The sequence below is a fragment of the Caldovatus aquaticus genome (genome assembly GCF_019458025.1).
GTDB lineage: Bacteria > Pseudomonadota > Alphaproteobacteria > Acetobacterales > Acetobacteraceae > Caldovatus > Caldovatus aquaticus.
The window spans coordinates 1-46,253 of the sequence record NZ_JAHZUY010000026.1; the positions used below are offsets into that span (position 1 = coordinate 1).

The following is a 46,253-nucleotide window of genomic DNA, read 5'->3' on the forward strand; positions in this document are numbered from 1 at the left end:
CCACGGCGGCTCCGCCGCCGGCGGTTCCGGCGGCGCCAGCGGCCCCGGGTCGCGGCCGCCCGCGAAGCGCACCAGCGCGGCGATGCGCTGCGCGATCGGCGGATGCGTCGCCATCAGCGCGCCCCCCAGCGCCCCCTCCTCGTCGTCGAGGAACAGCGCGCGCACCTGGCGCGGCACCTCGGGCATGGCGGAATGGCCTTCCACCTTGCGCAGCGCGCCGATCATCGCGTCCGGGTCCTGCGTCAGCGCGACCGCCCCGGCGTCGGCCAGGAATTCGCGGTTGCGCGACAGCGCCATGCGCAGCACCACGGCGAGCCCCCAGGCGAGCGCGATCAGCGCCAGCCCGGCCAGCGCCAGCGCGGCGTTGCCGCCGCCCTCGCGCCGGCCCGGGGAGGAGCGGTAGCGCACCCGCCCCGTCCCGCGCAGCACCATGTCGGCGACCAGGCCGATGATGCCGGCGAAGACCGCCGCGATCAGCCCGAGCCGCGCATCGCCGTTGCGGATGTGCGTCAGCTCGTGCGCCAGCACCGCCGTGAGTTCGCGGTCGTCGAGCGCGTCCATCAGCCCCCGGGTCACCGTGACCGAGGCCGCCCCCGGCCGCAGCCCGGCGGCGAAGGCGTTGCGCGCGCCGGACTCGATCACCGCGAGCCGCGGCATCGGCAGGCCGCGCGCGATGCAGAGGGTCTCGAGCGCGTTCCACAGCCGCGGCTCCTGCTTCCGCGTCACCGGATGGGCCCCGCTCGCCCAGTCCATCAGCCGGTCGGAGAAGCGCCAGGCGATGCCGAACCAGGCGGCGGCGGCGAGGAGCGAGAGGCCGAGGATCCAGGGCAGGCTGCGCAGCGCCTCCCGCACCCCGTCCCCGAACCCCCGCGCCTGGGCCGAGGCGAGCAGCAGCGCCAGGCCGAAGCCGAGGACCGCGAGCAGCGCCGGGAAGCCGGCGAGCAGCAGCGCCGACTTCCAGAGGTTGTTCCAGATGTAGGTGCGGAGCCCGACCGCCCCGACCACCGCGCCCGCCCCCGCTCCGCCGCGGTCAGAACCTCACCTGGGGCACCGTCTGCACCGCCGTGCGCTCCGCCTCCGGCACCTCGAAGAAGCCACGCTGCCGGAAGCCCAGGGCGCCGGCGAAGAACACCGCGGGGATCGATTCGGTCATCGCGTTGTATTCCGCGACCGCGTTGTTGTAGAAGCGGCGCGCCGCGGCGATCTTGTTCTCGAGGTCGGCGAGCTCGCTCTGGAGCTGGAGGAAGCTGGTGTTGGCCTTGAGGTCCGGATAGGCCTCCGCCAGCGCGAACAGCCGGCCGAGCGCGCCGGCGAGCTGGCCCTCCGCCGCCCCCTGCGCCTCCGGCCCCCGCGCCGCCGCCGCCGCGTTGCGCGCCTGGATCACCGCGTCCAGCGTGCCGCGCTCATGCGCCGCGTAGCCCTTCACCGTCTCGACCAGGTTGGGGATCAGGTCGTGGCGCTGCTTGAGCTGCACGTCCACGTCCGACCACGCCTGCGCGGTCGCCTGGCGCAGCGCGACCAGCCGGTTGTACGCGACGATCAGCCAGAGCAGCAGCAGCACGACCAGGCCGAGGACGATCCAGCCGAGCATGGGGGCGCGTTCCCTTCGCGTATCGGGCAAGTCTAACTGCGGGGCCGGAACAAGTCATTCCCGCAGATCGCCCCGCTCCCCCGGCCGGCCCCGCGCCGCTCACGCCGGCAGCGTCACCAGCGCGCTCAGCCCCCCGCCGCCTCGGTTCCTCAGCACCACGTCGCCGCCGTGCGCGCGCAGGATGTTGCGCGCGATCGGCAGGCCGAGACCGGCGCCGCCGGTCTCGCGGTTGCGGCTCGTCTCCAGCCGGCGGAAGGGCGCGAATACGGCCTCCAGCTCGTCCTCGGGGATGCCGGGGCCGTCGTCCTCGACCGCGAGCCGCACCGTGCCGCCCTCCGGCGGCGAGAGCGCGATGCGCGCCGACCCGCCGTAGGCGAGCGCGTTGCGCACCAGGTTGGCGAGGGCGCGCTTCAGCGCCACCGGGCGGGCGCGCACCGTCAGCCGCTCCGGTCCCTCGTAGGCGATGCGCTCGGCGGCCTCCGGCTGCGCGTCCGCCGCCTCGTCGAGCACCGTGCGGCAGAGCGCGGCGAGGTCCACCGGCGCCGCCGGCTCGGCCGCCGCGTCGTCGCGCGCGAAGGCGAGGGTCGCCGCGATCATCGCCTCCATCTCGTCGAGGTCGGCGAGCATCTTGCGCCGCTGCTCCTCGTCCTCGAGGAACTCCGCGCGCAGCCGGAGCCGGGTGATCGGCGTGCGCAGGTCGTGGCCGATCGCGGCGAGCATCTGCGTGCGGTCGGCGACGAAGCGGCGGATCCGCTCGGCCATGGTGTTGAACGCGCGGGCGGCGGTCGCGATCTCGCTCGGGCCGCGCTCGTCGAGCGGGGGGGCGTTCACGTCGCGGCCCAGCCGCTCGGCCGCCTCGGCCAGCACCCGCACCGGGCGCGTCAGGCGCGCCACCGCCCAGACGATCAGCCCCGCCGCGGCGAGGGTCATGGCGAGGAAGGCGAGGAGGAAGCTCTCCGAGTGCCAGGGCCGGGGCGGCGGCAGCGCGACGCGCAGGTTCAGCCACTCCCCGTCCGGCAGGCGGAGCGAGGCGAGGAAGCCGTCCGGCCCGTTCCCGGCCACGCGGATCTCGCGCGGGCGCATCCGCGGCGGCCCGAGGGCGAGGAGATCCAGCCGGAACATCCGGACCACCTCCGGCGGCGGCGGCGCCATCGGCGCGCGCACCAGCGGGCGCTCCGACAGCTCCGCGCCGAGCCCGGGCGGCAGATCGAGGTCGGCGAGCAGCGCCGCGCGGCGGTCGGCGGGCGCGAGCAGGGCCGTGCGCCAGGCGCCGAAGGCGCGCGCCGAGACCTCGCGCGCCTGCACGATGCGCTGCAGGTCCACGCGGTCCAGCGCGTGGATGGTGAGGCCCGCCGCCTGCACCACCGCCAGCGCCAGGATCAGCACCAGCGCGGTGCGCGCCCCGAGGCTGCGCGGCAGCCAGCGGCCCGGCCGCCGCGTCTCCCGTCGTTCCGCGGGGGCCTCCCGCGCCATCTCAGCGCAGCCGCTCGACCTCGGCGGCGAGGACGTAGCCGCCGCCGCGCACGGTCTTGATGAGCTGCGGGTTGCGCCCGTCGTCCTCGAGCTTGCGGCGCAGCCGCGACACGGCGACGTCGATCGCGCGGTCGAACGGCCCGGCCTGGCGGTTGTGCAGCAGGTCCATCAGCATGTCGCGCGTCAGCACGCGGTTCGGGCGCTCGAGCAGGATCACCAGCAGCTCGTACTCGCCGCCGGTGAGCGGCACCTCCGTCCCCTCGGGGTCGAGCAGGCGGCGGCGCGCCGGCTCCAGCGTCCAGCCGGCGAAGCGGATCGCCCGCGGCGGCGGCTCCTTGCGCGCGCCGGGCTCGCCGCCGGTGCGGCGCAGCACGGCGCGAATGCGCGCGAGCAGCTCGCGCGGGTTGAAGGGCTTCGGCACGTAGTCGTCGGCGCCGAGCTCGAGGCCGACGATGCGGTCCGTCTCCTCCCCCATCGCCGTCAGCATCACGATCGGCACCTCGGACTGGGCGCGCAGCCAGCGGGCGAAATCGAGCCCGGACTCGCCCGGCAGCATCAGGTCCAGCACCACCAGGTGGTAGCGGCCGAGCGGCCAGAGGCGCCGGGCCTCGCGCGCGTCGCGGGCGGCGGAGACGCGCATGCCCTGGCGCTCGAGGAATTTCGAGAGGAGGTCGCGGATCTCGCGGTCGTCGTCCACCACCAGGATGTGCGGCGGCGCCTGGGGCGGCGGAGGCGGCGTCTCTCGGTCCATCGCGCCTGTTACATAGCGCGCGCCGCCCGCCGTGCACCGGCGCGTGTTGCGGACTGTTGCGGGGCGGCGTGGCCGTTGCGGAGCGTTGCAATCCCGGCATTCCGGCCCGGCATTCCGGCCGGCGCCGGGGGCTTCCATCCGGGGCGGCGGCACACCAGATAGGGGCTGCAGGAGCGATCGGCGCGACTGAACGGCCTCTCCCCCCGGCCGGCGCCGATGCGCTAAGGCGGCGGGGATGTGCCCCCCCGACTTCGCATCCCCGCCGCCGCCTTCTTCTCCCCCCTGGGTGCGCACCGGCCTGGCCGCGCTGGCCGCGGCCGATCCCGATCTCGCCCGCATCGAGCCGGCCGCCGGCCCGCTGCCCTGGCGCACGCGCGATCCGGGCTTTCCCGGGCTGCTGCGCGCGATCTGCGGGCAGATGATCTCGAACCGGGCGGCGGCCGCGATCTGGTCCCGGCTGCGCGCCCTGCCCGGCGCGCTGGACCCGGCGGGGCTGCTCGCCCTGCCGGACGCGGCGCTGCGCGGCGCCGGCCTCTCCCGCCCCAAGGTCGCCCATGCGCGCGCGCTGGCCGAGGCCTGCGCGAGCGGCCGTCTCGACCTCGCCGCGGTGGCGCGGATGGAGGACGAGGCGGCGATCGCCGCGCTCTCCGCCGTGCCGGGCCTCGGCCGCTGGACCGCGGAGATCCACCTGCTGTTCGGCCTGCAGCGGCCGGACGTGTTCCCCGCCGGCGACCTCGCCCTCGCCGCGGGGGCGGCGCATCTGAAGGGGCTGGCGGCGCGGCCGGCTCCGGAGGCGCTGCGGGCGATGGCCGAGGCCTGGCGGCCCTGGCGCTCGCTGGCGGCGCGGCTGCTCTGGCACCACTGGCGCTTCGTGACGGGGCGGCCGGCGGGCGAGGCGCCGTAGGGGCGGGCCGCGGGACAGGCGGGCGCGCGCCGGTCCGCGCGCGGTTCGCGCCCCCGGCCCCGGCACAGTAGGCGCCGCGCCGCATCGGTGCGATACGGGCCCGGATGGACCTGCCGCTTTCGCCCCGCATCCGCGCCACCGATGCCCCGCCGATCCCCGCCGCGCGCGCCTGGGCGGCGCGCTATGCCGGCGCGGCCGGGCCGCTGCTCGACCTCACCCAGGCGGTGCCCGGCTACCCGCCGCATCCCGACCTGCTCCTGCGGCTGGCCGCGGCGGCGGGCGACCGCGCCTCGGCCGGCTACGGCCCGATCGACGGCGAGCCCGCGCTGCGCGAGGCCCTCGCCGCCGACATCGCGCGCACCTATGCCGCGCCGGTCACCGCCGCCGACGTCGCCATCACCGCCGGCGGCAACCTTGCCTTCACCATGGCGATGGCGGTGCTGGCCGGCGAGGGCGAGGCGGTGCTGCTGCCCACTCCCTGGTACTTCAACCACCGCATGGCGCTGTCCCTGCTCGGCATCGCGGCGATCCCGCTGCCCTGCCGCGCCGAGGACGGCTTCCTGCCCGATCCCGGCCGCGCCGCCGCGCTGCTGCGCGAGGCCCCGCGCGTCCGCGCGGTCGTGCTGGTCACGCCCAACAACCCGACCGGCGCCGCCTACCCGCCCGAGGTGATCGCGCGCTTCGCCGCGCTGTGCCGCGACCATCGCGCCTGGCTGGTGCTGGACGAGACCTACCGCGACTTCCTGCCCGAGCCGGCAGGCCCGCCGCACGGCCTGTTCGCCGAGGCCGGCTGGCGCGAGGAGGGCGGCGTGGTGCAGCTCTACTCCTTCTCCAAGGCCTATTGCGTGCCCGGGCACCGGGTCGGCGCGATCCTCGCCGGGCCGGCGTTCCGCGGGGCGCTGATGAAGGCGCTCGACACCATGCAGATCTGCGCCCCGCGCGCGGCGCAGGCGGCGCTCGCCTGGGCGGTCGAGGGGCTGCGCGGCTGGCGCGCCGGAAACCGCGCGCTGATGGCGGAGCGCGCCGCCGCCTTCCGCCGCGCCGTCGCCGCGCTGCCGGGCTGGCGGCCCGACGCGCTCGGCGCCTATTTCGCCTACCTGCGCCTGCCGGAGGGCGCGCCGGACGCGCTCGAGGCCGCGGAACGCCTGGCCGTGGAGGGCGGGCTGCTCGCCCTGCCCGGCCCGTTCTTCGGGCCGGGGCAGGAACGGCACCTGCGCCTTGCCTTCGCCAATGCCGGCCTCGAGGCGATCGCGGCGGTTCCCGCACGCCTGCTGCGGGCGCTGCCTGGCAGCGCCGCGTCCGACCCCGTGGCGTAGCGGCCCGCGGCGCCGGCCGGCGCGACGAGCCGCGGGCCTGCCCCGCCCGCCAGCCGTCCGCCGCCTAGAGCGAGGCCCGCCGCATCCGCTGGCGGACGACCGCATCCTCCACCAGGCGGCGGTCGCGCTCCTCCATGCGCCGGTTTCGCACCACCAGCACCGCCCAGCCGACCGCAATCGCCCAGGTCAGCAGCCCCGGCACGAAGGGCATCACCAGCAGCACCAGCCCCAGCACCCAGAGGAGGAAGTTGAACACCGCCTGGAACGGCCGGCCCGCGAACAGGATCGCCAGCGGCGGGACCAGGATGGCGAGGAGATACATCATGGCGACCTCCTAACCGCCCGCCCCGCCCCCGGTTGCACGCGGCCCGCCGCGCGCCTCAGAACCCCTCCAGCACGACCTTGCCGATCATCCGCCCGCTCTCGACCATCGCGTGCGCACGGATCAGGTGCTCGGCGTCGATGCGGCCCAGGCGCTCGGTCACGGTGGTGCGGAGGACGCCGGTGTCCACGAGGTGCGCCACCTCGTCGAGCAGCCGGTGCTGCTGGATCATGTCCGGGGTCTGATGGACGGGGCGGGCGAACATCGACTCCCAGGCCAGGAACGCCGCCTTCGGCTTGAGGCGCGACACCTCCGCGCCGTCGAGGTCGTCTATCACGCAGATGCCGCCCTGCGGCGCCAGCAGCTCGCACAGCGCGTTCCAGTGGCGCGGCGTGTGCGTCACCGCGAACACGTAGGGGATCGGCACGCCGAGCGCCTTCGCCTGCCGCGCCAGGTCCTGCGAATGGTCGAGCACGACATGCGCCCCCATGCTCTCGCACCAGGCGCGGCTCTCGGGCCGCGAGGCGGTGGCGATCACCTTGAGCCCGGTCAGCCGCCGCGCGAGCTGGATCGCGATCGAGCCGACGCCGCCGGCGCCGCCGGTGATCAGCACCGCCCCGCCCTCGGCCGGCTTGCCGCGCGGGATGCGCAGCCGGTCGAACAGCGCCTCCCACGCCGTGATCGCGGTCAGCGGCAGCGCCGCCGCCTCGGCGAAGGAGAGCGTCCGCGGCTTGTGGCCGACGATCCGCTCGTCCACCAGGTGGAACTCGGCGTTGGTGCCGGGCCGGTTGACGGAGCCGGCGTAGAATACTTCCGCCCCGAGCGGGAACAGGACCGCCTCCGGCCCCTTGGCGCGCACGATGCCGGCGGCGTCGAAGCCGAGCACGCGCGGCTCGCCGGCCGGGTCGGCGCTGCGGCGGAGCCTGGTGTCCACCGGATTGACGCTGACCGCGCGCACCTCGACCAGCAGGTCGCGCCCCTTCGGCGCGGGCGGGTCGGGCAGGGTGAGGTCGAGCAGCGCCTCCTCGTGCGCGACCGGATGGCAATGGGTGTAGCCGACGGCCTTCATGGGCTCCTCCCTGGGCGCCACCCGAGGAGATGGCGCGGCGCCGGCGCCGGGCCAGGGGGCCTCGCCACGGCTTGTCGGCCGGCCCGCCTGCCGGCAGCATCCGCCGGCGATGGCGGCGGCGACGCGGCGTCTCATCCTGGTGGTCGGCAGCGGCGCCTTCGCCGGCGCGCTCGCGACCCGCGTGACCGATCCGCTGGTCGGCGTGATCGCGGGCGATCTCGGCGTGCCGGTGGCGACCGCGGCCCTGCTCGCCAGCGCCTACGCGCTGCCGCTCGCGGGCGTGCAGCCCGTGCTCGGGCCGCTCGCCGACAGCCTCGGCAAGCGGCGGGTGATGGCGGCGGGGCTGGTGGTGATGGCGCTGGCGCTCGCGGCCTCCGCCCTGGCGCCGGGGTTCGGCGCGCTGTTCGCCGCGCGCATGCTGGCCGGGGCGGGCTCGGGCGCGACCATGCCGCTCGCCATGGCGCTGATCGGCGACACGGTGCGCCTCGAGGAGCGCCAGGTGGCGCTGAGCCGGCTGCTGCTCTTCGCCATCAGCGGCCAGGTGGCGGGCGGGGCGGTCGCGGGGGTGCTGGAGGCGCATCTCGGCTGGCGCGGCGTGATGGCGCTGTGCGCGGCGGTCGCCCTCCTCGCCGCCTGGGTGGTGCGCAGCGCGCCGCTGCCCGGGGTGCCGGAGACGGCGGCCGGGCGGTTCAGCCTCGCCCAGGCGCTCGGCCGCTACCGGACCATCCTCGCGAACCGCGCCGCGCTCGAACTGTATGCCGCCGTGGCCCTCGAGGGGGCGGTGGTGTTCGGCAGCTTTCCCTTCTTCGCCGCCCTCCTCGCCGCGCGCGGGATCGGCGGGGTGGCGGAAGCCGGCCTCGCGATCGGCGCCTTCGGGGCCGGCGGCTTCGTCTATGCCGCGCTGGCGCGGCCGCTGCTCGCCCGCTGCGGCCAGGCCCGGATGGTGCGGGCCGGCGGCGCGCTGGGGGCGGCGGCGCTGCTCGGCCTGGCCGCGGCGCCGGCCTGGTGGGGCTTCGCGGCGGCGGCGCTGGCGCTCGGCGTCGGCTTCTACATGGTCCACGGCTCCATCCAGACGCGGGTGACGGAGGTGGCCCCGGCGGCGCGGGCCTCGGCGATGGCGCTGCACGCCTGCGGGTTCTTCGTCGGCCAGTCGCTCGGGCCGGTCCTGTTCGGCGCCGGGCTGCGGGAGCTCGGCGCCGGGGCGACGCTGGCGCTGTTCGCCGCCGCGCTGGCCGGGCTCGGCCTGGTGCTCGGGCGGCGCCCGGGCTGAGCCGGGGCGGCACCGGGCCGCCCCGCCGCCGGCCGATGCGGCCGGGCTTGCGGAACGGAAGGGGACAATCCGCCGAACGCGCCCGCGGAAAGATCATGGCAATTCAGGCCCCTGCCACGAGTCGCGCGAACGAATCGCTGACCCCGGCGCGATGGCCGTGACCCGTTCTCCACCCCCCAGCCCTGGGGGATCGCCGGCGCCGCGGCACACAAGCGCGTTCGCGCCCGGGGGCGGCTCCCGTCCCGTGTCCGCGGAGCCGCTCCGCGCCCTGGCGGAGCGCGGCCGTCCGCGGCCGGCGCCCGCGGGTCAGAAGTCGCTGACCCGCCCCTTGCGCTCCCAGTCGCCGTAGCGGGTGGGCTCGGGGCCGCTCGGGCCGCCGATCTCCCTCGCCCGGGGCGGCTGCGGCGGCGGGTCGCCCGCCGGGGGGAGCTGCGGGTCGCCGGGCAGGGGTGCCTCCGGCCCGGGCGGGTCCTCCACGGGCATCTCCGGAAGGTCCGGCGTGGGGGGCGGGGTCGGCCGGCCCGGCGGCATGGGCGCCGGCGGCGCCGCGGGGTCCGGCGCGGTCGGCACCGACGCCGCGCCGGCGGGACGAGGGGCGTCGGGGGCGGCGGGAACCCGCCCCCCTTGTTCGCGCGTGTTCATGCCTATCATCTGGGGTGCCCCCCGGGCTGCGGCACCCGCCCCACGGCGGTCCGCGGCCCGGCGGGGCCGGTGCGGCGCGAGGACCGGAGCTCGGCGATCATGCGGGGATATCTGCGCACGGCGGTTCTGCTGGCGGGGCTCACCGCGCTCTTCGTCGGCGTCGGCTACGCCGCCGGCGGGCGCCAGGGGATGGTGATCGCCTTCCTGCTCGCCTGCGCCACCAACCTCTGGGCGTGGTGGAACAGCGACCGGGTCGTGCTGGCCATGCACAACGCCCAGCCGATCGGCCCCGGGGACGCGCCGCGGCTGTACCAGATCGTCGCGCAGCTCGCGGCCAACGCCGGGCTGCCGGTGCCGGCGCTCTACGTGATCCACGAGGACCAGCCCAACGCCTTCGCCACCGGGCGCGATCCGCAGCACGCGGCGGTCGCCGTGACCACCGGCCTGCTCGACCTGCTGGACGAGGACGAGGTGGCGGGCGTGATCGCGCACGAGCTCGCGCACATCAGGAACCGCGACACGCTGATCATGACCGTCACGGCGACCATCGCCGGCGCGATCGGCATGCTGGCGCAGTTCGGCTTCCTGTTCGGCGGCCGGGACGAGAACGGCCGGCAGAACCCGTTCGGGCCGATCGGCCTCCTCCTGCTGCTGGTGGTGGGGCCGATCGCGGCGATGATCGTGCAGTTCGCGATCAGCCGCTCGCGCGAGTACGAGGCCGACCGCGGCGGCGCCGAGATCAGCGGCATGCCGCGGGCGCTGGCGAGCGCCCTGCTCAAGCTCGAGCACTACAAGCAGGGCCTCGTGAACCACACGGCGGAGGCGCATCCGGCGAGCGCGCACCTGTTCATCGTCAACCCGCTCTCGGGCGCGCGGATGGACCACCTGTTCTCGACCCACCCGAGCACCGAGGACCGCGTCCGCGCGCTCGAGGCGATCGCGCGCGAGATGGAGGCGGCGCGCGCCGCGGCCGGCCGGGCCGGCCCCGGGCCCTGGGGCGGCGCCGCGCGCGGCGGCCGGCGCAACCCCTGGAGCTGAGGCTGGACGATCCGCCCCGCCTGTGCTGCATCGGTCGGCGCTGCGTCCTGCGGGAGGATTCGCCGATGGCCTCGCCCCGTCCGGCGCCGAGCCGGCGCCAAGTCCTGTGCGGCCTCGCCGCCGCGAGCCTCGCCGCCCTGGCGTCCGGCGCGCGGGCGCAGGGCGGTGCGGAGGCGGCGGCGTGGCCGCAGCGCCCGGTCCGGGTGATCGTGCCCTTCCCGGGCGGCTCGACGCCCGACATCGCGGCGCGCGCCGTGGCGCAGCACTTCCAGCAGGTGTTCGGCCAGCCCTTCGTGCCGGACAACCGCGCCGGCGGCGGCGGCACGATCGGCACCGACGCGATCGCCAAGGCGACCGACGGGCACACCATCGGCGTCTCGATCGGCGGCCCCGCCAGCACGGCGAGGATCCTCAACCCGGCGCTGCCCTACGACCCGGCGACCGACCTCGCGCCGGTCTCGCTGCTGACGCGCCTGCCCTTCGTCCTCGTCGTGCATCCCTCGGTGCCGGCGCGCAGCGTCGCCGAGCTGGTGGCGCACGCGAAGGCGCATCCGGGGGCGCTGAACTACGGCTCGGTCGGCGCCGGCACGCTCGGCCACCTGCTGATGGCGGAGCTGGCGGCGCGGCACGGGCTGGAGATGACGCACGTGCCCTACCGCTCGGTGCCGCAGGCGGTGACGGAGCTGGTCGCCGGGCGCATCCAGGCGATGTTCGCCGCCTCCGGCGCGGTGCTCGGCCAGGTGCGGGAGGGGACCGTGCGCGGCCTCGCCGTCAGCTCCGACACCCGCTTCGCCGCGGTGCCCGACCTGCCGACGCTGCGCGAGGCGGGCGAGCCGGTCGAGGGCGCCTACGGCTGGATCGGCCTGTTCGCCCCGCCGGGCACGCCGCCCGAGCGGGTGGCGCGCCTCGCGGCGGAGGCCGGGGCGGCGCTCGCCGCGCCGCAGACCCGCCGTGCCCTGGAGGCGGCCGGGTTCGAGGTCGTGGGCAGCGATCCGCTCGCGCTGCGCATGCTGGTCGCGGCCGAGATCGGACGCTGGGGGCCGCTGATCCGCCGCCTCGGCATCCGGCCGGAGAGCTGACGGCGCGCCGTCGCCCGCGGGGGCGGCGCCCGGCCTCGCCCCCGATGCGGGCCGCCGTCGCCGCCCGCGGCAGGGGAGGAGCAAACGCATGCAGATCGGGTTCAACCTGCCCAACAGCGGGCCGATGGCGGAGCCGGAGACCATGGCCCGCGTCGCCCGGCTCGGCGAGGAGCTGGGCTTCGACTACCTGACCCTCACCGACCATATCGCCCTGCCCGACACCGGCGTGCCGGGCTACCCCTACTCGGATTCCGGCGCCTTCTACGAGCCGGAGCCCGGACGCCGCCTCGAGCAGCTCACCGCCGCCGCCTGGATCGCCGCCAGGACCGGGCGCATCCGCCTCGTGCTCGCGGTGCTGGTGGTGCCGCACCGGCCGGCGGTGCTGGCGGCGAAGATGCTCTCCACGCTCGACGTGCTCTCCGGCGGGCGGCTCACGGTCGGCATCGGCGCGGGCTGGCTGCAGGCCGAGCTCGACGCGGTGGCGACGACGCCCTTCGCCGAGCGCGGCGCGGTGACCGACGAGTACGTGGACGCGATGCGCCGGCTGTGGACCGAGGACAAGCCGAGGATCGCCGGGAAATACGTCCGCTACGACGGGCTGGTGATGGAGCCGAAGCCGCTGCAGAAGCCGCACCCGCCGATCTGGGTCGGCGGCGAGAGCGGCCCCTCGATGCGCCGCGCCGCCCGGGTGGGCGACGCCTGGTATCCGATCGGCAGCAACAAGGCGCACCTGCTCGACACGCTGCCGCGGCTGGAGGCGGGGATCGCGAAGCTGCGCCGGCTCGCCGAGGCGGCGGGGCGCGATCCGGAGCGGATCGGCGTGGCCTATCGCGTCAAGCGCCACGGCCACGAGGCGCCGCCGGCGAGCGACGGCCACCGCCGGCTGTTCACCAACGGCATCGCCAACGTCATCGCCGACATCAAGGCGCTGCGCGCGCTCGGCGTGACCGCGATAGACTTCGACTTCGAGGGGCGCGAGGCGGAGAAGTCCATGGCCGACATGCGCCGGTTCCGCGCCGAGGTGATGGACCGGATCTGAGGCGCGGCGGCGGCGGCGCTCAGCCCCGCGCCGCCGCGTCGCGCAGGAAGCGCAGCAGCAGCGCCGTCACCTCCTCCGGCCGCTCCTGCTGCACCCAGTGCCCGGCGCCCTCGACGAGGTGGCAGCCGAGCATGCGCGTGCAGGCGCTCTCCTGCATGCGCTCGATCGCGCCCGGGACCTGGTGGATGCCCCAGTCGCTGCGGCCCGCGACGAAGAGCGAGGGAACGTCGATCGTGCGGCCGGAGAACACCTCCAGCTCGCCGGCGTAGCGGCCGGTGGTGCGGCAGCGGTACCAGTTGAGCCCGCCCTGGAAGCCGGTGCGGGCGTATTCGCCGGCATAGACCGCGAGCTCCGCCTCCGGCAGCCAGCGGCAGGCGGCGATCTGCTCCGCCGAGGGCATCTCGCGTGCCACCGTCGCCGCCATGCCCTCGTGCAGGTCCATGATGTAGTAGGTCGGCATCTGCGCCAGCGCCTCCGCGGTCCAGCCGGCGAGGCGGAAGGGGCGGTTGCCCGGCCAGTCGGCGCTCTTGTGGTGGAAGTAGGCGCGCAGGAAGGCGTGCACGCCCTGCGGGCAGCGCCACATGTCCTCGTTGGCCTCGCGCGTCGCGTAGTACCACTGGTAGTGCTTGCGCGGGCGCGGCAGCGCGGCGAGCGCGGCGTGGATGTCCGGGCCGGGCGGCGCGCCGCGCGCCTCCCCGAAGGGGATCGCGGGCGGGCCGGCGAAGGGCGCGCTCATCAGCGCGACGGCGCGGAAGACGTCGGGGCGCACCAGGGCGCACCAGGCGGCGACCGAGGCGCCGAAGTCGTGTCCCACCACCGCGGCGACCTCGCGATGGCCGAGCGCGAACACCAGCCCCATCGCGTCGCGCACCAGGTTGAGCATGCGGAAGGGCGCGAGGTCGGCGTCGTAGTCGGCGCTCCAGCCCGTCGTGCGGCCGTAGCCGCGCTGGTCCGGGGCGACGACGTGGTAGCCCGCGGCGGCGAGCGCCGGCATCACCTTGCGCCAGGAATAGGCCAGCTCCGGGAAGCCGTGCAGCAGCAGGAGAAGGGGCCGGCCCGGGGGATCGAAGCCGGCCTCCAGCACGTGCAGGCGCAGCCCGTTGACGCCCTCGACGAAGCGCGCGCGGACGCCGGGCGGCAGGGTCGGGTCGGCGAGCGGGGGCAGGTCGGTCATCGCCGCGCTCCCCCGTCCTCACTCCCGCCAGGGGTGCTGGTTCCAGAGCCGCTGGTAGTGCTCGCGCAGCGCCATCAGCTCCTTGCGGTAGTCGTCCGGGCCGAGGTAGCGCAGCGGCAGCGCCTGCGCGCGGGCGAGGCGCAGGAATTCCGGGTCCTGCAGCGCCGCCCGCGCGGCGGCGGCGAGGCGCTCCAGCGCCTCGCGCGGCACGCCCGCCGGCGCGGCGAGTCCGCGCATCGAGCCCTCGATCAGGTCGAAGCCCTGTTCGCGGAAGGTCGGCACCTCGGGGGCCTCGGACCAGCGCCGCTCGCCCATCTGGCCGAGCGAGCGGAGCTGGCCCTGGCGCATGTCGGCGAGCCCCTCGGCGATGTTCATCGCCGCGACGGTGATGCTGCGCGAGAGCACCGCGTTCTTCACCGGCGCGCTGCCGGCGAAGGGGACGTGGGTCAGGCGCACGCCGGTCAGGCGCTGGAAGGCGAGCATCGCCAGGTGGTCGTCGGAGCCGATGCCGCTGGTGCCGACGCTGACGCGCTCCGGGTTGGCGCGGGCGTAGGCGACGAGGTCGGCGAGGCTGCGGATCGGGCTGTCGGCGGTGACGAAGAAGCTTCCCGGGTCGTCCACCACGTTGGCGACCGGGGCGAAGTCCTCGAGCCGGAAGCGCGCCTGCGGCCGCTCGATCGGGATGGTGACGATGGTGGGCGTGTTGATGAAGCCGAGCGTGAGGCCGTCCGCCCGCGCGCGGGCGAGCTCGGTGAAGCCGATCTCGCCGCCGGCGCCGGGGCGGTTGATGACGGCGATCGGCTGGCCGAGGTCGCGCTCGAGGAAGCGGGCGAGGGTGCGCGCGGCGACGTCCGTGCCGCCGCCGGCGGGATAGGCGACGATCATCGTCATCGGCCGCTCCGGCCGCCACGGCTGCGCCTGCGCCCGCGCCGGGCGGGCGCGCGTCGTGGCGGCGGCGGCGAGGCCGAGAAGCAGGCGGCGGCGATCGGGCATCGTGTCTCCTCCCGGGGCGCGCCGGACGCGGGGCGCCGCGGCGGCGGCCGGAGTATGCGGCCGCCGCGGCGCCGTGACCAGGACGGCTGCCGCGCCCGGACCCCGCGGCCCCGCGCGGCGCCGCGCCTCAGGGGAAGGTGACGTTGGTCAGGCTGCAGGTGTTGACCCGCCGCCGCTCCTGCGCCGAGTTGTCGTCGTACACGACGCGGATGTCGTAGAGGCACTCGCCCAGCGGCAGCCGCACCGCGAAGCTCTGCCCCGGCGGCAGCACGTTCTGGCCGAGGCGGTCCGGCCCCCAGTTGTTGTCGCTCGACGGCGAGGCGTAGATCTCCATGATCGTCCGCCCGCTGTTGTTGACCAGGTTGAAGGACGGGTTCTGGGTCTGCGCCGCGGCGGGAGGCGCCGCCTGGGCCTGGCTGCCGAACACCACCTCGGTCAGGCTGCAGGTGTTGACGCGCCGCCGCTCCTCGGCGTTGCCGTTGGCATAGACGACGCGGATGTCGTTCACGCACTCCTGCCCGGGGGGGATGCGGACGGGGAAGGCCTGGCCGTCCGGCAGCACGTTCCGCCCGAGCCAGTCGCGGCCCCAGGTGTCCTGGCTGGCCGGCGAGACGTAGATCTCGTTGATCGTCTGGCCGCTGCGGTTGACCAGGTTGAACGACGGGTCGTTGGACTGCGCCGCCGCGGGTCCGGCGAGGGCGGCAAGGCCGAGCGCCGCCGCGACGCAGGCGGCGAGGCGAGCGCCGCTGCGGCGTCGCCGCCCCTGGAAGGCGAGGAGGAAACGGTTCGGCATGGCCAGTCGCGGTCCTTTCCCTGCGCGTCTGTGCGGTGGCGGGGCGGGTCCGCGCCGACCCCCGCCTTCGCCCGCCCCCGCCCGGGGGCGCCTCCGGCCGGCCGGCGGCGGGCCGCGGCTTTTCCGGCGCGCGGCGGTCCGCTTCTCGCCGGTCCGGCGCCGATAATGCGCGATCACGCCGAGACCGGAAAGGCCGTTGCCGCGGCAGGCGCGCGCGGCGGCCCCCTCGGCCCGGCTCAGGACGCGAAGCGGGCGAGTCCCCTCTCCAGCGCGGCCAGCGCCTCGCCGAGAGCCGCCTCGGCCGCCGCGGCGACGCGCTCGGGCGGGGGGCTGCCGCCCCCCGTCCCGCCGTCGGGGGCCGCGTCCCGCGGCAAGGCCGCCTCGCCGCGCGGCGTGAGCTGCGCCAGCACCCGCCCCCCCCGGTCGAGCAGCACGCCGGCCAGCGCGGCGCGCGCGACGCCCCGCCCGTCGGCGCGGATCTCCGCCTGCAGCGCGGTCAGCTCGATCTCCAGGACCAGATCGGCCTCGGCCCGCGAGCCGGGGCTGGTGACCGCGGCGAACAGGCCGGATTCGGAGAGCCAGCGGCGGATCGCCTCCTCCGCCAGCTCGGCCGGCGGCGCCGCCCATTCGTTGTAGAAGTCCACCTGCACGCTGCCGTCGGGGCGCAGCGTGCGCAGGCCGCGCTGCTCGAGCCCCGGCGCGGCGCGGACGAGCCGCAGCAGCAGCACCTTGCGCCCGGCGCCGCCCGGCGCCGCGGCGCCGCCGGGCCGCCGCGGCGACAGGGTGAAGCGCCGCGTCTCCACGTAGGGCCGCTCGGGCAGCACGCTGCACCCGCCCGCGAGCGCCGCGGCCGCCGCGGCGGCGAGGCGCCGGCGCGAGAGAAGCGGACGGCGCGCGGCACGGCACGGCACGGGCGGGAAGGAAGGCGGCATCAGCGGCGGTCCGGCGGATTGGGCGCGGGCGGCGGCGCGCCGAACAGCGCCTGGGAGGGCGAGCGGCGCAGCAGTTCCGTGGTGTCGCGCAGGTTCTGCGCCGCCGCGCGCAGGTCGCGCAGGATCGGCGCGAGCTCGGCCTGGGTGTCGGCGGTGGCGACGCGCGCGGCGCGGACCGTGGCCTCGAGCGCGGCGATCGCCTGGGGGAGGCGGGCGAGGGCGGCGCGCATCTCCTCGGTGGCCCGCGCGGTGTTGGCGACCGCGGCGCGGACGTCGCGGCCGGCGGCCAGCGCCTCGGCCGCCGCCGCCGCCTCGTTGACGCCGCGCGCGGCCTCGCGCACGGCGCGCAGCGTCCCGGGTAGGTCGGCTTCGCGGATCGCCTCGCGCGCCGCCGCCAGGGTGCCGGGCAGGTCCGCCGCCTGCACCGCCTCGCGCGCCGCCGCCAGCGCCGCCGCGGCCTCGGCCAGCGCACGGCCGAGATCGGCGCCGGAGAGCTGTCCGCGCAGCTCGGCGGTCAGCGCCGCGAGGTTGGCGATCAGCCCCTCGATGTCGAGGCGCTGCAGCCGCGCGACCAGCGCCTCGGCCGCGCTCGTCACCTGCGCCACCGTCGAGGGCATGGCGGGGATGTAGGCGTCGCGCGGCTGCCAGGGCACGTCGTAGGCCGGGAAGCGCTCGGGGTCGGCGACGTAGTCCACCTCCAGGTACCGCACCCCGGTGATGCCCTCCGAGGCGATGCGGACGCGCAGGCCGAGCCGGATCGCATCCTCCATCCGCGGCATGCCGCCGATCCGCGCCGTGTCGAGCGCGAAGCGCACCAGCACGAGCTGATAGACGTCGGCGAAGGGCAGGCCGTCGCCGCGGCGGTACTCGGCGGCGGTCAGGCCGATCTCGGTGACGCGGCCGACGGCGACGCCGCGGTAGCGCACCGGCGAGCCGACATCGAGGCCCTGCACCGATTCCCCGATGTAGGTCTCGTAGGTCGTCCCGGCGCGGCCGAGGTCGCCGGAGGCGAGGAACAGCACGAACCCCACGGCGAGGCCGAGCCCGACCAGGATCAGCGCCCCCACCCGGACGTAGAGGCCGCGCGCGGCGGAGTGCGGCATCTCAGACCGCCTCCCGCCGGAAGAAGGCGCGCACCGTCGGGTGCGTGCTCTCCTCGCGCAGCCGGCGCGGGTCGCCCTCCGCGATCACCCCCTTCGCCTCCTTGTCGAGCATGACGCAGCGGTCGCCGATGGCGAGGATGGACTGCAGCTCGTGCGTGACCACGACGAAGGTGGTGCCGAGGTCGCGCGCGAGATCGCGGATCAGCCGGTCGAGCCCGGCCGAGGTGATCGGGTCGAGCCCGGCAGAGGGCTCGTCGAGGAACAGGAGCGGCGGGTCGAGCGCCATGGCGCGGGCGATGCCGGCGCGCTTGACCATGCCGCCCGAGAGCTCGGCCGGCAGCCGCTCCGCCGCCTCCGACAGCCCGACCAGGCCGAGCTTGACGCGCGCGAGCAGGGCGCGCGCCTCGCGCGGCAGGTCGGTGTGCTCCTCGATCGGCAGTTCCACGTTCTCCGCCAGGGTCATGGAGCCGAACAGGGCGCCGGACTGCCACATCACGCCGATCCGGCGCAGCAGGGCGCGGCGCTCCTCGCCCGCGGCCGCGGCGAGGTCGCGGCCGAGCAGCTCGACCGAGCCGGCCGCAGGCTCGTAGAGCCCGATCATCAGCTTGAGAAGGGTGGACTTGCCGCAGCCCGAGCCGCCGAGGATGACGAAGATCTCGCCGCGACGGACCTCGAACGAGACGCGCTCGAAGATGGTCCGCCCGTCGAAGCGCATGGCGAGGTCGCGCACGCGGACCATCGTCTCGGCCCCGGCGGCCTGCCCCGCCGGCGCCGCGCCCGCCGCCGCCTCCGCCGCGCCGCTCACAGCCCGAGCCGGAAGAACAGCACGGCGAACAGGCCGTCGAGCGCGATGGTGGCGACGATGCCGCCGACCACCGCCGCGGTCGCCGCATCCCCCACCGCGCGTGGGCCGAGGCCGGCGGCGAGGCCGGCGCGGCAGCCAATGCCGCCCACCACCAGCCCGAACACCGCCGCCTTGAACAGGCCGCCCAGCAGGTCGCCGAGGTCGAGCGCCTGCTCGAGCTGCGCCAGCACCGCCGCGGGCGCGAAGCCGCGCAGGCCCATCACCGCCCCCATGCCGACGAGACCCGCGAGGTCGAGCAGCAGCGCCAGCACCGGCATCACCAGCGTCGCGGCGATCAGGCGCGGCAGCACCAGCATCGCCATCGGGTCTATCCCCATGATGCGGAGCGCGCTCACCTCCTCGTTCACCGTCATCGTGCCGAGCTCGGCGGCGAAGGCGGAGCCGGTGCGGCCGGCGAGGATCACGGCGGCGAGCAGCGGACCGAGCTCGCGCAGGAGCGAGATGCCGACGAGCTGGGGGATGAACACCTCCGCGCCGAAGCGGCGCATCGGGATCGAGGACTGGAAGGCGAGGATCACGCCGATCAGCGTGCCGAGCAGCAGGGTCAGCGGGAAGGCGCGGGTGCCGGCCTCGTCGAGGTGGCGCAGCACGTCGCGCGCGCGCACCAGGCGCGGGCGGGCGAGCGCGCGGGCCGCCGCCGCCGCGGCCTCGCCGAGGAAGCCGACGCCGCCGATCCAGCGCCGCGCCCGCGCCACCGCCGCCGCGCCGAGCGCGGCGAGCGGGGAGAGCGGCGGCGGACGGGGGGGCGGGGCGGGCGCGCCGAGGGCGGCGCGGGTGCGCGCGAGCACGGCGGCGATGGCGGCGCTCGCCCCCTCGATCCGCGCCGGGCGCGGCGCCGCGGCCTCGGCCACGCGCAGCAGCAGCGCCGCCCCCGCGGTATCGAGCGCGGTCAGGCCGGCGAGGTCGAGCACCACCTCGGCGCCGTGCCCGCCGGCGGCGCAGGTCGCGGCGCGCCAGAGCCGGGCGGCGGCATCCGTGTCGAGCCGGCCGGCGAAGGCCAGCACGAGGCGGTCCCCCTCCGGGCGGGTCTCGAGCCGGGCGTGGTCCGGCGGGGCGGGCGTTGCGGTCCGCATGGGCTCCATGACACGCGAGCGGCGTCAGGGTGCCGGATCAATCCGCGATCGCAAGCGCTTCTTCGGGCGATGCCGCCGGCCGGGCGCGGGCCGGGGAGGCCGGACCGCGACGGGCGCGGCGGCGGGTGCCGCCCCGCGCCCGGGCCTGGCGCCGGGAAAGCGGGCGGTTCAGACGCGCGGCGTCCGCCCTGGGGTCGCGCGCCGCGGGTCGCTTCGCGTCGGCGGATCAGGACGGTCGGCGCGCCGCTGCGCCGTGCGCTCCGCCTCGGCGGGGCTCTCGCGCAGCGCGGCCGTCGCGGGCATGTCGCCCGCCGCCTCCGCCAGGACCAGCAGGGCGCGGTAGGAGGCGATCTCGCAATGCGCGAAGGCATGGTCGGCGAAGGCGTTCTTCCTCACCGCGTCCTGCGAGACCGCGTGCGTCATCGCCGCGAGGTCGCCCATGAGGGACAGGCCGGCGACCCAGAGCGCGGAAGGCGCGCTGCCGCGGGCGCGCAGGATCTCGTCGAGGCGGGCCATCCGGCGGCGCGATTTCCCGCTGTGCTTGCGCAGGCGCCGCTCCCTCTCCGGGCAGTTCTCCAGGCGCTCGACCTGGCGGCTGAGGAGCTGCGCCGCCCGGTTCTCCAGCGCATGGGCGTTGACGGTGCTGGCCATCGGAGTCTCCGTCTCGGGCGCGCGGGCCGGGAACGGTGCCGGGCGGGGCAGGTTCTGTGCGCGCGCGGACGGGGCCTGCCGGAAGGACGGCCCTGGCCGCCGCGCCGGCCAGGCTTCGCGGCGGCGGCGCGGCCGTGCTAGAAGCCCGGCGGCTGTCCCCGTAGCTCAGCCGGATAGAGCACCAGATTCCTAATCTGGGGGCCGTGGGTTCGAATCCCGCCGGGGACGCCACTTCCATGCACCGCGAATCGTCTCCCTGCTGGTGGGCCGCGCCGTGAGGCGCAGGTTTTCCGCGGTTCTCGCGCATAGGCTGGCGCCGAGCGGTCCTCGAACGCCTCCCGAAACCCTCTCTCGCAGGCCGGATTTCTCTGAACCTGGCGACTTCCCCGATTATGCCGCCAGCCCGAACGCTCGCCTCTTCAAGGGCTTGACAGGCAGCACCCGACCGCGAGTTGGTGAACCCGACGCCCCACCAAAGGTTGCCCGACGCCGAATCTATCGCGGATCGGCACCAGCCCCCGGCTCCTCCCCCTTCCGCAGCCCCTCCCACAGCGCTCCCGGACCGAGCAGCACTGCCAGCAGCCCGGCCTGAACCGCCTCCGAGTTCAGCGCCTGACGGCTCATGCTGCCGTGTGCCTCCATCGTCGCGATGATCGCGTTCAGCAGCTCCTCCCGCAGGTTCGGCGAGTTGCCGAACTGCTCGCGCGTGTTCGCCGCCGCCTGGGCGCGCAGGGTGGCGCTCTCCATCATCTTGGACCGGATGCTCTCGGCGAAGGCGACCCGGTCGCCGTCCGTCAACTCACCCTCGAAGAGATCGTTCAGCGCCCGGATGATCTCCCCAAGCCGCTGCTTCTGCCGGTCCTGCACCTGGCCGGAGCCGACATCGGTCGGCGGCTTCAGCCCCTCGGCGGGCTCGCCGCGGGCAAGGTTCAGCCGCTGCTGGCCGAGGTCGCGCATCCGGTGGTGCGTCAGCCGCAGCGCCGAGAGGTCCACCCCATCCCGCTCCCGCCCGTAGTCCAGCAGCGGCAGCAGCAGCTTGCCGAACAGGTAGAGCTTCTCGAACTCGGTGTTCCCGTAGTCGAACATCTGCCCGAGGAACTCGTACAGCCGGACATAGCTGCCGAGGTCGCGCTTGAAGAGCAGCAGCACATCCATCTCGGCCTTTGCCGCCTCGCGCGCCTTCGTCCCGTCCGCCCCGGCCCGCCAGGCCTGCTGCGCCTGCCGGAAGCGCGTCAGCAGCCGGTTGCTCACCGGACCGATGGCGGCGTCCAGATCCCCCTGCGTCGCCTTCGGGTTCACCGCCACCTTGGCCACGCGCTCGACCTCGAAGCGGTCGTAGAGGCCCATCGCGTCCAGCTTGCTGCGCAGATCCAGCACCACATTGGGGTCGCTGACATCGGCGAGCTCGGCGGTGGTGTGATACTGCTTGAAGGCCGCCAGGATCTCCTCGGGCTCGTTCACGAAGTCCACCACATAGGTGGCGTCCTTCCCCGGATAGGCGCGGTTGAGGCGCGAGAGCGTCTGCACCGCCTGGATGCCGGAAAGGCGCTTGTCCACATACATGGCGCAGAGCAGCGGTTGATCGAAGCCGGTCTGGAACTTGTTCGCCACCAGCAGCAGGCTGAACTCGGGCGTGGCGAAGGCCTCGCGGATGTCGCGCCCGCGCAGGGCGGGGTTCATGGTCGCCTCGGTGAAGGGCTCGGGGCCCGTCTCCGGGTCGCTGACTTCGCCGGAGAAGGCGACCAGCACGCCGAGCGGGTAGCGGCGCTGCCGGATGTAGGCCTCCATCGCCGTCTTCCAGCGCACCGCCTCCTTGCGGCTCGCCGTCACCACCATCGCCTTCGCCCGGCCGCCGAGCAGATGCGCCACGTTCTGCCGGAAATGCTCGACCACGATCCGCACGCGCGCGGCGATGTTGTGCGGATGCAGCCGCACCCAGCCGAGGATGCCCTTCTTCGCCTCGCTGGCATCCACCTCCCGCTCGTCCAGCTCGCGCCCCTCATGCGTCAGGCGGAAGGCCATGCGCCAGGAGGTGTAGTTGCGCAGCACGTCGAGGATGAAGCCCTCCTCGATCGCCTGGCGCATGGAATAGATGTGGAAGGGCGCGGGCAGGTTGTCCTTGCCCGCGGGGCGCGAGGGGTCGGGCCGGCGGCCGAACAGCTCCAGCGTCTTCGCCTTCGGCGTGGCGGTGAAGGCGACGTAGCTGATGCCCACCTCCTGCGCCGCACGGGCCTTCATCTCGGCCGCGAGCAGGTCCTCCATATCGACCTCGCCGCCATCCTCGAGGGCTGCGATCTCCTCGGCCGTCAGCGTCGCCTTCAGGTTCGCCGCGGCCTGGCCGGCCTGGGAGGAATGCGCCTCGTCGGCGATCACCGCGAAGCGCTTGCCCTGGGTCGCCGCAAGCCGCCGCACCTCCTGCAGCGCGAAGGGGAAGGTCTGGATGGTGCAGACGACGATCTTCTTGCCCGCCGCCAGCGCCTCGGCCAGTTCGCGGCTCTTGCTCGCCCCCTCCCCGGTGATGGTGGCGACCACCCCCTGCGTGCGCTCGAAGCCCTCCACCGCCTCGCGCAACTGCCGATCCAGCACCGTGCGGTCGGAGACCACCAGCACCGTGTCGAACAGCTTGCGGTTCGCCGCATCGTGCAGGTCGGCCAGGAAATGCGCCGTCCAGGCGATGGAGTTGGTCTTGCCCGACCCTGCCGAGTGCTGGATCAGGTAGCGCCCGCCGGGACCCTCCCGCAGCACCGCCGCCAGCAGCTTCCGCGTGGCGTCGAGCTGGTGGAAGCGCGGGAAGATCCAGCCCTGGAGGCGCTTCTTCTCGTCCTTCACCGGCACCAGGTAGCGGCCGAGGATGTCGAGCCAGGAATGGCGCTCCCACACCTCCTCCCACAGATAGGCGGTGGGGGCGCCGTGCGGGTTGGGCGGGTTGCCGCCGCCCCCGTCATGGCCGCGGTTGAAGGGCAGGAAGCGGCTCTCCGGCCCTTCGAGGCGCGTGCACATCCGCACCTCGCTGTTGGAGACGGCGAAATGCACCAGCGCTCCGCCGGGGAAGGCGAGGATCGGCTCCGGCGTGTTCCGCCCCGGCAGCCTCGGCAGGCGGTCGTGCCGGTACTGGTCCACCGCATCCTCGACCCGTTGCGTGTAGTCCGACTTGAGCTCGGCGGTGGCGACGGGGATGCCGTTGAGGAACAGCACCAGGTCGAGGCTGTTCCCGTGATGCGGCGAGTAGCGGAGCTGGCGCACCACGCGCAGGCGGTTCCCGGCGTAGCGGGCGGCGAGCGCCTCGTTCATCGCCAGCGCCGGGCGGAACTGGGCAAGCTGAATGGGCCGGCGCAGCCCCACCATGTCGAGGCCGTGGCGCAGCACATCGAGCGTGCCCTGCCGGTCGAGCGCGGCGCGCAGCCGGTCGGCGAGCGCCGTCGCCGCCGCCGGGCCGTGCGCCTTGGTGAGCGCCTCCCAGGCCTCGGGCTGGGTCTGCTGCACCCAGGCGAGAAGGTCTTCGGGGAAGAGGCCGCGGGCGCGGTCGTGGCGGGCGGCGGCGCTGGGCTCATACAGCCAGCCATGGGCGGCGAGATGGGTGCAGATCGCCTCTTCCAGCCGGGCTTCGCGGTGGAGGTCGGTCATGGCGGGGTCATGCCGCCCTGGCCTCTGCGGCGGGGACGAGGCCGCGGACGTCGATCCTGCCGGTGACGGCGGCCGAGATCAGCGCGGCGCGGCGTTCCTTGAGAAGGGCGATGGCGTGTTCGGATTCGGCGGTGAGGGTGTCGAGCTTGCTGCATTCGTGGTCGAGGAATGCGATAATCGCACGCTGTTCGGCCTCCGGCGGACGCGGGAACGCGATCTTGAAGAACTCCTCGGGGTAGAGCCGCAGTCGCGATGACCAGACGCCCTTCGACCAACGCTCGGCCTCGCGAGCGAACACGTCCATGCGGACAAGCAGGTTGACGTAGCTGGGCTCAAGCCCACTCCGAGGGGTGTAGACGTGATACGCAGGGCTGACGATGCCGGTTTGGTCGGCGACGCCCATGGCGCCCATCCACGCCCAGAGCGTGTTGATCACGAGATCCCCGGGATGGCATCGCTTGTAACCCTCGGTGGTCTCCGCCTCGAACATGTAGACCGTCTTTTCCGCACGGGGCGTCACACCGGTGAGGTGCGAAACGGTCAGCAGGGTTTCTGTCCCATCTTCCGACCGCTCGTCGCGTTCGACGAACAGCAGCCGGCCACGCACCACCTCCCAATGCGCCGGCACCTGGCCGAGCCAGGGCACGCCGGAGTCCTTCATCGGCACGGAGGGGTCGAGGCCCTTGGTGACGGTGTGGGAGATGACGGCCTGGCGCTTCTCCTTCAGCAGCGCGATCAGCCGCTCCTGCTCCGCCACCAGCGCATCGATCTTGCCGCATTCGCGGTCGAGGAAGGCAGCAATGGCCCGCTGTTCGGCAGGGGGTGGGAGGGGGATGGTCGTTCCCGCAAGATAACTGTGCTCGATACTCTCGACCGTCGCTCCCTCTTTTCGCCAGAGGTTCAGAAACAGGTCGTTCAAGCCTTGAACCAACCGAAGGAGAAAGCGGGCTTGGCAGCGGCCTTCGTCGAACCGTATCGCCTTCATGTCCTGGTTCAGCGCAACCGGCCGATCATTGATGGCGACAGGGATCGTGTGACGGAGGATGCCAGATCGAACGACCATCAGCACGGCGTTCGCTTCGATAAGTGAGGCCGCTCCTGCCGCGAGCCCTGCCTCCGTAATGTATTCCTCCGTGCTATGGACGACTTCTGACTTCATGTCCTTGGGAGAAACCCAGGGAACGTCGCCGTTCCAGAAGGCTGGCACGTCTCTGTTTGGCGTGCCACCACCGGCGAAAGATGCCAAGCGCTTGAGCGGCACCACCTCCCAATGCGCCGGCACCTGGCCGAGCCAAGGCACGCCCGAGTCACGATAGGCGGGATAGGCCGGCAGGCTCATGCCGTGCGGGGCTCCAGCCAGCCCTGCACGCGCAGGCGTTCCAGCGCCAGGCCGATCTGCCGGTCGGAGAAGCCGCGCTTGCGCGGCCCCCAGGCGCGCACCCCGCCCGTCACCTCCTCCTCCGTCGCCTCCGGTCTCGCCTTGGCCACCCAATGCACCGTGGCCAGAAGCTCCAGCCCGAAGGGCGTCTCGAAGCCCTCCACCAGCTCCGCCACACGCGCAAAGCGCCTGCCCGTCTCCGCGGCACCCGCCAGCGCAACCTCGGCATCCTCGGCCGCACCGGGCAGGATGGTGATCTCCTTCCCGGGCGCATCCCCGCCATCGCGGTAGCCTTCGAGGTAATGCCCCTCCAGCGCCTGCAGCACCTTGCCGAGATTCTCGGCAAAGGGCCCGGCCGGGGCCTTGGCGAAGCGCAGCCGCAGGGGCTCGCCCGCCTCCTGCAGGAAGTACATGAGCTTGTGCAGTTCAAGCAGGGTCACGAAGGGCTCGCCCACCCCGGCCAGATAACGGCGCATCAGCCCGATCAGCGCCGCGCGCCCCGGTGTCATCCGCGGCGGGGCGGCAGCCGCCATGCCCCGGCCGCCCTCCGGCGCGCCGGCGGGTTCGAACAGCGTCACGCTCACCCCGGACAGGGCGCCGAGGGCGGCTTCGATGCGCGGCCGCACCTGCCCCCAATCGAGCCCGCCGAGCCCGCAGCCGAGTGGCGGAACGGCGATGGAGCGGATGTCGCGGGCGCGAATCTCCTGCACCAGCGCGGCGAGTCCTGCCTCGATGTCCTCCATCCGGCTCTTGCCGCGCCAGTGCCGCTTGGTGGGGAAGTTGATGATCCAGCGCGGCGCATCGAGGGCCTGGCGTTCGAACACTAACATCCGCCCAGGGCGCAGCTCGCCGCGGGCGCAGGCGGCCTGATAGGCCCGGAAGTTGTCCGGGAAGGCGTTGCGGAACTGCAGCGCGACCCCGCGGCCCATGACACCGACGCAATTGACGGTGTTGACCAGGGCCTCCGCGGGCTCCGCCAGGATATCGCCCGTCTTGCGGGTGATCATCTCTCCTCCTCCCATCGGCCCTAGAAGTACCATTCCGGCGTGAGGCAGACAGCCGGCTTGTGCCGGGCACCCGCGAGGCAGTCCAGCGCCCTCTGACGGGTGGCCGGGTTCTGGACGCCGATCCGCTCCACGAGGCTCCAAGGAAAGCGGCCGTGGAACAGGAACTCCGCCTGCTTGGCCTCCTTCACCTCAGGCGGGCGGAAATCCCGCGCCATGATCGCTGTCCAGTCGAGCTCCGCGAGCGCGGCGCAATCGGCCCGGAACGAAGCATAGCGCGTGCCGGCGTTCTGCAGGCTGATCGCCCACCGGCCGCCCTCCGCTTCCGCATGGGCGACGGCGGCGTGGAAATCCGCCTCCAAGGTCAGGATCGGACCCTGGCCGCCGCGATAGGCGAGCTCCGGATGGTTCGCCTGCGCGATGACGTAGAGCATCACGGAACGCGGGCAGAAGTAGAAGGGAACATAATCCCCGACACAGGTCCCCGGATGGCAGGGCACGGCGAGGCGCAGACGGCGCTGCTTGATCGTGCCCATGCCGATGGTCGTGCCGGAGGCGGGGCGGGCTTGCATCACGGCATCGCTGAACAGGCACTCATCTGCCAGAACCGAGGGCAGACGGTCGACATGGAGGATGTGGTAGATCTTCGGCGCCGCAGGGACGGCCCCGCTCATGCCGCGAGATCCTCCAGCATCGCCTTAATGCGCGCCGTCACCTCGCGCAGCTCGGCATCGATCACCTCCAGCGGCCGCGGCGGCTCGAAGACGTAGAAGAAGCGGTTGAAGGGGATCTCGTAGCCGATCCGCGTCTTCTCCTCATCCACCCAAGCATCCGGCGCATGCGGTAGCACTTCGCGCGCCATGTAGGCGGCGATGTCCTCGCCAAGCGGCACCGTCTCCGTCTCGCGCAGCGCCGGGTCGGGCTGCGGCCTGCCCTTCGCCTTCCCCTTGGTGCCGAGCACCATCCGCCCCGACGCGTCGCGCAACGGCCGCTCCACCGTGATCTGCCGGTAGCCGAAGGCCTCGTTGCGGATGAGACGCGAGAGGGGCGCAACCTTCACCTTCCCGCCCTCGGGCGCGGGGGGCGGCGCCTCGCCCGGCCACAGGATCCGGCGCGTGATCTTGCCGGCAGCGTCGGTGATGGTGGCAAGATCGGCCTCTGCCGCCTCGCCGAACAGGCGGGTGATGTCGGCGATGTCCTCCTCCCCCATCTCCTTGCGCTTGGAGCCGAGGCTGCGGCGCATCTTCTGCCAGAAGGCCGAGGCGTCGATCAGCTGCACCAGCCCGCGCCGGTGCGCCGGCTTGCGGTTGGTCAGGATCCACACATAGGTCGCGATGCCGGTGTTGAAGAACATGTCGGTGGGCAGGGCGATGATCGCCTCCACCAGGTCGTTCTCCAGCACATGGCGGCGGATCTCGCTCTCGCCCGAGCCGGCGCCGCCGGTGAACAGCGGCGAGCCGTTGAGCACGATGCCGATGCGGCTGCCGCCATCCTGCGCCGGGCGCATCTTCGAGAGCAGATGCAGCAGGAACAGCAGTGACCCGTCCGAGATGCGCGGCAGGCCCGGGCCGAAGCGGCCGGCGAAGCCAAGCCTCTCATGCTCGCGCCGCACCTCCTTCTCCACCTTCTTCCACTCCACCCCGAAGGGCGGGTTGGAGAGCATGTAGTCGAACCTCTGGCCCGGGTGCCCATCGTCCGAGAGCGTGTTGCCCGGGACGATGTTGCGCACCTCCTGGCCCTTGATCAGCATGTCGGCCTTGCAGATGGCATAGCTCTCGTCGTTCAGCTCCTGGCCGAACATGGTCAGCCGCGCGGCCGGGTTGTGCGCGAGCAGGTGTTCCGCGGCGACCGAGAGCATGCCGCCGGTGCCGGCGGTCGGGTCGTAGATGGTGCGCACCGCCGGAGTGCCGGGGGTGAGGATGTCGCTGTCCTCGATGAACAGCAGGTTCACCATCAGCTTGATGACGTCGCGCGGGGTGAAGTGCTCGCCGGCGGTCTCGTTGGAGGCTTCCGCGAATTTGCGGATCAGCTCCTCGAAGGCGAGGCCCATGTCGTGGTTGCTGACGGCGGCGGGGCTGAGGTCGAAGCCGACGAAGCGCTCCGTCACCTGGTAGAGCAGGCCCGCCTTCTGCAGCCGGTCGGTCTGCTCGGCGAAGCGGAAGCGTTCGAAGATGTCGCGGACGGGGGCGGAGAAGCCCTGGATGTAGGCGGCGAGGTTCGGGCCGATATGGTCGGGATCGCCCATCAAGCGGGCGAGATCGAGGGCAGAGGTATTGGCGAAGGGCACGCCGGTGAGGCGCGTGAGGAAGGGTTCCGGGTTGAGGCCCTTCTGCTCGCATTCCGCCTTCTTCGCCAGCACCTGCGCCTTGGTGGGCGCCAGCACGCAATCGAGGCGGCGCAGCACGGTGAAGGGCAGGATGACGCGGCCGTATTCGGAGGGCTTGTAGTCGCCGCGGAGCAGATCGGCGACGGACCAGATCAGGGAGGAAAGACCAGCATAGCTCATGCGGCAGGCTCTATGGGGGCTCCAGGCCGAACGTAACGAACTTGGAAGAGGTTTGACCGTTCGTTACTATGCCTGGACGCTTCCGCCCTGTCACCCACGCCTCCGAGGCACGTGGCCAACCGGGGCCGCTGTGCCGGCGCCGGCCAGCGCCAGGCGCTGGGCCTCCCAGGCGTCAGGGAAGCCGCGCCGGAAGGACGCAATGGGGGGGGCGAGCGGCTCGCGGCCATCGAGGATGGCTTCCACGATGTCGGGTGCCAACAGGGTGAGGCTGAGGGTCCGGGTGACGAGGGTGCGCTCCATCCGTTCGGCGGCGGCGAGCTCGCGAATCGACCCGTACCGCCCCTCCTCCAGCATGCGCCGCCACCGGAACGCCCGCGCCAGCGCCTTCACCAGCGCGGGGTCCCCGCGGGTGGTGGCGACGCCCGCCGCGTCCCCGCTGGCCCGCACTGGCGCCCCGTCCGGCCCGATGATCTGCTTCCGCCCCCCGCGGCGCCGGATGGTCAGCGGCACCACCACCGTCACGCTGCTCATGCCGCGATCGCCTCCCGCGGCTGATTCGCCGCCATGTCCCGCGCCAGTCCCGCCAGCCCCTCCAGGTTCAGCCTGATCTCCGCCCCGGCCTCGCCGACCGTGACGCGCTCGACCAGCAGCCGCACGATCCGTTCCTGCTCGCCGGGGAACAGCTCGTCCCAGAGCGGATCGAGCCGCCCGAGCGCCTCGCGCACCTCCGCCTCGGTCAGGTCCGGCGCCTCCGCCCGCGCCGCGCGCCAGGTGCCGATGACGACCTCCGGCTGGCGCAGCAGGGCACGGACCTGCGCCATCACCAGCCCCTCGATCTCCCCGGCCGGCAGGCGGCGATACGGCGCGTCGTTGGGGCCGCCCTGCAGCACGGCCTGGCTGACGTAGTAGCGGTAGAGCCGCCCCTTCTTCCGGGTGTGGGTGGGCGACATCGCCCGCCCGTCCGGCCCGAACAGCAGGCCGCGCAGCAGCGCCGGCGCTGAGGCGCGGTTCTTCGCCGCGCGGGCGCGCGGGCTCTCGGCCAGGATGGCGTGCACCCGATCCCAGAGGTCCCGCGGGACGATGGCGGCGTGCTCGCCGGGGTAAGCCTTCCCCTTGTGCACCGCCTCGCCGAGGTAGGTGCGGTTCACCAGCAGCTTGTAGACCGCCCCCTTGTCGAAGGGCCGTCCGGTCTTCGTCACCAGCCCCTCCGCCCGGAGGATGGGCAGCAGCTTTGTGGCGGAGCCGAGCTCCGCGAAGCCCTCGAACACGCGGCGGACGACCGCCGCCCCCGCCTCGTCCACCACCAGCCTGCGGTGCTCGACCCGGTAGCCGAGCGGCACGGGGCCGCCCATCCACATCCCCCGCGCGCGGGAGGCGGCGATCTTGTCGCGCACCCGCTCGCCGATCACCTCGCGCTCGAACTGCGCGAAGGAGAGCAGGATGTTCAGCGTCAGCCGTCCCATGCTGGTCGTGGTGTTGAAGGACTGCGTGACCGAGACGAAGGTCACTTCGTGCGCGTCGAAGGTCTGCACCAGCCTGGCGAAGTCCATCAGCGAGCGCGAGAGGCGGTCGATCTTGTAGACCACCACCACGTCCACGAGGCCGGCCTCGATGTCGGCGAGCAGGCGCTTGAGCGCCGGGCGGTCGAGGGTGCCGCCCGACACCCCGCCGTCGTCGTAGCGGTCGTGCACCAGCACCCAGCCCTCGGCGCGCTGCGAGGCGATGAAGGCCTCGCAGGCCTCGCGCTGGGCGTCGAGGGAGTTGAACGCCTGCTCCAGCCCCTCCTCGGTGGACTTCCGGGTGTAGACGGCGCAGCGGAGCTTCCGCACCTTCGCCGGCAGGGCGGCGGCGTCGCGGCGGCTCATGCGCCCCTCCGCGGCCGGATGCCGAAGAACACCCTGCCGTTCCAGCGCGTGCCGGTGATGGCGCGCGCGATGGCCGAGAGCGAGCGGTAGGGCCGGCCCTGCCATTCGTAGCCGTCGCGGGTGACGGTGACGACGTGCTCGACGCCCTGGTACTCGCGGATCAGGCGGGTGCCGGCGATCGGGCGCTGCTGGTCGCGGATGCGGCGGAGGGTGATGTTCCTGCCGTCGATCTGCTCGCCCAGGGCCTCCAGGCGCTCCAGCGTCTCGCGCTGCAGCCCGCCATAGGCGAGTTCCTGGATGCGGTAGGCTAGACGGCTCTCCAGGAAGCGCCGGTTGTAGGGCGGCGGCTCGGCCGCGAACAGCCGGCGCCACTCGGCCTTCAGCTCGCCGATCGGCAGGCCGGGGAGCGCGGCGAGGCGCGCCGGCACGTCCGGCTTCGGGATGGCGGGGATGGTGGGGGCGGGCGCTTGGGATGCGGCCGGCGGCTTCCGTCTGGTCTGTGTCATGCGTCTCCCTTTCTCTCGGGGTTCGCATGACGGCGCTGGGTGGGGATGAAGTGTAGGCGAGGCTCTCCCACCGCCGCGGCCTCGCGCGCCGCTTCCTGCGCAGCGCGGCTCCGCAGCCGCAGCAGGCCGGCCGCCAGGAGGTTGCAGACCTCGCGCAGGTGGGGCGGGAGGTGCGGGTTGATCGGCGATGCGGTGCTCACACCAGGGAGCTACCCGCGCCATCCCCGATCCGTCCCGCTCAGGCGGAGAGGCGCTCGGCTTCGGGGGCCACGCGGCGCCAGAGCGGGCTCAGCTTCTTCTTGATCGTGCTGCTGTCCGGCTGCTTCGGGCGCCCGGCGAACCACGCTTCCATCCGCCGCACCAGCGCAGCGAGGCTCTCGGGCGGCCCCTCGAACAGCATCATCGCCGCCACCTCGCACCAGAACGCGTCCCACTCGTATTGCGGCACCGGGCCGCGCGGCGCCGACCCGGCCGCGGCGCTCGCTGCCGCCAGCGCCGGAGCGGGCGCCGCTCCCTGCTGGAGCCGGGCCTGGGCCGCCTCGAACCGCTCGAGCTCGGCGTGCCGCACCACCAGCAGGTCGCGCGTCACGGTATAGCGGCCCGGCTCGTCGCCCTGGCCGAGGATGGTCACGTAGCGCCCCGGCTCGGCCGCGAAGGCGGTGATGGTCTGCACCCCGGCGGTCAGCGCGTACCAGGCGTCGAGGGGACGGAGATCGACCGCGCCGATGAGGTAGCGGCGGCCCTCCGGGATGGGGAACCAGTCGCGCTCATCCACCTGCTCGATGTCGCCGACCTCCACCGGCACGCCGGCCGCCACCACCGAGAGGGTGAGCTCGCGCTCGATCACCAGCCCGGCGAGGTCCGCATCCGGGGTCTCCCAGCGCCGGCAGACCTCCTCGATCCGGTAGTGCGGCTTGCGCAGGATGCGACACGCCATGCCGGTCTCACACCTTGCCCGCGGCCCGCATGCGCCGGTAGGCCAGCACGACCCGGCCGATGTCCCGCTGCATGTCGGGCGGCAGGCGCTGGGCCTCGACGAACAGGTCGTCCATCCGCACGCCGAGGATGGCGGCCGCGCGCTCGATCAGCTCGTTGCGCGGCGGCTTCTCGTGATCGCGCTCGATGCGCGACCAGTAGGCGGGGGAGATGCCGAGCCGCTCGGCGAAATCGTTGAGGCCGATGCCGAGCGCGGTGCGCCGCTCGCGCACGACCGACCCGAAGCTCATGGCAGGAGCCCTCCCTGCAGCAGGCGGTAGCGCGCGAGGCGCACCGCGATGAACCGCTCCGAAACCCCGAAGTCGCCGGCGACCGCAGCGATCACGCCCGCCACCGCGTCGGGCGGGTTGCCGGCGGCCAGCGCCCGGCTGCCCTGCCGGCCATGGTGCGCCGCGTGGACGGTGCGCAGCCCCTCGGCGCGCGCGTGCACCAGCAGCCGCAGGTGCAGCGGCACCGGCGGGGCGAGCAGCGCCCCCATGAACTCATTCGCCCGCCGCTCGGAGGCGGCCGTGGCGCGGTCGAGCAGCGCCTCCGGATCGGCGGTGACGGCGCGGTAGCGCCGGGCCGGTGCCCCAAGTGCGGCAGGGACGTCGAACAGCACGTGGCCGAGCTCGTGCGCGGCGGTACTGGCGGCGAGGTCCGGGCGGCCGGCGACCATAGGGGCGTTGACCGACACCAGCGCCGTGTCCGGCAGCTCGGGATCGGTCTCGCAGACGCCGAGCACCGGCGCGCCGGCCTCGTCGTGCACGGCGTGCTCCAGGTCCCAGGCCACCGCGACCGCGCGCCCGTTCACCATCACGCTCCGCGCGGCTGCGACCAGCGCGTCGGCCGGCAACGCAAAGCCCGGGCGCCCCGCCATCGCCTGGCGGCGCACCTGCGCCGCGACGGCCCAGAGGGCCGCGGCCGAGAGCGGGCGGGGGGCGCCGGAGGCGAGGTGGTGCGGGTACTGGACGACGAGGGGCATGGCCGGACCATCGCGAATCGTTGCGCGATTCGTCAACGACATTGTTCGTCTTCTGTTCACGTATCCCCGCTTTCCACATCGCCCACAGCCCCACCCTCTGCCGGGGCTCCGGGGCGCATTTCGCGGCGGCCAGGTCCGGCGGAGCCGCCCAAGGCGAGCCAAGCCCTTGATCGGCCATGGGGGCGTATTTCGGGGCGGGCCTTCATTCCCCATTGCGCCCCATCGCGCCTCCGTTCCCCGCCGGGCGGTGTGCTTGCCTCCGGACGTCACGCCGAAGCCGGAGCCCACACGCCCATGCCGCATCAGCTGTCGCTCGCCGACCTCGCCCTGCTGCACCCGATCGCCGAGCGCGCGGCGCGCCGGGTCTGCCGGATCGCGCGGCTGCCTGCCCAGGAGCGCGAGGACATCCGCCAGGATCTCCTCCTCGACCTCCTCACGCGGCTGCCCGCCTTCGATCCCGCCCGCGGCAGCCTGGCGGCGTTCGCCACCGTCTGCTTCCGGCACCGCGGCATCCGGCTGGCGGCGCGCCTCCGCCGCGAGCGCGACGGCCGGCACCCGGCGAGCCTCGATGCGCCGATCGCCGGCGCGGACGGCGAGGAGGTCAGCCTCGCCGAGCTGATCCCGGAGTCGGAAGGCCACGCCGCCTGGTGCGGCCAGCCGACCGACCGGATCGCGGCGCTGGAGCGACGTCTCGACCTCGGCCGTGCCGGCGCCGCGCTGGACGAACGCGACCATCCCCTCTGCGCCGCGCTGGCCGAGCACACGCCGCACGAGCTCGGCCGGCGCGGGCCGCTGCCCCGCTCCGTGCTCTACCGCCGCATCGCGGAGATGCGGCTGCGCCTGTTCGCGGCCGGCATCGCCGCGGCGGCGTGAGACGGATCGCGCAGTCGCTGGGTAGGACCTGGTATGGACAGCATCGCATACCCGCCGTCGGCGGCCACCCTCTCCGAAGCCGACCTCTGTCGCTGGCTCGGCGCCGCCGCTCCCGGCGACGCCATCGTCTACTTCCGCGGCGCGCTGGCGCGGCAGCTCTGCCCGCAGCTGGCCTGCCTGCCGGCGGAGGAACGCATCGCGCTGGCGCGCCTCGCTAACCGTGCCTGGAAGCTGGCCGAGGCTGGCCTCGCCCACCTCTTGCAGCGTCGGCACGGCTACGAGGACTACGAGTACCTCCTTGTCGCCCGCCCTCGGCCGCGCCGCGTCGCGCCCTCCATCCTGCCGGCGATCCTCGCGGAGGCAACATGATGGTCGTGCCGCTCTCCAACCGCCCGACGCTCGACGCCGTGCGCCGCATGCCGGTCGGCGAGGTCATCGCGCTGCCGGCCGAGCATCTCGCGCTGCTCCAGCAGGACGCCCGCGAGGCGCTGGAGGCCGCCAAGCGCCTGGCCGACTGGATCGAGGCCGCCATCGCGCTGCGCTACGAGCAGCGTGCGATCGCCGCCCGCGGCGCCGCCGGCAAGGACACCGGCACGGTGCGCTTCCAGGACGGCGCGGTCGAGGTCGTCGCCGAGCTGCCGAAGCGCGTCGAGTGGGACCAGGGGCGGCTCGCCGCACTCGCCGAGCAGATCCGCGCCGGCGGCGAGGACCCGACCGAATACGTCGAGGTCAGCTTCAAGGTGCCGGAGCGGGCCTACGCCGCCTGGCCCGAGCGCATCCGCCAGGCCTTCGAGCCGGCGCGCATCGTGCGCACCGGCAAGCCGAGCTATCGGCTCACCATCCTCTCGGAGACGGCCCGCCGCGATAGCCCGCATGCCGGGAGCCTGGGGAGCATCGGCTGATGGCGCTGCGCATCGTCACCGCCGACGAGCGGCTCTCGGCCGGGGCGAACAAGACCACCATGGCCCTGTTCGGCCCGAGCGGCGTCGGCAAGACCAGCCTGCTCAAGACCCTGCCGGCCGAGGCCACGCTGTGCATCGACCTCGAGGCCGGGCTGAAGTCGGTGCAGGACTGGCGCGGCGACAGCCTCCCCATCCGCTGCTTCGAGGACGCGATCGACCTCGCCTGCCTGATCGGCGGCGTGAACCCGGCCGCCGACCCGAGCGGGTTCTTCTCCGCGGCGCACCACCAGCACGTGGTCGCCGCGCATCCCGACCTGGTCCGGCTGCTCGCCGCCAAGAGCATCGTCTTCCTCGACTCGATCACCGACCTGACGCGCCAGGCCATGGCCTGGGCGAAGACCCGGCCCGAGGCCTTCTCGGAAAAGACGGGCAAGCCCGACACCCGCGGCGCCTACGGCCTCATGGCGCGGGAGGTGATCGCCCTGCTCAAGCACCTCCAGCACGCGCCCGGCAGGACCGTGATCATGGTCGGCATCCTGGAGCGCGTCACCGACGAGTTCGGGCGGGTGTCCTGGCAGCCGCAGATGGAGGGCGGCAAGGCGGGCCGTGAACTGCCGGGCATCGTCGACCAGGTGGTCTCGATGGCGCTGTTCTCCCGTGATGCGCAGGGCGCGCTGGTGCATGACCCGGAGCGCGGCACCGAACGCCGCCTGGTCTGCCGCACGGCCAACAGCTTCGGCCTGCCGGCCAAGGACCGCTCGGGTCGCCTCGACGAGACCGAGCCGCCCGACCTCGCCGCCCTTCTCCGCAAGATCAACCTCGCGCCCAGGAGCTGACGCATGACCTTCGACATGAACGACGCCGAGCCGCCGCGCGGCACCGACCTCATCCCGGACGGCAGCTTCGTGAAGGTGACGATGGCGATCCGACCCGGTGGCCTCGACGGCCAGGGTGAGGCGGATCGGGGCCTGCTCAAGGCCGTGAACCGCTCCCGATTTCCTGGACACGCCTGAGGGCGTAATTCACGCCGCCATGCGCTGCATCGTGGCGTGGTGATCCCGGCGCACCTGCGCCGGGCTGCGGTGGCCGTGCCGGCCCACCATCCAGTGCTCGTTGTACACCTTCTGCCACGCCAGCAGCGCCTGGCGCAGCTCCTCCACGGTCTCGAACGTCCGCACCCACAGCAACTGCTCCTTCAGCGTGCGGATCATCCGCTCGGCGCACCCGTTGCCCTCCGGGGCGCGGACAAACGACGGGCTCGACGCAATCCCCAGGAACGCGAGCTCCTGCTGGAAATCGTCGGCCATGTACTGCGTCCCGTGGTCATGGCGCAACCGCAGCCCGCTGGCGACCTTCGCGCCGATCCGCCCGAAGCGCTCCCGCACCCCCTGCCGGATCGGCTCCAGTGCCTCCCAGCGCGTCGCACGGGCCGCCGCATGCACGCCCACCAGCTCGGCCGTGCAATGGTCGACCGCGATGAACACCGCCGCCGTACCCTCCCGCAGCGTGACCGTCGTCGAGAAGTCCGTCCCCCACATCAGGTCCGGCGCCTCGGTGAGAATCGTCCCCTCGTGCGCCCGCGGTCCCCGCGGGCCGCCGCCGCGTTGCGGCGCCAGCAGGCCGTGCGCGCCCATCAGCCGCAGCACCCGCGACTTGCCGCTACGGATGCCCTCGGCCCGCAGCTTCGCCCACACCTTGCGGTAGCCCTCGCCGGTGAACGGGCTCACCGCCAGCACGGCCCGGATCGCCGCCACCAGCGCCTCGTCACTGAGCGCCGTCTTCGGGCCGCGCTTGGCCGGCGGGGCACGGTCCGGCCGCGTGGCCGCAGCCTGGGCATACCACGTCGAGCGGGCAAGCTCCCACGCCGAGCACACGCGCCTGACCCCGTACACCCGGCCCGTCCCCTCCGACGTCGCCGCGCTCATTTCGGCAACCTCGTCTCGTCCAAAGGGAGGCCGGCTTTCAACCTCCGGATCGCGTCGCGCTGCAGTTCGCAGCGCATCGTCATCTCGCCCAGCACCGCCTTGAGCCGTTCGATTTCCTCGTCCCGCGCGTCGGTCTCGCGTGCCTTCAGGCCCGCCATGCCCGATGCGAGAAACGCCTCGCGCCACTCGGTCAGCTTCGCCGCCGTGACCTTCGACTCCCGCGACACCGTGTCCAAGTCCTCGCCGCGCAGCAGCCTCAGCACCGCATCACGCTTGGACTTCGCCGACCAGCGGCCGCGCTCCTTCACCAACTCGACCTTCTTGTGCTTCATCTCGGACTCTCCTCTTGGGGTTAGGATCCCGCAAGAGCGTGTCCAAGGAAATCGAGGGGCGGAGGAGCCGCCAGGACCCCGGGCAGCGACGTACGCATGCTCGATTGCGAGTTCACCGTGCTGGCGGGGCCGCATGCGCGGCGGAAGTTCTGGCAGAGCTTCACGGTGGCCGGCGGCAAGGTGGATGAGCAGGGCGTGTCCATCGGCTGGAAGATCTCCAAGGGGATGTTCCGCGCGATGATCGACAGCGCCTGCGGCCTCGACCCCAAGGACATGAGCGAGGCGGCAAGAGCGAGGCGGGTGCTGCGCGGCCTCGCCGACCTCCACGGCATCACCTTCGCCGCCAAGCTGCGCATCGAGCCGGCGAGCGACCCCCGCTACGGCGACAGCAACCGCCTCGACCGCGTGGTGCTCCCGGGGGAGCCGGAATACGCGCGCATCATGGCGGGCGAGGCGCTGCCGCCGGCCCCGAGCCAGCGCGCACCGCGCCCGGCCTCCGCGCCCGCCGCGGCGGCGCCCGTCTGGGCCAACACGGGCGCGCCCCGGGCGCCGGTGGCGACCGCACCGGCCTGGGCCACGCCTGCCGCCATGCCGCCCGCGCCGCCACCCGCGCCGGCGCCGCTCGCCAACGGCCCGGCCTGGCTGAACGGCTGATGGCGGCATGGCACGACGACGCTGGGCGCGGCCGCGGGAGGCTTGTGCCCTGGCCGACAAGCCCGCGCCGCTGCCCGGATGCACGCCGGCCGACCAGATCCGCCGGCTCACCTGCGCGCTCTGCGGCCGCGAGGCGAAAGGCTTCGGCTACGTCCATGAGCTTCGGCTCGGCGTCCACCCGAAGCTGTCCTTCTGCTCGATGCGCTGCTGCGACGCTGGCAGTGTGCTGGCACGGCAGAGAGGCAGCGTGATCGACAAGACCCCGATGGAGGAGCGCGCCATCAAGGAGGCGCGCCGGCCGCTCGCCGAGGTGCTGCAGGAGCTCGGCCTGCTCGCGCCCTTCCACGACCGCAGCGCGGCCGAGATCGACCGCCTCATCGAGGCCTGCGTCGACGCTTCCAGGCCTCGATGCGGTGCCAGGCGGCCGACCGCGATCCGCTCGACGACCCGATTCCTTTTAGTTGAGGGGACATCGCCATGAGCACCGGAGAGATCTGGCGCGACGTCCCCAGCGTGCCTGGCGTGCTGGCGAGCAGCGAGGGGCGCGTGATGATCGCACCGTATCGCGGACCGATGCCCAACGGAGGAGAGCGGCCCTACGGCGGGACGCCGACCTTCGGCGTCTGGAACAAGACCGACGGGCGCTTCGTCACGACGGTGGGCGAGCGGACCTGGAAGGTCGCGCGGCTCGTCGCAGAAGCATTCCACGGACCGCCTCCTTTCGAAGGCGCCGTGGTGATGCACCTCGACGAGAACGCCGCCAACAACCGGGCGAGCAACCTCCGCTGGGGCACGCAGAAGGAGAATCTGAACGCGCCGGGCTTCCTCGAATACTGCCGCAACAGGACCGGGGCAGACAGCCCGACGGCGAAGGCGCGTCGGAAGCGGAGTGTGGGATGCTCGACCTGAACTCCGGCTCCGGCGCCGTCTACGGGCGCGGCGACGCGCCCCCGGGCGACGCCGCGGTCATCACCGCCCGCATCAACGCGCTGGTGGACGCCGCCCTGCTGGCGCGCCATCGGCAGCAGCGGCCGCGCGACTATCTCGGCGGCAGCCGCGTCGGCGAGCCCTGTGCGCGCAAGCTGGTGTACGAGATCACGCACGCGCCGAAGGACCGCGACTTCGACGCCGACATCCTTCGGATCTTCGACGCCGGCCACCAATTCGAGGCGCTGTCCATCCGCTGGCTCCGTCTCGCCGGCTTCGACCTGCGCGACCGCGGCGCGGATGGCGAGCAGTTCGGCTTCGTCGCGGCCGGCGGTCGGCTGCGCGGGCACGCCGACGGCGTGATCGTCGGCGGCCCCGCGGTCGGGCTGCGCTGGCCCGCGCTGTGGGAGCACAAGGCGCTCGGCCAGAGATCCTGGACCGACCTGGTCAAGCGCGGGCTGCGGCTGTCGAAGCCGGTCTACTTCGCGCAGGTGCAGCTCTACATGGCCTACCTCGATCTGGAGGTCGCGCTGCTCACGGCGCTGAACCGCGACACGCTGGCGCTGCACCACGAGGCGGTGCCCTTCGACGCCGCCGAGGCGCAGCGCCTGTCCGACCACGCCGTCGATATCCTGCGGGCCGCCGAGGCGGGTGAACTGCCGCCGCGCATCGCGCAGTCACCCGACTTCCACCTCTGCCGCCTCTGTCCCTACGCAACCCGCTGCTGGGAGGCGCCATGACCATCACCCCCTCCGACACCCAGCACCGCGCGATCGCGGCGATCAAGCACTGGTTCCAGAACGAAGCCGACCGGAAGCAGGTGTTCCGGCTGTTCGGCTATGCCGGCACCGGCAAGTCGACGGTGCTGCGCTTCGCGCTCGACGAGCTCGGCCTCGAGCACCACCGCAGCGGCGGCGACGGCGAGGCCTGCGTGCCCGGAGTGGTGACGGCCACCTTCACCGGCAAGGCCGCGCTGGTGCTGCGCCGCAAGGGCACCCCGGCCCGCACCATCCACAGCCTGATCTACTCCGTCATCGAGGCGACCGAGGAGGAGGTCGAGGCGGCCGAGAGGAAGGTCGAGGAGGCGGTGGCGCGGGCGCGCGGCCTCTCGGGCTTCGAGCGCACCGCCGCCGAGGCGGCCATCGAGGCCATGCGGCAGGGCGTCGCCGACATGAAGCGCCCGCGCTTCGCCCTCAACCCCAAGAGCGACGCCGCGCACGCGAAGCTGATCGTGCTCGACGAGGTCTCGATGGTCGGCGAGGAGATGGCGCGCGACCTGATGAGCTTCGGCAAGCCGATCCTGGTGCTCGGCGACCCCGGCCAGCTGCCGCCGATCCAGGGCGAGGGCGCGTTCACCAAGGACGCGCCCGACGTCATGCTGACCGAGATCCACCGCCAGGCGGCGGAGAGCGCGATCATCCGCCTCGCCACCATGGCGCGGCAGGGCGAGCCGATCGGCTTCGGCCGCTACGACGACCACGTCTGGAAGATGCGCAAGACGGACGTGACGCCGGAGCAGGCGCTGCGCGGCGGCCAGGTGATCTGCGGCCTGAACGCCACCCGGCTGCAGCTGAACAACGCCATGCGCCGCGCCGCCGGCTTCGGCGACGGCGGCTGGCTGCCCACCGGGCCGGGCGAGAAGATCATCTGCCTCAAGAACCAGAACGACCTCGGCCTGATCAATGGCATGTTCCTCACCCTCTCCGACATCGTCGACGAGGGCAGCCACTACGTCTCGGCAGTCGTGACCGACGAGGAGGGCAACCGCATCGGCGCGCCGCAGGCCGACGGCAGCCGCGGCCGGCTGCGGATCTACAAGGGGCACTTCGAGGACCACGTCGCCTTCGACCGGCAGCGCCACGACCGCGACTGGAAGCTCAAGAAGGGGCTGACCGAGGCAACCTTCGGCTGGGCCATCACCGGCCACAAGGCGCAGGGCAGCCAGTTTCCGACTGTCCTGGTCTGGGACGACGGGCTCGGCCGCACGGCACTGGATCGCAACCGATGGCTCTACACCGCCATCACGCGGGCCGAGTGGGGGCTGGTGATCGTCGCATGACGAAGCGCGCTTCTGTCCTCACGGGATTGCGGCCAGGCGATCGGATCGGTCGTTGGACCATCATCGCGCCCGCGTCGGCGCTGAGGAGTCCCCCTGGACGTGTCCGGCCGCGATGGCTCTGCCGTTGTGAATGCGGCACCGAGAAGGTGGTGCTCGTCCAAAGCCTCGTCTTGGCGTTGCGGTCGTCACGCGGCGGCAGCCGAAGCTGTGGCTGCCTCGCGGTCATGCGCGCGACGCGGCATTCTCACACGGCCGGCGGGCGTCCGACGCCCGAGTACACGGCTTGGCTGGCCGCGAAAAAGCGATGCGAGAACCCCCGCAACGCCTCCTACCCGCACTATGGTGCGCGCGGCATCTCGATGTGCCCTGCCTGGGCGCGGGATTTTGAGGCCTTTCTGCGCGACATGGGGCCGCGCCCCAGCCCGGCACACAGCCTGGATCGCATCGATCCCGACGGCGACTATGCGCCGGGGAACTGCCGGTGGGCGCCACCCGAGATTCAGGCACGAAACAGGCGCGTGACTCGCTGGTATCTGTTCGAGGGTGAGCAGCTCGTCCTGGCGCAGGTGGCTGCGCGGCTCGGCATCACACGAGATCAGGCGCGGGCGCTGGAACGGAAACGGCAGCTGCCGGCTTGGCGCGTTCCCGGCACCGGCGCGAACCGCGCGGCCCCAGCGTCCACGTTCACTCTCGATTTGAATGACGTGCCGGCGACCGCCGGAGACGCGCTAGCATGATCGACCTGAACGACGCCGGTATGGCGCCGGCCCGCCACGACCTGGCGGAGATCCGGCGGCGCCTCGCCGCGACGGCGCGGGAGTGGCTGCCGCCACTGTTCCCGAACGCGCGGCGCTCGCCGGACGGCAGGACGCTGCGCTGCGCCGACCTCTCCGGCCGGGCGCCCCGCGGCGAGGGCTCCTGCGTCATCCACCTCGAGGGGCGCTTCGCCGGCTGGGGCTTCGATCACGCCACCGGCGAGAGCGCGGGGCCGATCGACATGCTCGCCCACGGCACCGGCGCGGCGGATGCCCGCCTCTTTGACGAGGCCGCGCGCCTTGCCCGCATGGATCGGCCGGCGCCGCCGCCGCGCGCGCCCGAGCCGAGGCCGGACCACAGCCGGGAGGTCGCGCGCATCCTGGACGGATGCGTTCCGCCCGCGGGGACGCCGGCGGAGACCTACCTCAGGGGCCGCGGCCTCGCCCTGCCGGACAGCCCCGACCTGCTGTTCCATCCCGACCTCGCCGACTTCGAGAGCCGGCGCGGCTGGCCCGGCATGGTCGCGCTGGTGCGGGACGCGGTCGGCGAGGCCACCGGCGGCATCCACCGCACCTACCTGCTCGACGACGGCTCGGGGAAAGCGCCGCCGGGCAAGAAGATGCTCGGGCCCGTCGCCGGCGGGACGGTGCGGCTCGCGCCGATGCCCGGGGACGGGCGGATCGGCGTGGCCGAGGGGATCGAGACCGCGCTCGCCGCCATGGCCCTGTTCGGCGTCCCCACCATGGCGGCGCTCTCGGCCGACGGGCTGCGGCGCTGGCGGTGGCCGGAGGGCACCACCCACGTCACCATCTTCGCCGATGCCGGGCATGCCGGCATGCAGGCCGCGGCGACGCTGGCGGACCGGCTGAACCTGGCGGACATCCCCTCGCGCATCCTCGCCCCGCTGCACGGCGACGACTTCAACGACGACCTGCGGCGCGGCGCGACCGCGGCGGATTACGACGAACGGCAGCCGGCCCCCCGGCCGGATCCGCCCGCGGCCGCACCAGGGCCGGCCACGGTCGAGGAACTGCTCGCCACCGCCGCCGACCTCACCCGCCCGCCCGACGCCGCGCCGCTCTCCGACCTGCTCGGCCGGTTGGCGATGGCCCGCCTCGATCCGCTGCCCGAGCGTCAGGTCCTCGCCGCGGTGAAGACCGCCACCGGCATCGCCGTCTCCATCCTGGAGAAGCAGCTGGCCGAGCTCCGGCGGCGGCTGAACGCCACGGGCGACGTGCGGCGCGCGCCGGTCCGGCCGCCCTGGGCCTCACTGCTGCGGATCGACGCCGGCGGCGCGCCGGAGCGCAACGAGGCCAACGTCATCACCGCGCTCTCGCTCGACGCCGCCTTCGCCGGCGCCCTGGTGTTCGACGAGTTCAGCCAGGAGATCATGGTGGCGCGCGCCTTGCCCTGGGACCCGCCGGGCGCACCGCTGCCCCGGCCCTGGGGCGAAGCCGACGACGTGCGCTGCGCCGAATGGCTGCAGCGGCACGAGATCAACGTCCCGCCCGTCGTCGTCGGCCGCAGCGTCGTCGCCGTGGCGCGCAACACCCGCGTCCATCCGGTGCGCGACTACCTGGAGGCGCTGGCCTGGGACGGCACGCCGCGGCTCGACGCCTGGGCGGTCACCTACCTCGGCGCCGAGGACACGCCGCTCCACCGCAGCATGGCCTCGCTGTGGATGGTCTCGGCGGTCGCGCGGATCATGCAGCCCGGCTGCAAGGCCGACCACATGCTGATCCTGGAGGGACCCCAGGGCATCCGGAAGTCGACCGCGCTGAAGGTGCTCGCCTCCGAGCCCTGGTTCACCGACGAGCTCGCCGAGCTCGGCTCGAAGGACGCGGCGCAGCAGATGCGCGGCGTGTGGATCATCGAGATGGCGGAGCTGGACGCCATCGGCCAGGCGGACGTGTCGCGCATCAAGGCGTTCCTCAGCCGCACCACGGACCGCTACCGGCCGCCCTACGAGCGCTACGTCGTCACCGTGCCGCGGCAATGCGTCTTCGCGGGGACGGTGAACCCGGACACCTATCTGCGCGACGAGACCGGCAACCGGCGCTTCTGGCCGCTGCGCTGCGGCGACATCGACCTGGACGGGCTGCGGCGCGACCGCGACCAGCTCTGGGCCGAGGCCGTCGCACGCTACCGGGCAGGCGCGCCCTGGTGGATCGAGGACCGGGCCCTGATTGCCGAGGCCAGCGCGGCGCAGGAGGCACGCTACCAGGGCGACGCCTGGGACGCGCGAATCGAGCGCTGGCTCGTCTCCGAGCGCAGGCCGGTGAATGTCGGCGTCGGTCACTTCGAGGACTGGCAGGAGCGCTTCGTGCCGCGCGCGCAGCCGCTGACCGACGTCTCGATCGGCGAGGTGCTGGAGCAGGCGCTCGGCATCGAGCCCGCGAAGTGGACGCGGGCCGACCAGATGCGGGTCGGCGCGTTCTTCCGCGCTAGGAAGTGGGTGAAGTACCGCACGAAGACCCCGCCCCGGGAGTGGCGCTACGTGGCGCCGGGGACGCCGGTGCCATGACACGGCGGCGCTCCTGTCCAACCTCGTCCAACCTCGTCCAACCTGCGCGGCGGAGGTTGGACAGCCGGAAGCGCAGGTTTTCTGCGGCTTTCCACGCGATCACTCCGTCTCGTCCAACCTGTCCAACCTTTTCCCTCAGAGTAATGCGCGAAGGGTGTGGGTCGGCCGGACATACATTTTCCTATACGGGGTATGGGGAGGGGTTGGCAGGTTGGACAGGTTGGACGGAGCCGTCTAACTCTCTGATGTACAACAGTAATTCTTGTCCAACCTGCCCGGGCCAGGTTGGACCGGGTTGGACGACGGACCTCCGGCAGGGCCGCAGCCCGATCGCCCGAGGACCGCCAGCCCTCTCGGTCAAGCCCTTCAAGCCGGGCAGCGACGGCGAGCTCCGCCAAGAACCGCGCCGTCGCCGCCCCCACCACGATGATCCCCTCTCGGAGACCCCATGGCTCCCTCGACTCTCCCCATGCCCACCGCCCATGCAAGCGGGCCACCGATCGCGGCCCCGCTCCCCGTGACCCTCCGGCATCCCGCTGTCCTCGCCCTCGACCTCGGCACCACCACCGGCTGGGCGCTGCGCGGCCAGGACGGCACCATCACCTCCGGCACCATCACCTCCGGCACCATCACCTCCGGCACCATGACCTTCCGCCCAAGCCGCTTCGAGGGCGGGGGCATGCGCTTCCTGCGCTTCAAGCGCTGGCTGACCGAGATGAAGCAGCTCAGCGGCGGCATCGAGTCGATGGTGTACGAGCAGGTCCGCCGCCATGCGGGTGTCGACGCCTCCCACGCCTATGGCGGCTGGCTCGCGATCCTGTCCGCATGGTGCGAGCACCATGGCATTCCCTACCAGGGCGTGCCGGTCGGCACGATCAAGCGCTTCGCCACGGGCCGCGGCAACGCCGACAAGGCGGCGATGATCGCGGCAATCCGCGCCCGCGGCTTCGCACCCGCCGACGACAACGAGGCCGACGCCGTCGCCTTGCTGCTCTGGGTCATCGAGGGTCAGGGAGGCACGGCATGAGGCTACCCACCGCGCCGGCACTGCCGCGATGCTCCCTCGACATCGGCCGCAGCCCGACCAGCGAGGCCGAGCTGAACGCCATGCGCGCCGCCGCCTGGCACCGGCAGGGTGTCGCCGTGATCCCGATCGACGAGATCACCGATCCCTGGCTGCGGCAGGCCCTCACCAACGAGGCCAATCGCCGCTGGGGGCGGCGCCAGGGAGGGCCTGCGCATGGCCGGTAGGCGCAAGGCCAGGCGGGCTGCGCCGCCGCGCGAGGACCTGTCGCGGCCCTCCAAGTGGCGGCTGCAGCATGGCGGCTTCTCCGAGCCGATCCGCGAGGCCGACCCCGAGACCGGCACGCCGGTACTGCATCGCCGCGCCGTCGACACCCTCGGCCTGATGCTGGCCAACGGCACCATCACCCAGGAGATGCACGAGGCAGGCTGCATCTTCCGGACGCTGTTCCGCTCGGCGGCGCTGGATGGCATCGCCACCTCGCAGCTGATCCGACTGGCGGGCGCGACGCACGGCGACGTCTCGAACCGGCAGCTCGACGCGCGACGGCGCGTGGCCGAGGCGCTCGACGCGCTGGGCGGCCACGACAGCCCCGGCGGCTCCTGCGCCTGGTTCGTCATCGGGCTGGAGTTCTCGGTCCGCGAGTGGGCGATGCGCCAGGGCTGGGCGGGACGGCCGGTGCATGGGCCCGTGGCGCAGGGCATCCTCGTCGCGGCCCTCGGCATGCTGGCGAAGCACTTCGGGCTGACGCCGCGGCAGCGGGCGGCGTGACGCGGCGCGGCTGGGACGGCGCGCACCATCCCGGCCGCGCTGTTACAATTCACCCTATGGCGACCCGCAAATCGATGCGGCTAGACTCCGGACACGTAGAGAAGGTGCGCAGGCACCGCGGCTGCACAGCCACTCTGCGGAACGATGGCGACCGTGGCTCGCGCGCTGCAGGGTCCTTCCTGGGCCTGGCGTATGCGGGACGCGGAAGCGCGCGAGGTTCCCAGCGTCAGCCCCGTTTTCCAGGTTGCCAGCGCCGCCAGGTTGCCAGCCGCGGCGCCCCCTCCGTTCCACCATCACGCAGGTCCCGATGCCCCAGGCCCCATGGGCTGCGAGCGCCGTCGAGGCGCGCGCGGTCGCCTCGCTGCTGCCCTATGCCGGCAACGCGCGCACGCATTCGCCCGAGCAGGTGGCGCAGATCGCGGCCAGCATCCTCGAGTTCGGCTTCGTCGCGCCGGTGCTGGTGGACGAGCGCGGCGAGCTCATCGCCGGCCACGGCCGGCTGCTGGCCGCGCAGTCCCTCGGCCTGGAGACGGTGCCGACGATCGTCCGCGCCGGCCTGACCGCGGCGCAGAAGGCCGCCTATCG

48 protein-coding genes, 1 tRNA gene and 1 pseudogene are annotated in these 46,253 nt (G+C 73.7%); 23 read left to right on the plus strand and 27 right to left on the minus strand.

Annotation, left to right across the window (positions count from 1 at the left end; genetic code table 11):
• From K1J50_RS10710 to K1J50_RS10725, 4 genes are all read right to left on the minus strand, one after another.
• A partial coding sequence (locus tag K1J50_RS10710) for a M48 family metallopeptidase (protein WP_220117713.1) occupies positions 1-1,005 on the minus strand: 1,005 nt, incomplete at its 3' end.
• 25 nt (positions 1,006-1,030) lie between these two features.
• Positions 1,031-1,591, minus strand: coding sequence for a LemA family protein (locus K1J50_RS10715; RefSeq protein ID WP_220117714.1), 561 nt, complete (start codon positions 1,589-1,591; stop codon positions 1,031-1,033).
• A gap of 99 nt (positions 1,592-1,690) precedes the next feature.
• Complete coding sequence (locus K1J50_RS10720; RefSeq protein ID WP_220117715.1) at positions 1,691-3,064, minus strand: ATP-binding protein; 1,374 nt, start codon at positions 3,062-3,064, stop codon at positions 1,691-1,693.
• A 1-nt stretch (position 3,065) separates the two neighbouring features.
• A complete protein-coding gene (locus tag K1J50_RS10725) occupies positions 3,066-3,815 on the minus strand; it encodes a response regulator (protein WP_220117716.1) in 750 nt (249 codons plus the stop codon).
• A 235-nt stretch (positions 3,816-4,050) separates the two neighbouring features.
• On the opposite strand from K1J50_RS10725, the gene K1J50_RS10730 reads away from it, so the two are divergent.
• Both K1J50_RS10730 and K1J50_RS10735 read left to right on the plus strand, forming a co-directional pair.
• Positions 4,051-4,719: a DNA-3-methyladenine glycosylase family protein gene (locus tag K1J50_RS10730; RefSeq protein ID WP_220117717.1), complete on the plus strand. Its 669-nt coding sequence runs from the start codon at positions 4,051-4,053 to the stop codon at positions 4,717-4,719.
• Between the two features lie 104 nt (positions 4,720-4,823).
• Positions 4,824-6,035 carry an aminotransferase gene (locus K1J50_RS10735; protein WP_220117718.1) on the plus strand — a complete coding sequence of 404 codons (1,212 nt, stop codon included), beginning with the start codon at positions 4,824-4,826 and terminating at the stop codon, positions 6,033-6,035.
• A 64-nt stretch (positions 6,036-6,099) separates the two neighbouring features.
• Here the strand turns inward: K1J50_RS10735 and K1J50_RS10740 are convergent, their stop codons facing one another.
• Positions 6,100-6,360 (minus strand): hypothetical protein, encoded by a 261-nt coding sequence (locus K1J50_RS10740; RefSeq protein WP_220117719.1) that lies wholly within the window; start codon positions 6,358-6,360, stop codon positions 6,100-6,102.
• Between the two features lie 55 nt (positions 6,361-6,415).
• Positions 6,416-7,426 (minus strand): zinc-binding alcohol dehydrogenase family protein, encoded by a 1,011-nt coding sequence (locus K1J50_RS10745; protein WP_220117720.1) that lies wholly within the window; start codon positions 7,424-7,426, stop codon positions 6,416-6,418.
• 109 nt (positions 7,427-7,535) lie between these two features.
• Between K1J50_RS10745 and K1J50_RS10750 the strand changes: the two genes are divergently transcribed.
• Complete coding sequence (locus tag K1J50_RS10750) at positions 7,536-8,696, plus strand: MFS transporter (RefSeq protein WP_220117721.1); 1,161 nt, start codon at positions 7,536-7,538, stop codon at positions 8,694-8,696.
• A gap of 306 nt (positions 8,697-9,002) precedes the next feature.
• On the opposite strand, the gene K1J50_RS19130 is transcribed toward K1J50_RS10750, so the two are convergent.
• Positions 9,003-9,179, minus strand: a complete 177-nt coding sequence (locus tag K1J50_RS19130) for a DUF1674 domain-containing protein (RefSeq protein WP_255575186.1) — start codon at positions 9,177-9,179, stop codon at positions 9,003-9,005.
• A gap of 258 nt (positions 9,180-9,437) precedes the next feature.
• Between K1J50_RS19130 and htpX the strand changes: the two genes are divergently transcribed.
• From htpX to K1J50_RS10770, 3 genes are all read left to right on the plus strand, one after another.
• Positions 9,438-10,376 carry a zinc metalloprotease HtpX gene (htpX, locus tag K1J50_RS10760; protein ID WP_220117722.1) on the plus strand — a complete coding sequence of 313 codons (939 nt, stop codon included), beginning with the start codon at positions 9,438-9,440 and terminating at the stop codon, positions 10,374-10,376.
• Between the two features lie 65 nt (positions 10,377-10,441).
• Positions 10,442-11,455: a Bug family tripartite tricarboxylate transporter substrate binding protein gene (locus tag K1J50_RS10765; protein ID WP_220117723.1), complete on the plus strand. Its 1,014-nt coding sequence runs from the start codon at positions 10,442-10,444 to the stop codon at positions 11,453-11,455.
• Between the two features lie 88 nt (positions 11,456-11,543).
• On the plus strand, positions 11,544-12,494 hold the full coding sequence (locus K1J50_RS10770; protein ID WP_220117724.1) for a TIGR03619 family F420-dependent LLM class oxidoreductase: 951 nt from the start codon (positions 11,544-11,546) through the stop codon (positions 12,492-12,494).
• Positions 12,495-12,513: 19 nt separating this feature from the next.
• On the opposite strand, the gene K1J50_RS10775 is transcribed toward K1J50_RS10770, so the two are convergent.
• The 8 genes from K1J50_RS10775 to K1J50_RS10810 all read right to left on the minus strand — a co-directional run bounded on the left by K1J50_RS10775 (position 12,514) and on the right by K1J50_RS10810 (position 20,078).
• On the minus strand, positions 12,514-13,668 hold the full coding sequence (locus K1J50_RS10775; protein ID WP_220117725.1) for an alpha/beta hydrolase: 1,155 nt from the start codon (positions 13,666-13,668) through the stop codon (positions 12,514-12,516).
• An 18-nt stretch (positions 13,669-13,686) separates the two neighbouring features.
• The gene (locus K1J50_RS10780; protein ID WP_220117726.1) at positions 13,687-14,661 is read right to left on the minus strand and encodes a tripartite tricarboxylate transporter substrate binding protein; all 975 of its coding nucleotides are present in this window, start codon (positions 14,659-14,661) and stop codon (positions 13,687-13,689) included.
• A gap of 127 nt (positions 14,662-14,788) precedes the next feature.
• Positions 14,789-15,454: a hypothetical protein gene (locus K1J50_RS10785; RefSeq protein ID WP_220117727.1), complete on the minus strand. Its 666-nt coding sequence runs from the start codon at positions 15,452-15,454 to the stop codon at positions 14,789-14,791.
• 236 nt (positions 15,455-15,690) lie between these two features.
• Positions 15,691-16,386, minus strand: a complete 696-nt coding sequence (locus tag K1J50_RS10790) for an ABC-type transport auxiliary lipoprotein family protein (protein ID WP_220117728.1) — start codon at positions 16,384-16,386, stop codon at positions 15,691-15,693.
• Positions 16,386-17,489, minus strand: coding sequence for an MlaD family protein (locus K1J50_RS10795; RefSeq protein WP_220117729.1), 1,104 nt, complete (start codon positions 17,487-17,489; stop codon positions 16,386-16,388). Before K1J50_RS10795 ends, K1J50_RS10790 begins: the two co-directional genes overlap by 1 nt.
• Position 17,490: 1 nt before the next feature.
• Positions 17,491-18,228: an ABC transporter ATP-binding protein gene (locus K1J50_RS10800; RefSeq protein WP_220117752.1), complete on the minus strand. Its 738-nt coding sequence runs from the start codon at positions 18,226-18,228 to the stop codon at positions 17,491-17,493.
• Positions 18,229-18,290: 62 nt separating this feature from the next.
• The gene (locus K1J50_RS10805) at positions 18,291-19,427 is read right to left on the minus strand and encodes an ABC transporter permease (RefSeq protein ID WP_220117730.1); all 1,137 of its coding nucleotides are present in this window, start codon (positions 19,425-19,427) and stop codon (positions 18,291-18,293) included.
• Positions 19,428-19,595: 168 nt separating this feature from the next.
• Positions 19,596-20,078, minus strand: coding sequence for a DUF892 family protein (locus tag K1J50_RS10810; protein WP_220117731.1), 483 nt, complete (start codon positions 20,076-20,078; stop codon positions 19,596-19,598).
• A gap of 154 nt (positions 20,079-20,232) precedes the next feature.
• Here K1J50_RS10810 and K1J50_RS10815 point away from each other — a divergent pair.
• Positions 20,233-20,309, plus strand: a tRNA-Arg gene (locus K1J50_RS10815).
• Between the two features lie 264 nt (positions 20,310-20,573).
• Here K1J50_RS10815 and K1J50_RS10820 read toward each other — a convergent pair.
• The 11 genes from K1J50_RS10820 to K1J50_RS10870 form a co-directional block, all read right to left on the minus strand.
• Positions 20,574-23,702: a type I restriction endonuclease subunit R gene (locus K1J50_RS10820; RefSeq protein WP_220117732.1), complete on the minus strand. Its 3,129-nt coding sequence runs from the start codon at positions 23,700-23,702 to the stop codon at positions 20,574-20,576.
• Positions 23,703-23,709: 7 nt separating this feature from the next.
• The gene (locus tag K1J50_RS10825; protein WP_220117733.1) at positions 23,710-25,041 is read right to left on the minus strand and encodes a restriction endonuclease subunit S; all 1,332 of its coding nucleotides are present in this window, start codon (positions 25,039-25,041) and stop codon (positions 23,710-23,712) included.
• A complete protein-coding gene (darG, locus tag K1J50_RS10830; protein WP_211842453.1) occupies positions 25,038-26,087 on the minus strand; it encodes a type II toxin-antitoxin system antitoxin DNA ADP-ribosyl glycohydrolase DarG in 1,050 nt (349 codons plus the stop codon). Before darG ends, K1J50_RS10825 begins: the two co-directional genes overlap by 4 nt.
• Positions 26,088-26,107: 20 nt before the next feature.
• On the minus strand, positions 26,108-26,758 hold the full coding sequence (gene darT / locus K1J50_RS10835) for a type II toxin-antitoxin system toxin DNA ADP-ribosyl transferase DarT (RefSeq protein WP_211842452.1): 651 nt from the start codon (positions 26,756-26,758) through the stop codon (positions 26,108-26,110).
• Entirely contained in the window at positions 26,755-28,590 is a 1,836-nt protein-coding gene (locus tag K1J50_RS10840) for a type I restriction-modification system subunit M (protein ID WP_220117734.1), read from the minus strand. Before K1J50_RS10840 ends, darT begins: the two co-directional genes overlap by 4 nt.
• A 90-nt stretch (positions 28,591-28,680) precedes the next feature.
• Entirely contained in the window at positions 28,681-29,121 is a 441-nt protein-coding gene (locus tag K1J50_RS10845) for a hypothetical protein (RefSeq protein ID WP_220117735.1), read from the minus strand.
• The gene (locus K1J50_RS10850; protein ID WP_220117736.1) at positions 29,118-30,455 is read right to left on the minus strand and encodes a recombinase family protein; all 1,338 of its coding nucleotides are present in this window, start codon (positions 30,453-30,455) and stop codon (positions 29,118-29,120) included. Before K1J50_RS10850 ends, K1J50_RS10845 begins: the two co-directional genes overlap by 4 nt.
• Positions 30,452-30,961: a DUF2924 domain-containing protein gene (locus K1J50_RS10855; protein ID WP_220117737.1), complete on the minus strand. Its 510-nt coding sequence runs from the start codon at positions 30,959-30,961 to the stop codon at positions 30,452-30,454. Before K1J50_RS10855 ends, K1J50_RS10850 begins: the two co-directional genes overlap by 4 nt.
• A 238-nt stretch (positions 30,962-31,199) precedes the next feature.
• Complete coding sequence (locus K1J50_RS10860) at positions 31,200-31,898, minus strand: hypothetical protein (protein ID WP_220117738.1); 699 nt, start codon at positions 31,896-31,898, stop codon at positions 31,200-31,202.
• 7 nt (positions 31,899-31,905) lie between these two features.
• Positions 31,906-32,187, minus strand: coding sequence for a helix-turn-helix domain-containing protein (locus K1J50_RS10865; protein WP_220117739.1), 282 nt, complete (start codon positions 32,185-32,187; stop codon positions 31,906-31,908).
• On the minus strand, positions 32,184-32,921 hold the full coding sequence (locus K1J50_RS10870) for an ImmA/IrrE family metallo-endopeptidase (RefSeq protein WP_220117740.1): 738 nt from the start codon (positions 32,919-32,921) through the stop codon (positions 32,184-32,186). The genes K1J50_RS10865 and K1J50_RS10870 overlap by 4 nt, the downstream gene beginning before the upstream one ends.
• Before the next feature lie 294 nt (positions 32,922-33,215).
• On the opposite strand from K1J50_RS10870, the gene K1J50_RS10875 reads away from it, so the two are divergent.
• Genes K1J50_RS10875 through K1J50_RS10895 form a run of 5 tightly spaced genes read left to right on the plus strand, consistent with a single transcriptional unit; the run spans position 33,216 to position 35,709 of the window.
• The gene (locus K1J50_RS10875; protein WP_220117741.1) at positions 33,216-33,794 is read left to right on the plus strand and encodes a sigma factor; all 579 of its coding nucleotides are present in this window, start codon (positions 33,216-33,218) and stop codon (positions 33,792-33,794) included.
• 33 nt (positions 33,795-33,827) lie between these two features.
• A complete protein-coding gene (locus tag K1J50_RS10880; RefSeq protein WP_220117742.1) occupies positions 33,828-34,163 on the plus strand; it encodes a hypothetical protein in 336 nt (111 codons plus the stop codon).
• On the plus strand, positions 34,160-34,696 hold the full coding sequence (locus K1J50_RS10885; protein WP_211842442.1) for a hypothetical protein: 537 nt from the start codon (positions 34,160-34,162) through the stop codon (positions 34,694-34,696). Before K1J50_RS10880 ends, K1J50_RS10885 begins: the two co-directional genes overlap by 4 nt.
• On the plus strand, positions 34,696-35,532 hold the full coding sequence (locus K1J50_RS10890) for an ATP-binding protein (RefSeq protein ID WP_027286184.1): 837 nt from the start codon (positions 34,696-34,698) through the stop codon (positions 35,530-35,532). Before K1J50_RS10885 ends, K1J50_RS10890 begins: the two co-directional genes overlap by 1 nt.
• A gap of 3 nt (positions 35,533-35,535) precedes the next feature.
• Positions 35,536-35,709 (plus strand): hypothetical protein, encoded by a 174-nt coding sequence (locus K1J50_RS10895; protein WP_220117753.1) that lies wholly within the window; start codon positions 35,536-35,538, stop codon positions 35,707-35,709.
• Between the two features lie 9 nt (positions 35,710-35,718).
• Here the strand turns inward: K1J50_RS10895 and K1J50_RS10900 are convergent.
• Positions 35,719-36,953, minus strand: a pseudogene (locus tag K1J50_RS10900) (IS3 family transposase).
• A 96-nt stretch (positions 36,954-37,049) separates the two neighbouring features.
• Between K1J50_RS10900 and K1J50_RS10905 the strand changes: the two are divergent.
• The 11 genes from K1J50_RS10905 to K1J50_RS10955 all read left to right on the plus strand — a co-directional run.
• The gene (locus K1J50_RS10905; protein WP_255575187.1) at positions 37,050-37,607 is read left to right on the plus strand and encodes a hypothetical protein; all 558 of its coding nucleotides are present in this window, start codon (positions 37,050-37,052) and stop codon (positions 37,605-37,607) included.
• Between the two features lie 7 nt (positions 37,608-37,614).
• The gene (locus tag K1J50_RS19135) at positions 37,615-38,088 is read left to right on the plus strand and encodes a DUF6511 domain-containing protein (protein WP_255575188.1); all 474 of its coding nucleotides are present in this window, start codon (positions 37,615-37,617) and stop codon (positions 38,086-38,088) included.
• Entirely contained in the window at positions 38,085-38,516 is a 432-nt protein-coding gene (locus tag K1J50_RS10915) for an HNH endonuclease signature motif containing protein (protein ID WP_220117743.1), read from the plus strand. The genes K1J50_RS19135 and K1J50_RS10915 overlap by 4 nt, the downstream gene beginning before the upstream one ends.
• Positions 38,504-39,274 carry a hypothetical protein gene (locus K1J50_RS10920; RefSeq protein ID WP_220117744.1) on the plus strand — a complete coding sequence of 257 codons (771 nt, stop codon included), beginning with the start codon at positions 38,504-38,506 and terminating at the stop codon, positions 39,272-39,274. The genes K1J50_RS10915 and K1J50_RS10920 overlap by 13 nt, the downstream gene beginning before the upstream one ends.
• Positions 39,271-40,593 (plus strand): ATP-dependent DNA helicase, encoded by a 1,323-nt coding sequence (locus tag K1J50_RS10925; protein WP_220117745.1) that lies wholly within the window; start codon positions 39,271-39,273, stop codon positions 40,591-40,593. Before K1J50_RS10920 ends, K1J50_RS10925 begins: the two co-directional genes overlap by 4 nt.
• Positions 40,590-41,330: a hypothetical protein gene (locus K1J50_RS10930; RefSeq protein ID WP_220117746.1), complete on the plus strand. Its 741-nt coding sequence runs from the start codon at positions 40,590-40,592 to the stop codon at positions 41,328-41,330. Before K1J50_RS10925 ends, K1J50_RS10930 begins: the two co-directional genes overlap by 4 nt.
• Positions 41,327-43,873 carry a VapE domain-containing protein gene (locus K1J50_RS10935; protein WP_220117747.1) on the plus strand — a complete coding sequence of 849 codons (2,547 nt, stop codon included), beginning with the start codon at positions 41,327-41,329 and terminating at the stop codon, positions 43,871-43,873. The genes K1J50_RS10930 and K1J50_RS10935 overlap by 4 nt, the downstream gene beginning before the upstream one ends.
• Positions 43,874-44,390: 517 nt before the next feature.
• On the plus strand, positions 44,391-44,900 hold the full coding sequence (locus K1J50_RS10940) for a hypothetical protein (protein WP_456304558.1): 510 nt from the start codon (positions 44,391-44,393) through the stop codon (positions 44,898-44,900).
• On the plus strand, positions 44,897-45,124 hold the full coding sequence (locus K1J50_RS10945; protein ID WP_220117749.1) for a hypothetical protein: 228 nt from the start codon (positions 44,897-44,899) through the stop codon (positions 45,122-45,124). Before K1J50_RS10940 ends, K1J50_RS10945 begins: the two co-directional genes overlap by 4 nt.
• A complete protein-coding gene (locus tag K1J50_RS10950; RefSeq protein WP_220117750.1) occupies positions 45,114-45,668 on the plus strand; it encodes a hypothetical protein in 555 nt (184 codons plus the stop codon). The genes K1J50_RS10945 and K1J50_RS10950 overlap by 11 nt, the downstream gene beginning before the upstream one ends.
• Positions 45,669-45,975: 307 nt before the next feature.
• Positions 45,976-46,253, plus strand: a 278-nt coding sequence (locus K1J50_RS10955) for a ParB/Srx family N-terminal domain-containing protein (protein WP_220117751.1), incomplete at its 3' end; no start/stop codon positions are given.

What these genes read in the sequence shown, in the direction of transcription:
- K1J50_RS10750 (WP_220117721.1), top strand. Translation starts at nt 7,536, where the DNA reads ATGGCGGCGGCGACGCGGCGTCTCATCCTGGTGGTCGGCAGCGGCGCC.
- K1J50_RS10735 (WP_220117718.1), top strand. Translation starts at nt 4,824, where the DNA reads ATGGACCTGCCGCTTTCGCCCCGCATCCGCGCCACCGATGCCCCGCCG.
- K1J50_RS10805 (WP_220117730.1), bottom strand. Translation starts at nt 19,427, where the DNA reads ATGCGGACCGCAACGCCCGCCCCGCCGGACCACGCCCGGCTCGAGACC.
- K1J50_RS10890 (WP_027286184.1), top strand. Translation starts at nt 34,696, where the DNA reads ATGGCGCTGCGCATCGTCACCGCCGACGAGCGGCTCTCGGCCGGGGCG.
- K1J50_RS10855 (WP_220117737.1), bottom strand. Translation starts at nt 30,961, where the DNA reads ATGACACAGACCAGACGGAAGCCGCCGGCCGCATCCCAAGCGCCCGCC.
- K1J50_RS10880 (WP_220117742.1), top strand. Translation starts at nt 33,828, where the DNA reads ATGGACAGCATCGCATACCCGCCGTCGGCGGCCACCCTCTCCGAAGCC.
- K1J50_RS10875 (WP_220117741.1), top strand. Translation starts at nt 33,216, where the DNA reads ATGCCGCATCAGCTGTCGCTCGCCGACCTCGCCCTGCTGCACCCGATC.
- K1J50_RS10930 (WP_220117746.1), top strand. Translation starts at nt 40,590, where the DNA reads ATGACGAAGCGCGCTTCTGTCCTCACGGGATTGCGGCCAGGCGATCGG.
- K1J50_RS10785 (WP_220117727.1), bottom strand. Translation starts at nt 15,454, where the DNA reads ATGCCGAACCGTTTCCTCCTCGCCTTCCAGGGGCGGCGACGCCGCAGC.
- K1J50_RS10870 (WP_220117740.1), bottom strand. Translation starts at nt 32,921, where the DNA reads ATGCCCCTCGTCGTCCAGTACCCGCACCACCTCGCCTCCGGCGCCCCC.
- K1J50_RS10810 (WP_220117731.1), bottom strand. Translation starts at nt 20,078, where the DNA reads ATGGCCAGCACCGTCAACGCCCATGCGCTGGAGAACCGGGCGGCGCAG.
- K1J50_RS10715 (WP_220117714.1), bottom strand. Translation starts at nt 1,591, where the DNA reads ATGCTCGGCTGGATCGTCCTCGGCCTGGTCGTGCTGCTGCTGCTCTGG.
- K1J50_RS10780 (WP_220117726.1), bottom strand. Translation starts at nt 14,661, where the DNA reads ATGCCCGATCGCCGCCGCCTGCTTCTCGGCCTCGCCGCCGCCGCCACG.
- K1J50_RS10720 (WP_220117715.1), bottom strand. Translation starts at nt 3,064, where the DNA reads ATGGCGCGGGAGGCCCCCGCGGAACGACGGGAGACGCGGCGGCCGGGC.
- K1J50_RS10840 (WP_220117734.1), bottom strand. Translation starts at nt 28,590, where the DNA reads ATGAGCTATGCTGGTCTTTCCTCCCTGATCTGGTCCGTCGCCGATCTG.
- K1J50_RS10945 (WP_220117749.1), top strand. Translation starts at nt 44,897, where the DNA reads ATGAGGCTACCCACCGCGCCGGCACTGCCGCGATGCTCCCTCGACATC.
- K1J50_RS10885 (WP_211842442.1), top strand. Translation starts at nt 34,160, where the DNA reads ATGATGGTCGTGCCGCTCTCCAACCGCCCGACGCTCGACGCCGTGCGC.
- K1J50_RS10745 (WP_220117720.1), bottom strand. Translation starts at nt 7,426, where the DNA reads ATGAAGGCCGTCGGCTACACCCATTGCCATCCGGTCGCGCACGAGGAG.
- K1J50_RS10845 (WP_220117735.1), bottom strand. Translation starts at nt 29,121, where the DNA reads ATGAGCAGCGTGACGGTGGTGGTGCCGCTGACCATCCGGCGCCGCGGG.
- K1J50_RS10765 (WP_220117723.1), top strand. Translation starts at nt 10,442, where the DNA reads ATGGCCTCGCCCCGTCCGGCGCCGAGCCGGCGCCAAGTCCTGTGCGGC.
- K1J50_RS10905 (WP_255575187.1), top strand. Translation starts at nt 37,050, where the DNA reads ATGCTCGATTGCGAGTTCACCGTGCTGGCGGGGCCGCATGCGCGGCGG.
- K1J50_RS10915 (WP_220117743.1), top strand. Translation starts at nt 38,085, where the DNA reads ATGAGCACCGGAGAGATCTGGCGCGACGTCCCCAGCGTGCCTGGCGTG.
- htpX (WP_220117722.1), top strand. Translation starts at nt 9,438, where the DNA reads ATGCGGGGATATCTGCGCACGGCGGTTCTGCTGGCGGGGCTCACCGCG.
- K1J50_RS10850 (WP_220117736.1), bottom strand. Translation starts at nt 30,455, where the DNA reads ATGAGCCGCCGCGACGCCGCCGCCCTGCCGGCGAAGGTGCGGAAGCTC.
- K1J50_RS10925 (WP_220117745.1), top strand. Translation starts at nt 39,271, where the DNA reads ATGACCATCACCCCCTCCGACACCCAGCACCGCGCGATCGCGGCGATC.
- K1J50_RS10740 (WP_220117719.1), bottom strand. Translation starts at nt 6,360, where the DNA reads ATGATGTATCTCCTCGCCATCCTGGTCCCGCCGCTGGCGATCCTGTTC.
- K1J50_RS10935 (WP_220117747.1), top strand. Translation starts at nt 41,327, where the DNA reads ATGATCGACCTGAACGACGCCGGTATGGCGCCGGCCCGCCACGACCTG.
- K1J50_RS10800 (WP_220117752.1), bottom strand. Translation starts at nt 18,228, where the DNA reads ATGGTCCGCGTGCGCGACCTCGCCATGCGCTTCGACGGGCGGACCATC.
- darT (WP_211842452.1), bottom strand. Translation starts at nt 26,758, where the DNA reads ATGAGCGGGGCCGTCCCTGCGGCGCCGAAGATCTACCACATCCTCCAT.
- K1J50_RS10920 (WP_220117744.1), top strand. Translation starts at nt 38,504, where the DNA reads ATGCTCGACCTGAACTCCGGCTCCGGCGCCGTCTACGGGCGCGGCGAC.
- K1J50_RS10730 (WP_220117717.1), top strand. Translation starts at nt 4,051, where the DNA reads ATGTGCCCCCCCGACTTCGCATCCCCGCCGCCGCCTTCTTCTCCCCCC.
- K1J50_RS10950 (WP_220117750.1), top strand. Translation starts at nt 45,114, where the DNA reads ATGGCCGGTAGGCGCAAGGCCAGGCGGGCTGCGCCGCCGCGCGAGGAC.
- K1J50_RS10725 (WP_220117716.1), bottom strand. Translation starts at nt 3,815, where the DNA reads ATGGACCGAGAGACGCCGCCTCCGCCGCCCCAGGCGCCGCCGCACATC.
- K1J50_RS10790 (WP_220117728.1), bottom strand. Translation starts at nt 16,386, where the DNA reads ATGCCGCCTTCCTTCCCGCCCGTGCCGTGCCGTGCCGCGCGCCGTCCG.
- K1J50_RS10865 (WP_220117739.1), bottom strand. Translation starts at nt 32,187, where the DNA reads ATGAGCTTCGGGTCGGTCGTGCGCGAGCGGCGCACCGCGCTCGGCATC.
- K1J50_RS10775 (WP_220117725.1), bottom strand. Translation starts at nt 13,668, where the DNA reads ATGACCGACCTGCCCCCGCTCGCCGACCCGACCCTGCCGCCCGGCGTC.
- darG (WP_211842453.1), bottom strand. Translation starts at nt 26,087, where the DNA reads ATGATCACCCGCAAGACGGGCGATATCCTGGCGGAGCCCGCGGAGGCC.
- K1J50_RS10820 (WP_220117732.1), bottom strand. Translation starts at nt 23,702, where the DNA reads ATGACCGACCTCCACCGCGAAGCCCGGCTGGAAGAGGCGATCTGCACC.
- K1J50_RS10860 (WP_220117738.1), bottom strand. Translation starts at nt 31,898, where the DNA reads ATGGCGTGTCGCATCCTGCGCAAGCCGCACTACCGGATCGAGGAGGTC.
- K1J50_RS19135 (WP_255575188.1), top strand. Translation starts at nt 37,615, where the DNA reads ATGGCACGACGACGCTGGGCGCGGCCGCGGGAGGCTTGTGCCCTGGCC.
- K1J50_RS10895 (WP_220117753.1), top strand. Translation starts at nt 35,536, where the DNA reads ATGACCTTCGACATGAACGACGCCGAGCCGCCGCGCGGCACCGACCTC.
- K1J50_RS10770 (WP_220117724.1), top strand. Translation starts at nt 11,544, where the DNA reads ATGCAGATCGGGTTCAACCTGCCCAACAGCGGGCCGATGGCGGAGCCG.
- K1J50_RS10795 (WP_220117729.1), bottom strand. Translation starts at nt 17,489, where the DNA reads ATGCCGCACTCCGCCGCGCGCGGCCTCTACGTCCGGGTGGGGGCGCTG.
- K1J50_RS19130 (WP_255575186.1), bottom strand. Translation starts at nt 9,179, where the DNA reads ATGCCCGTGGAGGACCCGCCCGGGCCGGAGGCACCCCTGCCCGGCGAC.
- K1J50_RS10825 (WP_220117733.1), bottom strand. Translation starts at nt 25,041, where the DNA reads ATGAGCCTGCCGGCCTATCCCGCCTATCGTGACTCGGGCGTGCCTTGG.